Origin of the sequence: Kinneretia sp. DJ1R-11 (genome assembly GCF_025717595.1) — a bacterium.
Classification (GTDB): domain Bacteria; phylum Pseudomonadota; class Gammaproteobacteria; order Burkholderiales; family Burkholderiaceae_C; genus Paucibacter_A.
This window is the reverse complement of the sequence record NZ_JAJIRR010000008.1, coordinates 56734-113369: the sequence shown is the minus strand read 5'-3', so window position 1 is coordinate 113369 and position 56636 is coordinate 56734. Positions and strand designations below refer to the sequence as shown.

The window sequence follows — 56636 nt, the reverse complement described above, 5'->3', positions numbered from 1 at the left end:
TTCATTTGGTAGGCAACCCAGGCGCGCTGCGCGCCATCTTTGACTTCCGCCACATTGACCAACCAGCCGCCGGCCTCCAAATCGGCCACCACCTGGCTGCGCGACGCCCCAGGAGGCAGCTCCAGTGCCAGGCGCAAATCAAGCCCTGCCAGATCGAACTCCTTGAGCACGCAATCTTTGGGCAGGACCGAGATCAAGTGCTCCATCACGTCCAATGGCAATGGGGCGCGCAGAGGTTTCAAAAAGGCACCGCTTCGTTCATTGGCCGCCAAGGCGCGGTCGCGCGCCTCCAGCAAGGGCGCGACCTGTTGCCGCACCTCGCCGAGTTGCAGCGTCGTCTGCTCCCGCATTCGATAGGCATCCCAAAGCTTGTGCACGGAAAAGCCCGCTGCGGCAACCAATATGAGCGCGCAGGCCAAAAGCAGCAAGCGGACCTGGTCAAGTCCAGCGCCCCGCATTCGATCTGCCCTGATCGGCACCGGCGAAGGTGCACACCAGGACAAAGCCAGCGGCCCTGGTACGGCTTGAGCGGCAACAGAAAGAGTCAGCCCGGCGGAGCGGACGAAGGTCAGCCACTCCACGGCATCGGGCTGAGCCCCCCACCAACGGCTGGCAAGCAACACGCCATCCCGCCAAGCCTGAGCTTCGACACCTTCCAAACTTTGAATCAAGCGGACGCCATCCGGGCCCGGCTCGTGCAACAAGGTCTCCGGCCAGAGAGATGCCTTGTTCTCAACGCCAAGTTGCGCGTCAAGCAGATCCTCATCGGCCGCGAAGACCTGCGCCCAATCGCCCTGCCAAGTGACCAAGCACATTGCGCGAGGATAGGGCTGCCAAGCAGACAGCTGAACCTGCAATGCAGAGATCCGATCAGCTGCCTGCAAGCCACTCAAATCGAAGCTGCGGTATCGCAGCACGCTGCGCGCCAGTACGACCACTCCGCGACGCGGCGACATCTCGGCCGGCTTCAGACCCTCACGGCGGAGCGACGGAAGACGCTGCAGATTCAAGGGGCGCGGAGTTCGAGACCGGAAAATTCTCAACGGGGGTCTTGGCATCGGTGAAGACAGAACGAGGGAGCTGAGTCACTTCATGAATCAGCCACGGCGCACGATTCCCCGTGGGCCTAATCAGGAGATTGTACTCACGCGCCTGCGGCAGGCCGGGCGCCCAAAGCTGCAAGCGCATGGCATTGCTGGCATGAAAAAGAAGGGACTCTCCCTGAAATGGAATTCCAGTGCTGGCCTGCGCAGCTTCGGCGCTGGCAAACGGCGCTCGGCTGCGCAAGGTCTCAAACAGGTCCCATTGCTCGTTCGGCACACGTGGCCAGATCAAGCGCAACAAGGCCAAGGGCGCGGTATTGGGATTGAACAGCTTGTCTCGTCTCACACCAAGGTAAGGCAAGAGCTTCTCACGCAGCTCAGGCAGATCACGCCACACGGGCATACGGGCCAGCTCTGCAACCGACAAGATCCAGTCATTGCGCGGCGGCGGCAAACCCAGCGCGGCATAGTCCGCCGCCTCGGCGCCATTGAGGCGTCGCAGATTGTCGGTGTCCACATAGTCGAGCAAGATATCGATCATTCGGTCCGCCTGCTCTAGGGAGGCGCCGGACGCGACCAGAACGGGCAAAAAGAGGTCTCGATCCGGAGCATTCAGAGACAGCAGGCCGCGCTCGTCTTGCACCCGCAGCAGCACACCCTCGGGCAATCGATACACACGCCCGTCCATTCGCAAGGGCTGCTCATCCACAAAGCCCAGCGCTGCCACACCGATGGGCCGAGTGCTCAACCAATACAAGGCCTGAGCACTGGCATCCTCAACGCGCGCATCGGCATCAGCCTGGTCCTGCATGAGGCCGCCCTGCTCGCGCAGCAGATCCAGGCGCAGCGCAAAGCGCGCGGCGACAAGCGTCAGCACCACCAAAGCTGCCATCACAAACAGCAGCACATACCCAGATTGAGGGCGCGCCCCGATCACCCTGGATGGGACTGTCACGGCTGCGCCTCCAGATCCGCGCGCTTACCGAGCGGCTCGGCATTGTTGATCGGGGCAGCCAGGATCAGCGGAACCGAAGTCCTGCTGTCCTCGAGCATCACCAACCTCGGCAACAGCTGAGCGCGTGCACCATCGATCGGCCAGCGCTCATGCCAAGCACCCAGATCATCCTGATAACGCCAACGTGCATTGCCACCCAGCCAACTGAGCAGCTTCAGCTCACGCGCGCCTGTGGCAAGAGCTTGCTCATCAAGCAGCGAACTTCGCTTCCCGGCGGACTGAACCGTCAGCCAGACTTCCACCAGGCCACTGCCAGGGAGTCCGGCCTCTGGCGCCGAATTCGGGAAGGCCGAACCAGCGCCAGACTTAGCCAAAGCCAGACGAAACCACCCCGGACCCGCAGCCGCAGCAGAAGGCGCCATGCTGCTCAAGCCCTGAAAGCCCAGCTCATCCCCCTGGAAACTCTCACCTGACTCTTTCGCAGCGGGCAACAGTCCCTCGATGGCGCGCCGAAGCCAGAGCTCATGCAGCGCAGATAACTGACCTTGCAGTTGCCGATCCTGCAGTCGCTGCTCGATCCGGGTCGCCTGGAACAGGCCGTCGCTGACCAGCAGGGACACCATCGCCACAATCATCAAAGTGACCAGAACCTCCAGCAGCGTCAAGCCTTTTTGGGCGCCGACGCGCCGCCCTTCCGTCATTCTCATGGCGGCAAGCCATCGGCGGAAGACCGCGACTCCAGGCGCTCAAGCCCGGTACGCAAGAGTTCGAATTGCAACTGCTGACCGCTACGCCGATCCAGAGCATCAACTTGCAGGCGGTACAAACCGACGCGCCATCGAACCGGCTCTTCCGGGGATGTGGGATAGCTGTAGCGCAAGGGCGCCTGCAAAGCAGCCACCCAGCGAACGTCCAACTCACCCAGCTTCACTTCCCCACGGGGCTGCAGCGCCGGATTCACGGCGGAAAGCGCCCGACTGCTCAGGGACTGCAACTGCCTACGTTGCTCCGCCTCCTGGAGGCGACTGGCCGAGCGAACCTCTTGAGCCAGCCAGGCAAACAAGGCTCCGCCCACAGAAGCCATGATGGAAATGGCAATGATGGCCTCCAACAAGCCAAAGCCTGCGCAGCCCGAGCTGAGACGCAGAGGCCGCATCAGTTGAGAGGGCCGAGCATGCGGCTCACGAAACTTCAGCATCTCAGTTCTGGACGCGACCACTGATGGGCTCAACTCGCCAGACTTCATTCGCGACACGACCATTGGAGGGAGCGGCGCGGCGCAATTCCACCACCCCTCCCTGCGCTTGGCCTTGGGCACTGAAACGCAAAGGCTGAGGCAAACGGATCTCCACCGCAGCAGGCAAGCCTGGAACACGAGCTCTCAGCGCGACGGCGTCAACCTCCAGGGCTTGGCCTGAGCCGAAGGCGCGCAATGGAAGTGCCTCTAGCTCAGCCCGCAAGTCAGCGCGCCAACCTCGCTCTTCCACAGAATCAATCCACCGAACGGTTGCCGGCAGAACCGCAGAAACCGTCAATGCCACCAAACTGAGCACGACCAGCAATTCGAGCAAAGTAAATCCGCTGCACCGCCTCTTCAGCCGGGACGAAATGCGCAGACAAGGCGCCAGCAAATGGGAGGTCGAAATCACCAAATCAATCGAAGACAAACTTCAGGATCAATTGGTTTCGCCCTGCAGGGACGGAGGCAGCACACCCAGATCTGCCGCATCACCCTGCCCACCCAGCTTGCCATCCGCACCCAAGGAATACAGGGCAAACGGCTGGTTCTTGGCACCAGGCAGACTGTATTGATAAGGGTGCTTCCAGGGATCCTCCGGAAGATCGCCGTCCAGATAAGGGCCACGCCAGCGCGCGGCCAAAGCAGGATCTTGCGGCGGCTTGACCAAAAGCCCCAAACCCTCCTCAACCGTCGGATAGCGGCCGATGTCAAGGCGCAAATTCTCAACCGCGCCGCGCAGCATCTTGGCCTGGGTCGCAGCCACGGTCACGCTGCCCTTTTCAACCTGGCCAAACAATTTGGGGCCAATCAAGCCAGCCAGCAAGCCAATGATGGCCAGCACCACCAGCATCTCAAGCAAAGTAAAGCCGGCCGAAGCAAATCTACGATTGAGAGCATTCATAGGGAATCTACAGAGATAAGCCATACAAGTAATTCACGAACAGCACGACTCATATCGCCGCCATCCATGAATGCAAGATCCGCAACATGCAGATCTGCGGTCGCGAATCATATGTCATCCATCACAGCGACTCGACGCAGCACTTCCTGACACGCCAGACCGGACAACAGACAGGCCATCGCGAACGGAACAGGCAATAAAAAAGGCGCCCGAAGGCGCCTTTAGGATCAAGAACCGAAGTCCTAGATTAGTTCGAAGTCGGGCGCAGCATCGGGTAGGCCGACAGCGAGCTCGTCTTACCAGTCACAGCGTCGTAGTTCATCATGTTGAACACGCCTTCCACCTTGCTCTTAGGAGCAGCGATGATCAGCTTGACGGCTGCACGGGTGCTACCACCAGTGGTCACGGTCAGCGAGGGGCAGATGTCCTTCGCGTTGATGAACAGCTGCTTGCCAGCCTTCAGGGTGTAGGCAGTCGTACCACCGACGCAGGCGCTGCCATCTTCCAGAATGGTCGAGGCAGTCACAGCGGCATCAGCCGAGTGCTGGCTGGTCAGCACGACACGAGCCAGGTAATCCGGGTGGATGGTGACGAACGGAGCTTGCAGTTCGGTACCGTCGCGGTCGATCAAACCGATCGACTTTTCGCCCGGGCTGACAGTCGCGGTGCCGGAAGCGGCCACAACAGTCGGCACCACCTTGTAGGTCGCTGCCGGGATGGCGGCAGTGCCGTTCACCACATAGCAGATACCCTTGGTCGTCACAGCAGTCGTGCCAGTGGCGAAAGCTGCGCCAGTAGCAGTCGGAACGGCAGTTGCTGCTGTACCCACGCCGCCGCAATCTGCGTCGGAGGACAGGAACACGCTGTTCTTCTTCAGCGCGTCGGTCGAACCAGCGGGGATCGACACGTCACCCAGCAGTTCCAGCTTGGTACCAGCTGCAACCACGTCAGACAGAGCCAGCGCGCCGCCAGTGTGCTTCTTGGCAGAAGACGCACTGAAGGTCACCGAACCCAGCTTGGCGGTATCGACAGCAACGTAGCCGCCACCGGTCTTGAATTCCTTGAAGGCCTTCTCAACCGAAGCAGTAGTCGTGGGCGACGTGACGACCGTGAAGGTCAAGCCAGTTGCGAACTTGACCAGAGTACCGGTCGAAGTGTTCAGCAGAGCCGCACCAGTTGCACCGGCCACGGCGCTGGCGCCGCTTTCATGCAGTTGGTACGTGGCAGTCACGGGGGAAGCCGTGCTGGTCACGCGCAGCGAAGGAACCAAGACCTTCACGGTGGCGCTGGCTGCTTGCGAAACGTCGGAACCTGCGACTGCAACAGCGAAGATCACGTAGGAGTCGCCAGCGGCGCCGCCTGCGGAGATCGCAACGCTCGAGTTACCGGTCGTCAGCGTGCCGACGTCGATGTCGGTGCCGAGCGTGTTGCTCAGAGCAGTGTGGAACTTAGCATTGCCCAGATCGATACGGATGTAACGAGTCGAGTTGGCAGCAACACCGAAGCCCAGGGGAGTATTGAAGCTCAGAACCGTCGGGGTAGCAGTCGGGTTCAGAGGAGTAGCCGTCACATAGGACAGTTCCTTGGCGAACGTGACGACCGTGGTGTCATCGGCCAGATCAACAGGAGCGGTCACAGCGGCAAATGCACCGCTTCCAACCAGCGCACCGATCGCCAGAGCGGTCGCCTTGATCATAAATTTTTTCATTCGGTGTTACTCCACAAGTTATGGACAAAATTGCAATGATTCGCGAATCACACGTACATCAGCACGCGAGAGTCATTCTAGAACACGCATTCACTACGGTGTCAATGTATGAATACATACTCGGGGTTAACACCTCTCACATGCATTCGGCTTACGAAACGTTGACGGGCACCATATTAGCGTTCGCGCAAGCCCTCGATCCAAGGAACAGGGTCAGGTGTTGCCCCCAAACTACAAGACCCAGAAAATTCCGCTGCTTTTGGCACCATTACCCGACTTCATCAGGTATTCACAATTGCGAAGCAAGCAGCCCTCCGAGGTCAGTTTGGATTCGGCAAGTTCCTTGGAAGCTGCCCGAAATCAGGCGTAATTTACACGCCAAAGCTGCCGCCGAGGGTGCCGCCTGATGAGCGGTTTCACCCTAGGCCGCTGAATTGAATTCAGGCACCAAGGTCTTCAGGGCATCCCGAACCGCGGCCACCTCCTGCCCAGACTTCGCTTCGCGCACGGCGTTCAGCCAAGCAGGCACCTGCATGGCCTGCGCGCTGTCGTCGAGCATGGCAATGCGCAAACCCGCACAAGGCGTCGGCAGGGTCTGGGCGCCATCCGCCAGCAGTTCCTCATACAACTTCTCCCCGGGTCGCAAGCCGCTGAAACGAATTGGAATTTCGTCCAGGCTGCGACCCGATAGGCGGATCATGTCGCGCGCCAGATCGACGATCTTCACCGGCTCCCCCATATCCAGCACGATGACGCTGCCGGTCTCGCCGATCGCCGCAGCCTGTACCACCAGGCGCGCGGCCTCCGGGATGGTCATGAAATAGCGGGTGATGTCCGGGTGCGTCACCGTCACTGGACCGCCTCGCGCGATCTGCTCCTTGAATTTGGGGATCACACTGCCACTGGATCCCAGCACATTGCCGAATCGGACCGCCATGAATCGGGTGCAAGCATGCGTCGAGGCCATATGGCTGAGCACCAGTTCGGCCGCACGCTTGCTAGCCCCCATCACATTGGTCGGGTTCACTGCCTTGTCGGTGCTGATCAAGACAAAGCGTTCTACCCCAGACTCCGCCGCGGCCAGTGCGGCGTGATAGGTGCCCAAGGTGTTGTTGCGCACTGCGGCCCAGGCGTTTTCTTCTTCCATCAAAGGCACGTGCTTGTAGGCCGCGGCGTGAAAGGTGACCTGCGGCTTGAAGCGCTGAAAGGTCTGGCGCAGATGATCCAGATCCTTCACATCGCCCATCAATCGGACCAGCTGGACCAGCGGGAAATGCAGGGTCAGGTCTTGCTCAATTTGGTAGAGCGCAAACTCGCTCTGCTCATAGAGAATCAGCTTCTTGGGCCCGTAGCGCGCCACTTGTCGGCACAACTCGCTGCCAATGCTGCCGCCCGCGCCCGTGATAAGGACCGTACGGCCGTTCAGACATTCACTGATGCCGCCTTCATCCAGCTCAACCGGCTCCCGGCCCAGCAGGTCCTCAGGCTCGATATGGCGCAATTGCTCCACCCGCCGCCCAGAAAGCAACTCTGTACTGCTGGGTACGGTGAGGACATTCAACCCGCTAGAACTTGCCAAGGCCAACGCACGGCGCCGCTGCGCGGGCTCCGCCGAAGGCATGGCCACGATCACATGGGTAATGCCATGCAAGACCACAAACCGGGCCAATTGATCGAGTGGCCCCAGAACCGGGATACCGGCCACCCGCACATCACGCTTGAGCGGATCGTCATCCAACCAACCGACCACCACCCAACCCTGGTGCTGAATACCGGCCACCGCCAGGCGCCCGGCCTGCCCTGCCCCCATCACCAAAGCCCGGTGAGACTCGACCGAGCTGCCGCTGATCCGGCCCCGCATATGCTCGTACAGCATGCGATAGCCCAAACGCATCATGGCCATGCTGATCAGACAGAAGACGGGGTGCAGGGCCAAGACGGACCGGGGAACGCCGCTCAAATGCGCCATCAACACGGCGACTGCACCCAGCAAGCCAGCCATCAAGCAAGCCCCGGCCAAGCGCATCACCTCACCAAAGCCGCTGAATCGCCACATGCCCCGGGGGGCACCCCACAGCCACAGCATCATGGCATACAGAAGCACGAGCCCGGCCAGCACTACCGTGTCATAAGAAGGCCTGGCCGACCACCATTTTTCAAAGCCGAGCCGAAACAAATAGGTCGCGTGCCAGGCCAGCGCCACCAGAACGGCGTCCAGCAACAAGGAGATGCCCGCCCGAAAGGGACGAATGCGCGTCAAAAAGGTGTCGAGGGTCAGCCAAAGCATAGTGACCCTATTGTCGATGCTGGCGAACCTTGCCTTGCTCGAGATGAGCCGACGCAAAAAACCCGCTGGAGTCAGCGCGTACCGCGCTCAGCCACTGCGGGCTCGCTGTGCCGCAAAACTCGCAAGGTTTGCAGCACCAGGCGCACATCACCCCAGAAGGAGCGGCTTCTGATGTAGTGGGCCGAAATTGCCAACTTCATCGGCAAGACCTGCTCCACATAGCAACGCTCGGGGTCGGCGGCCTCAGCCAACAAGCGGCTCTCGTCGCGATATTCAATAGACGCCAGATCGGTGATGCCCGGGCGCACCGACAGGATCAGCGCGTGCATGTCTGCCGGGTAGAGCGCCACATAGCGCGGCACCTCCGGCCGCGGGCCCACCAAACTCATCTCCCCGCGCAGCACATCCCAGAGCTGAGGCAGTTCATCGAGCTTGTGGCGTCTCAAAAAATGCCCCGCGCGGCTGATGCGGGTGTCCCGACCTATCGTGATCTGCGGCCCCAATGCAGGGGCATCCGCCCTCATGCTGCGGAATTTGTGAATTGCGAACAAACGCCCTTGCCGTCCGACCCGCTGCTGCAGGAAAAACACCGGTCCCGGTGAGTCAAGCTTGACCCAGATTGCGATCAGCAAAAGCAAGGGCGACAGCAAGAGCAGCCCCAAGGCCGCAGCCAGCACATCGAAAAGACGCTTGGCAAACACTTGACTCACCCCAGCGCGATAGCCCTGACCGCGGCAATGACGCGCTGCACGTCGGCATCGCTCATGGCCGTGTACAGCGGAATGCTCAGCATGCGCTCGAACGCGCGCTGCGAATGCGGGAACTGCTCGGCGCGGAGCTGGTAGCGATCGCGCCAATAGGGCTGCAAATGCAAAGGGATGTAGTGGACGCTGCAGCCAATGCCCGCGGCGAACATGCGCTCGATGAATTCATCGCGGCTCATCGCCAAGCCGTCTGCAAGGCGCAGCACGAACAGATGCCAGGAATGCACATCGCCCGCCTGGGCCCGTGGAGGCAAGACCAAAGGCAGATCGGCAAAGGCGGCCAAATAGGCCTGCGCAATCTGCTCGCGCCGTGCCTGGAAGGCGGGGATGCGCTTGAGCTGGTGGATGCCCATGGCCGCGGCGATATCGGTCATGTTGTACTTGAAGCCTGGGGCCACGATCTCGTAGTACCAGGACGGCGTCTTGGCGGTGAAGCGATCAAAGGCATCGCGATTCATGCCATGCAAACGCATCACACGCGCCCGCTTGGCGAGCTCGGCATTGCGCGTCACCAGCATGCCGCCCTCGCCCGTCGTCATGGTCTTGTTGGCATAGAAGCTGAACACCGTGGCGTCGCTGCCCATGGTGCCGATCAACTCTTTCTCCAACGTGGTGGGCAGGGCATGGGCAGCATCCTCCAGCACGCGCAGGCCGTGCTTGCGGGCGATGTCGAGGATGGCAATCATGTCCACCGCAAGGCCAGCGTAATGAACGGGGATGATGCAACGCGTGCGAGGCGTGATCGCCGCCTCCACCCGCTTGGGGTCGATGTTCAGTGTGACCGGGTCGATGTCCACCAGCACCACATCCGCGCCGAGGTAGCGCACCACTTCAGCGGTGGCCGTGAAGGTGTGTGTGGTGGTGATGACCTCGTCGCCAGGGCCCAAGCCCATGGCCTCCAAAGCGAGATGCAGACCCGCGGTGGCAGAGTTGACCGCGACACACTCTATCTGCGGGTCACCCAGAAAGGCGGCAAAGTCCTGCTCGAAACGCTTGGCCTTGGGGCCGGTGGTCACCCAGCCCGAGCGCAGGCTGTCGACCACCTCGTTGATCTCGTCCTCGCCAATCTCGGGCAAGGCGAAAGGCAAGAACGGCGCTTGAGGCAACTGAGAACTCATGGTGACTTTTCGATCACGGCCAGCACATGGGTGCGCAGCCAGGGAATGCTGTTGAACAGGGTGTAAGCCTGCGGATGCAGTTGGCAGACCCGACGGGCCAGTGGCGGCAGCAGGGTCAGGCGTTGCCAACGGATCTGCTCAGCCTCCGGGAACAGCGCCCGCACGCGTTTCAGCGGCACGCCTCGCACATCGGCATTGCGTGGATTGTCGACGATGAAGTCGTACCACAGCACGGCGCCGCCCGGTTTCAGCCAGCGCCACATGGCCTGCGCGACGGCCTCCTGCACGGCATCGCTCAAGATCGACGAGAAGACCGTCGACTGCAGGATCAGATCCTGGCTCAGCGGCTCGATGGCGGCCGTCGACGCATCGCCGAGATACAAGTTCAGCGCATCCGGCAAACACTGGCGCGCAGCGGCATGCCGCTCGGGCAGCAGCTCCACGCCCTGCACATGCTCGGGCCTCAAACCGAGGCGCAAGAATTCCAGCAAGTTGCCACCGGCGCCACAGCCTACCTCGGTCAAACGCCAATCCGAAACGGCACCGGGCCGCACCGCCAGCTCACGCAAAAGAGCTCGCTGCCGCTCCTGCAGCATCTGCCAGACCTCGGGTCGCAGCAGGCTGTAGCGGTCGCCCAGGCCCGCCTCAGCACGACGCTGGTAGCGCTGGGCAATAGCGTCCAGCTCGGTCTGGCCTTGATTCATGGCTGCGTTCCTGTTTCGGTGACTTGCACCAAGGCATCAAGAAAGCGTCGCGCCAAGACGGGGTAGCTGTGCTCAGCCAGCACAAAGACCCGGCCGCGCTCGCCCATGGCCCCGCGCTCCTCAGCGCTCAGGGCCGCCAGACGCAGTACGCCATCCGCCACCGCTTGTGCGTCCTCGGGCGGCACGGTCAGGCCGGCGCCGGCCTCGCGCACCGGGTCATTGCCGGCGTCCACCGAATGCAGCACCGGGCGGCGCGCCATCATGTAGTCCATCAGTTTGTTGGGCGCGATGCCAAAGCGGTAGATGGGCGTGCGCTGCCAGCCGATGTAAGCGATGTCAAAGCGGGCCAGCAAGGCGGGGATTTGCGATTTGGGAATCGCATCGAAACAGCGCACCTGGCTCAGGCCCTCGGCATCGATGCGGGCCTGCAGCCGCGCCTTCTCATGCCCGCCGCCCACCATGACGATGGCCACACGCCGGGCCGGGCTGCCTTCGGGCGCTTGCTGCAAGAGACGGGCCGCGTCAAGCAGCACGTCGAGCGCATTGGGCAGGCCATGCGAGCCGGCATAGCCCAACACCAACTGCCCTCGGGCAGCCAGCGCATCCAGGTGAGCGGCCAATTCGCCTTCGAGCGCAGCAGGCGGCACCGAGTCTGACCACTCGTCCAGCGCAATGCCGTTGGGCACGATGTGCAGCTTGCGCAGGTCCAGGCCATGGGCGGCCATGTGTTCATGGACCTTGGGCAGCATGGACACCACCACATCGGCGTCCCGGTAGGCGTCGTTCTCGGCCTTCTGGCAAATCATCGCGAAAGGATGCAGCGGCGACATGCCCGAGAGCTCGATAGGCGAGAGCGGCCAGAGGTCATGGACCTCGTACACCATCTTTGCCTGAGCCTGACGCGCAATCTTGCGCGCCACCCAGATGTCCATGGGGTAGGTGCTGGACGCGATCACGGCATCGGGCTGAAAGCCCTCGGCCAGGTTCTTGGCATCACCCCAGACCTGCCGGCAGAAGGACCAGATATTGCGCAAGCGCCCCACACCGTTGCCTTGGTACTCGGGCGTGTCGTACCAACAGTAATGCACGCCGTCGATGATCTGCACGCCCGGCTGCGGTTCGGCGGCACGCACATGCGACCTCACCGAGCCGAGAATCAGCACCCGATGGCCCATGCGCACCCATTCGCGCGCCAGGTAGAAGGGACGGAATTCCATGCCATGCTGGGGGGAGCCGGCGTAATGGTTGATAAGCAAGATGCGCATGGCCTCAGGGCGCTCCGATCAGTTCGCGGTACAGCCCCAGCAGCATCTGCTCTGCTTTCGGCCAGTGATAGTCGGCCAGCACTGCCGCGCGGCCGGCTTGCCCCATGGCGGCGGCCGCAGCGGGATCAGCCAGCATCTCGCTGAGCACAGCGGCCATGGCCTCGGGGTCGCAGGGGTCGACGCAACGCCCGCCACCGCTGCGTTCCAAGATGTCGCGCCAGAGCGGGAAGTCGCTGGCCAGCACCGGCAGCTCGGCCGACATGTATTCGAACATCTTGATCGGCAAGGCATCGAGATAGCTGGGCATGGGCAGCAATGTCACCAGACCGATGCGGCTGCGCGCGAGCACATCACGCACCTGCTCTCGCCCGACCAGGCCCAGATAGTCGACGCGCGACCAGCCCGGCTCGGCGCGCAGTTCGGCCTCGAAAGCGGCGTCCTCGAAGGCACCGCACAGCGTCAGGCGAAGCCCCGGCACCAGGGCAACGGCGCGCACCATCTGCAGCAGGCCACGGGTTCGCATCAAACCGCCGACATAGCAGGCACGGCGCTCGCGAGCGACGGGCCGGCCGGGCGGCGCCAACTCGGTCAGAAAGGGGAAATTGGAGACATTGACGCTGCGGGCGGCCACGCGGGCGAAGCGCTGCGCAATATGCGGCGTCGAAGCGACCACGGCGGCCAAGCGACGCACCTGACGGTTCTCGTAAATTTCAAAAAGGCGCGACAGGAGGGGTCGCAGGGGCGCCGATATCCACTGTTTGGTGAGGATCTGGCGCGGCACGTCTTCGTGCGCGTCGTAGATCACAGTCAAGCCGCGCGCCGCCAGCTTCACGGCCAAGGGCAGCAACTCGGGGTCATGGACATGGACCAAGGCGGGCCGAAGTGCCAGTACCGCCTGCAAGGCTTGGCGCGGCTGCTCGCGCATGCGCGCCAGGCGGCCCCGAGGCCGGGCGCCGATGTCGACAATACGCACACCGTCCAGAGCCGCATCGCCACGGCCATCGCCGACGACCTGGATGACTTCATATCCAGCACACGCCAGCGACACGCATTCCTTGCGAAAAATGCGGATGTCGTCACGCGGGTGCACGGTGGTGACGTGAACGATGCGCGTCATGCCGCCCCCAGCGCACGGCCACGCCCCAGGGCGCGCCCGGGTCGACCGGGCTCTTCAAAGTACAGCCGGCTCCACACCGCCAGATTGAGCAAACGCAGGCGCGTGGCCAAGGGGGCAGTGGCCAGGTCCAGGCCCTGGGAGTCGGCCAGCTCCGCCACCAGAGCGCTGCCCGCCAACTGCTCACTCAGCCAGCCAGCCAGAGGGCCACCCGACCCGAACCAGGCGGCCTCGGGAATGGCCCAGCCCAGCTTGTCACGGCGCCACAAGACCTCATCGGGCAGCCGGCCCTGCATGGCATGGCGTGCCAGCCACTTGGTCCAGCCGCCATGAATGCGATAGGCCAGCGGCAGCTGCGCCAGGAAGTTGACCAGGCGCCAGTCCATGAAGGGCATACGCGACTCGACCGACCAGGCCATGGCTGACTTGTCGGCGTAGAACAGCAAGGTCTGCAAATGGGTGGAGAAATCGCGGTGCAAGGCCTGGTCCAGGTTCTCACCCAGACTCTGGCCACGGCCCAGCTTCTTGAGTACGGCCTGCAGACCTCCGGCCCCGAGCACGCGGCGGCCGGCGTGTCCGGCCAGCCCGGTCAGCAGCAGGGAACCGATGCCGGGAATGGTGCGGTGCAGGGCACGCGCATGAGCCAGCGCCTCGCGAGTTCCCGACTGCACCAGCAAATTGCTGGCGTAATAAACATAACCCGCCAACTGCTCGTCTGCACCCTGCCCATCCAGGGTGACCACGACACCGCGCTGCGCCACCAGGGCATAGGTGTGCCAGCTCGACATCAAGGTGTTGATCGGGGGCACATCCAAGGCCCAAATCATGCGTTCGTGCTCGACCGGAATGTCCTGCCAACGCGGTTGTATCAGGTTGGAGTGCACGCCAAGACGCCGAGCGACCGAATCGATGAAGCTGCTTTCGTCGGCCTTGCGCAAGTGCTCCTGATAGCCGGCCGACATGCCGACGCCATCACTGCCACTGGCATAGACGCTGGAAAAGACCTCCTGCTGCTTGACGATGCCACGGCGCTGCAGGTCCTCGTTGACCAGCATGGCAATCTGCGAGCTGTCGAGGCCACCCGACAAGGCGGTGCCGAAGCGCACGTCCATGCGCATGCGCACGCGCACGGCGTCCTGCATCAGAGATCGATACTCTTCGGCGAGGCGATCCCCTTCCTGGGCATTAAAGGGCCTGAGCAAGGCTTCGGCATCGACCTGCGGTCCATCCCACCAGGGTTTGGGCTGCAAGCGGCCCGGCTGATCCAGCTTGAGCTCGGCCCAATGGCCGGCCGGGAAGCTCTGGATGCCTGCAAACAGGGTTTCCCTGCGCCAGGATTCGGGGCCAGCCTGCAACCAGCGGCCACAAGCCCCTTCGGCCGGGCGAGCTGCGATCTGCGGATGGGCCAGCAAGGCCTTGATCTCCGAGGCCAGGGCCAGCTCACCATCACTGCCTTGCCACCAATACAGCGGCTTGACGCCGTAGCGATCCCGCGCAATCAAGAGCCGCCGCTGGCTGAGATCCAGGATCACGCAGGCCCACATGCCGTTGAGGCGACTGAAGGCTTGCTCCCCCCACTGTGCATAGGCGGCAAGCAGAACCTCGGTATCGCTGTCGGACTGAAAGCGATGACCCAGCCCTTCCAGGACGCGGCGCTGCTCAACATGGTCGTAGATCTCGCCATTGAAGACGGTGACCAGATGGCCGCGGCGCATGGGCTGATGCCCTTGCGGAGAGAGGTCAACGATGGACAGTCGCCGATGTCCGAGGCCGATGCGCAGGCGCTGTGCTGGCGCAGCTTCGATTCGGCCGCTCGGCCGCGACTCGCTGGCCTCTTGCAGCACGGCTGCAGGGGTCTCGGCACCCGCGAGCAGGCGCAAACCCTCGCCACTGTCGATCATGAAGCCTTCACCGTCAGGGCCGCGGTGCCGCAGCTGGCGGGTCATGGCCAGCAAAGCGGACAAAGGCACCTGGGCCGAGGGACTGAACAGCGCTACCAGACCGCACATGGATCAAAGGTCTCCAGACAAAGGGGCACCGGGCCGACGGCCCAGCACATCGCGATAGAGCGCCAACAAAACCTCCGCTTCCTGATGCCAGCCCAGGCCCGCAGTGCGCTCGGCCAGGCCAGCGCGCAAGGCCTCACAACGCGCACGGTCCAAGCCGCGCAAGGTGGCGCGCAGGGCCGAAACTTGAAGCGCCGTGCACCAGCCGGCGTCATAGCGCTCGACAAAACGTCGCTGCTCGGGCAAGTCCGACACCAGCACCGGCAAGCCAGCCAGCGCACATTCGAACAGCTTGTTGGGCAAGCAATAGCGGTTGCTCAAGCAGGTGTCCATGATGAAGGAAACCCCGATATCGGCGCCGGCCGCATGCCGGATCACCTCCTGGGGTGGCACCGCCGGATGCAAATGGATGCGCGAGCACTGCGCCGCCTGCGCGGCAATCTGGTTGGCCAGGATGCCATAGCCCATGAACACGATGTGGTGGGGCTGATCGGCGTCGGCGAAGGCCTCCATCAGCTCGGCAATACCGCGGCCCGGCGACAAGGCTCCCAAGTAGATGAACAGCAGCGCATCGGCCGGCACACCGCAACGGGCGCGCAGGTCCACCGCCGCAAGCGGGCCGCTCGGCCGCAGTGGGAGATTGCGCACCAGGGCGGGCCGAACTCCGGGATAGGTCTGGGCGTACCAGTCGCAGATCGACTGGCTGACGCTGATGCAGCCGTCGGCGCGGCCGATCAGGCGCCGCTCGGTCCAACGCGCCAGGGCCACGCGCAGCTTGGAACGCTCGCCCTGCTCGGTCTCCAACTCATGGGCGTCATAAACCAGGCGAGCGCCCGAGCGGGCCTTCAGCTGCACGCCAATCGGCAGGGGGTCCAGGTCATGGCAGTGAACCACCGACAAAGACTGCTGGCCGTAAATCTGAACGATGCGATGGCGCCATTCGGCAAACTTGAAGACCTGACCGATCAGGCCCTTGGACCATCCACGGCTGCTCAAGCTGATGCGGCGGACGTTCAATCCATCGATCACCTCATGCTCGGGCAAACCGGGCTCATTCAGGCCGACGATTTCGATCTTTGAAAACAGACCCGAGTCGCGCAGCGTGGCAGCCTCCTTCAAAACTCGGGAGTCATTGCGGACCGTGTTGCGAACGATATGAAGATTGATCATGGCCTCGGGTTTCAAGACTGGCGCTTGGCCTAGGGCTGGCCTGCCGGACGGCTGAGCCGGCGCGCCATCAACACATAGACGGCGTACAGCGCCGCATACCCCCAGGCATAGCTCAGCAAAGCCGGCTTGAACTGTGCCGGCAAGCCCAGTGCTGCTGCGGTGAACAGCACCAGGGCCAGCTGCCAGATCAGGTCCAGACCTTGCCGCTGGGCCAGGAAGAACATGAAGCTCAAAGGGCTGGCCACCACGCGCAGCGCGAACAGAGGCAGCAGCCAAACCGCAATCTGCCCGGCTCTGCGCCAGGACTCACCGAACACCAGTGCGAACAGCGGCTCCCCCGCGGCCCCCACCAGCAGCGCCAGCAAAAGCGCCATCACCAGCAGCAAACGCAAGGCATGGTCGAAGGCGAGCGCGCATTCACCCCGCTCAGCATAGGCGCGAGCACTGTCGCGCCGGAACACGTCCAGCACACTGGATGCCACCAAGCCGATGGCGGCGCCCAAGGTGCGCTGAGCCAAGGCCAGCAAGCCCGCAGCCTCAGCCCCGAACCGGGACCCGACCCAGACGACGGGAAGCTGCTCCGCCACCGTACCTAGAACACCAGCGGGCAGGGCCAAGGCCACAAAGCGCCAACGCCGTCGCAGAAAGCTCGCAGCGCTGTCGGCACCCGCGTCCACCGGCCGACTGTCAAGATGGCGGCAACGCAGCCAGATCCAGAGCATGGCCAGACTCAGCCCAAGGGCCATGCCCAACGCAAGCGACAGCGCCTCCGGTCGCCACAAGACAGCCAGGACCTGGCTGCCCGACAAGGCAGCGGCCTGAAGGACTCGAAAGCCGCTCAACAAAGCGAACCGCCCCTCGGCGCTGAGCCACAGCTGCAGCGCACCGGACGCCGCCAGCAGCATGGCCACCAGCGGCCCGAGGCCCAGAAAGGCCGCCGGAACCGCTGCCCAAAAGCCCAGCTGGCTGGCCGCAGCCACGAGCAAGGCCAGCACGGCACCGACAGCGGCAATGGTCCGCAGCACCGAACGCAGGGCCAGCCGCCGCTCCGGCCCGGCCGGCTCCAAGGGCAAGGCGGTCTCGTAGCGCAAGGAGAGGAACACCGAGGCCACGCTGAACAGGCCCAACCAAGCCGCATACAGGCCGAACTCGGCAGGCAGCAGCAGGCGCGCCAGCAAGAGAGAGGCCAGGATCGGGATCCCCTGGGCCAAGGCCGAAGCGCTGAACAAGGCCCCGAGGTCGCGCCAATAGGGCGTCAGCATGGGCCGCATCAAGAAATCGCAGCTGCCGCGCGCAGCGGCTCAGCCCGCCAATGCCTGGCGCAACGCCGCACAGACGCGATCCTGGTCAGCAGAACTCAGATCGGCACTCATGGGCAGGCTCATGACACGGCGAGCGGCGCGTTCGGCCTCCGGGAAACTCTGCCCGCGGCCATGATGTGCATAGGCCGGCTGCTGGTGCAGCGGCTTGGGGTAATGAACCGCCGTCGGCACGCCTGCGGCCTGCAAGGCCTGCTGCACGGACTCGCGTGTGTCGACTGACAAAGTGAACTGCGCCCAAACGCAATTTCGATCGGCCCGAACAGCCAAGCGCTGCACCGGCAGATCGACCAGCAGCTCCTGGTAGCGCGCACCGAGTTCCAGGCGCCGCTGAATCTCCCAGTCGAAACGCTCCAGCTTGGCCAGCACGATGGCGCATTGCAGCGTGTCCATGCGCCCGCCGACACCCAGCCGGGTGTGGGTGTAGCGCTGGCTTTGGCCATGCACGCGGATCTCGCGCGCCGCTTGAGCCAGCGCGTCGTCATCGGTGAACAAGGCTCCGCCGTCGCCATAGCAACCCAGCGGCTTGCTGGGAAAGAAGCTGGTGGCGCCAAAGGTGGACAGGCCGCAGCTCTTCTTGCCCTTGTAGCTGGCGCCAAAGCTCTGAGCGGCGTCCTCGATCACGGCGATGCCGCCGTGGCGGGCGGCAATGACGTTGATCTCATCCATGTCGCAGACCTGGCCATACAGGCTGACCGGCATGATGGCTCGGGTGCGCGGCGTGATGGCGGCCTCGATCAGGCGCACATCGATATTGCAGGTGTCGGGCTCGATGTCCACGAACACAGGCACGCCGCCCAGAAGCACGATCACCTCGGCCGTGGCTGCAAAAGTAAAGGGGGTGGTGATCACCTCATCGCCGGGCTTCAGATCCAGGGCCATCAACGCAATCAGCAAGGCCTCGGTGCCGCTGGACACGGTGATGCAATGCTTGACGCCCACATGGGCTGCCAGCTGGACTTCCAGCTCCTTGACCTCGGGCCCCATGATGTACTGACCATGGTCCAGCACCTGCTGGATGCGGGCGTCGATGCGGGTCTTGAGCGCAGCGTACTGCGCCTTGAGATCAATGAAAGGCAGGGCATTCGTCGTGCTCACGCGAGGCTTCCTTCTGTCACGAGCACACAGCGTGCACCGTCTGTTTGCAGTTCGTACACATCACCGGTGTGCGGGCATTGCGCCCGCCCCTGAGCGTCGAATTCCAGGCGCTCACCGAAACGGCTCATCCAGCCGATACGCCGCGCCGGCACACCGACCATCAGGGCGAAATCGGGCACATCTTTTTGCACCACGGCCCCCGCGCCGATGAAGGCATGGGCGCCGACCGTGCTGCCGCAAACGATGGTGCAGTTGGCGCCCAAGGTGGCGCCGCGTTTGACCAGGGTGCGGCGGTACTCGGCCTTGCGCGCCACGGCGGCGCGCGGGTTGTAGACGTTGGTGAACACCATGCTGGGGCCACAGAACACATCGTCCTCCAGCGTTACGGCGTCATAGACCGAGACATTGTTCTGAACGCGCACGTTGTCGCCGATGCTCACATCGTTGCCGACGTAAACACCTTGGCCGAGCGAGCAGCGAGCGCCAATCCTGGCGCCCGGGCTGATGTGGGCGAAATGCCAGACCTTGCTGCCTTCGCCCAGCTGCGCACCGTCGTCAACGATGGCGCTGTCGTGTTTCCAAAAACTCATGATGACCGGATGCGTCAGTTTCAAAACACCAGGGGCAAGCCGACGCGCTGGCCGTCACGCGCGCTGCGATAGGCCGCGATCAGGATCTCCAGCGAGCGCAAGCCCTCGTAGCCATCAACCTGGGCGCTGGCCTCGCCGCGCAGGGTCTTGATGACGTTGTCGTAGTAGAGCGGGTGGCCGAAACCGTAGACACTGCCCGTGTCATAACTGGCCGCCTGCACGGCGGCATCATCCGGGTGCGGCTCGGCGAATTGCCAGTGCTCGATCTTGTTGACCGCCGTGCCACCGATCTTGACCGTGCCCTTCTCGCCCAGGATGGTGATCGAGCCTTCCAGGTTCTGCGGGAAGGTCAGCATGGTCACATTGATGGAGCCCAGGCCGCCGTGGCGCAGGCGCACGCTCATCACACCGGTGTCCTCGGCCTCGATGTCGCGCGCCAGGGTGGCGGTGTAGGCATGAACGCTGTCCACCGGACCGACCAGCCAATCCAGCAGGTCGACGTAATGGCTGGCTTGATTCATGAAGGCGCCGCCGTCCAGATCCCATCGGCCGCGCCAGGGCGCGGCGTCGTAGTAACTTTGCGGTCGGCTCCAAAACACATTGACCGTGGACAAGTAAATGCGGCCAAAGCGCCCTTGCTCGATCGCCTGCTTGACGCGCTGCACGGTGGCATTGAGCCGGTTTTGCTTGACCACAAAGAGCTTGACCCCGGCGTCGCGACAGGCGCGCACCATGGCCATGCCCTCGTCGAACTTGGTGGCCATGGGCTTTTCGCTCAGCACATGGAGGCCGGCGGCCGCCACTGCACATGCTTGCTGAGGGTGCAAGCCACTGGGCGTGGCCAGCACCACCACATCGGCGGCGCAATCTGAGGCCAGCAGGGCATCCAGGGATGCAAAGCCCGCCACGCCGGTGGTGGCCACGGCGGCGGCCAGGCTCTCAGGCTTGTGGTCGCACACCGCCACCAGCTCGGCCCGGCCCGCATGGGCCTGGATGGCTTCGATATGGTTTTTAGAGATGCGGCCACAGCCGACCAGGGCGAAGCGGATCGGACGGTCAAGAATGGGGTCGGGCAGGCGCATCGGGCGGGGTAAAAGTGGAGTTGCAGCAGGCAATCAGAGGGCGGATTCTAAGAGCCGCACCCATGCCGCCATGCCACTGCGCCTAAAATCAGCGCAAATTCAACGAGTTGATGATGACCCAGCACACCCCTCCCGCTCCGCACCACGCCCCTGCAGCCCAGGACGAGAACCAGCTGATCACCGAACGCCGCGAGAAACTGGCCGCCCTGCGCGCCAAGACCGCCGTCCCCTTCCCCAACGATTTCAAACCCCAGCACCGCGCCCTGCCGCTGACGCAGCGCTATGGCGATCTGGACAATGAGACCCTGGAGCCGCAGGCCGTGGCCGTCTCGGTGGCCGGCCGCCTGATGCTCAAGCGCGTGATGGGCAAGGCCTCCTTCGGCACCCTGCAAGACGCGACCGGCCGCATCCAGCTGTTCGTCACCAAGGACGGCGTCGGTGAGGAAAGCTACGACGCCTTCAAGCACCTGGACCTGGGCGACATCGTCGGCGCCGAGGGTCAGCTGTTCAAGACCAAGACCGGCGAGCTGTCGGTGCGCGTCAGCAATCTGCGCCTGCTGACCAAGAGCCTGCGCCCCTTGCCGGACAAATTCCACGGCATGGCCGACCAGGAGCAGAAATACCGCCAGCGCTATGTCGACCTGATCACCGACGAACACGCCCGCGCCCGCTTCATCGCCCGCTCCAAGGCCGTGTCCTCGATCCGCAGCTTCATGGTCGAGCACAGCTTTCTGGAGGTGGAAACGCCGATGCTGCACCCGATCCCGGGTGGCGCGAATGCCAAGCCTTTCATCACCCATCACAATGCGCTGGACCAGGAGATGTACCTGCGCATCGCGCCGGAGCTCTACCTGAAGCGCCTGATCGTGGGCGGCTTTGAGCGGGTGTTCGAAATCAACCGCAACTTCCGCAACGAAGGCATCTCGGTTCGGCACAACCCCGAGTTCACGATGATGGAGTTCTATGCGGCCTACTGGACGCACCATGATCTGATGGACTTCACCGAGGAGGTGCTGCGCCACGCCGCGCGCGCCGCCACCGGCAATGCCCGGGTCAGCTATGCCGGCAAGGACGTGCATCTGGACGAGCCCTTCGCCCGCCTGTCGGTGCGCGATTCCCTGGTCGCCCATGCGGGCCTCAGCGCCGAGCAGGCCGACGACGCGGAGCTACTGCGCGCCAAGCTCAAGGACCTGGGCGAAGAAGCGCCCAAGCACTGGACCCTGCCGGAGCTGCAATTCGGCATGTTCGAAGCCGTGGTGGAAGAGAAACTCTGGCAGCCGACCTTCATCATCGACTATCCGGTCGAGGTCTCGCCCCTGGCCCGTGCCTCGGACAGCAACCCCAAAATCACCGAGCGCTTCGAGCTCTTCATCACCGGCCGCGAGTACGCCAACGGCTTCTCCGAGCTGAATGACGCCGAAGACCAGGCCGCCCGCTTCCACGCCCAGGTGGCCAACAAAGACGCCGGCGACGAGGAAGCGATGTTCTTCGACGCCGATTTCATCCGCGCCCTGGAATACGGCATGCCTCCGACCGGCGGCTGCGGCATCGGCATTGACCGCCTGATGATGCTGATCACCGATTCGCCCAGCATCCGCGACATCATCTTGTTCCCGGCATTGCGCCGCGAAGCCTGATCAAGAGCTGAGTTGACGTGTACAAAAAGGGGAGGCCTCGGCCTCCCCTTTTTCCTTTTTAGGCGCCAGCTTTCAGCGCTTGCCGTGCCTGAAGACTGGCGCGCGCTTGTTCAGGAAGGCATCCATGCCCTCGCGCTGATCGTCGGTGCCGAACACGGCGTAGAAGACGCGGCGCTCGGAGGTCACGCCTTCCTTCAGGCCGCGCTCGAAGCTGCGGTTGACCAGTTCCTTGATCAGCTGCAAGGCCGGGGCGCAAAAGCCATTGATGGTCTCGGCCGCCGCCAGGGTTTCTGCCAGCTGCTCCCAAAGACTCACCCCACCCTCCCCTGTGTGGCCAGCGTGTGAGCGGCGCATGCGCGGAGCCGTAGCTGCAGCGTAGCGAGGACGCTGGAATCGGCAACAACCATCGGCATCCAAGCATTTCGTGAGGACCAGCACGGAAGCAGGCCAGCAAAACAAACATATTTATCAAATAAAGCCAGACAATCAGCTCAACAATTGATTCAAATCATTTTTATCAATTGACTCGAGACACGTTCTAGGGCCCTTGGGAGAGCAGGATGCACAGCACTGACAGCCGTCCGAATCGCTTGCCCGCCGATGGCCGGATGCCGCTGGAGCTGGCTGCTTCTCCGCCGTGGCAAGCAGCGCTTCTGCTGCTGCGCCAGCGACTGGCCCAGGTTTCATTTGGCTGGCTGGGCGCCCTCGCCGTCGCGCGCGAAACTCAGAGCACCGAGGCAAACGCTGAGGTCTGGCTGGCGCGCTTGGATGAGGCCAGCGAACTCTGGCGCGGCCATCTCAGTACTGCCCAAGCGCAAATTCAGACCGCCACCGAATCGGTCATTCAAGGCTTTGGCGAAGTCCTGGTGCATCTGGACGCCATCATCGAACAGCCCGATGGCGCCCCGTGCAAATCCGATGCCTTGGACGCGCGTGCGGACATCCTCAGCCAATGCGAGCAACAGCTGCGCAGCGTGACGCAACGCTTCCACCTGTTCCTCAACGCGAGAGAACAGCTGCTTGGCGACGTGCGATCACTGGCCGGCACCTCGGCCCAGCTCCAGGACATGGCCGAAGAGGTGGCCACTTTGGCGCGCCAAACCAATCTGCTCTCGATCAACGCGGCCATCGAAGCTGCCCGTGCGGGAGAGAGCGGCCGAGGCTTCGCCGTCGTCGCCGCCGAGGTCAGGCGTTTGTCGACCGGATCCGGCGATACAGGCCGCCGCATAGGCCAACAAGTCACCGGCTTCACGGACCGCATCCAACAAATCTTGCAGCAAGCCACCGCCGACCAGGCCACAGAAAACCAGGTTTTTGAAACTGCAGAGCGCAGCATCGATGAGGTCGTCCAGCAGGTCGACCGCGCCGTAGCGGCCCTCCATGAGCGGGCTGCTGAACTGAGCCGTCGCGGTGCCGCGGTGCGCCAGCAGGTCGAGACCCTGATGGTCGCCCTGCAGTTTCAGGATCGAGTGCAACAAATGCTCGAGCAGGTGAGTGCATCGATCGAGCGCGGCACGAAGCAGCTGAGTCAAGCGCTGCGCTCAGGCCAGCCCCCTGATGCCTCGGACTGGCAAGCCCTGCTCAGCGAAGGCTACACAACGCCTGAGCAACGCCAACTGGCGGGCTCGCCAAGGCCTGAAGCGGCGCGTGGCGCCAAGTTGACCTTCTTCTGAACCCGGAGGCCGTGATGCCCAAACTGATCCTCATCGTCGACGACTCCAGCTCTTTGCGCATGGTCGTGCGCATGGCGCTGCAAAGGGCCGGCTATGACGTGCTGGAAGCGCATGACGGCCTCCACGCTTTGGAAGAACTCGAAAAAATCGGACGCGTCAACCTGATCCTGAGCGACGTGAACATGCCGCGCATGGATGGCATCACTTTCGTTCACAAGCTGAAGGCGCACCCGCGCCATCGATTCACACCGGTGGTGATGCTCACCACCGAAGACCAGGACGCCATGATCGAGAAGGGCCGCGCGGCCGGCGCCAAGGCCTGGCTGGTCAAGCCCTTCGACCCCACGCAGTTGCTGACTGCCGTGGCACGTTTGGTGCAAGCCTGAGGAGACCATTATGAACGCCGCCTATGCCCTACCTGCCGAGCTCACGATCTACACGGCCGGCGACTTGCATGCCAGCCTGATCCGTGACTTGCCCGTCGCAGAAAGCGCTCTGCTTCTCGACGCATCGCAGGTGACCGACATCGACTCTGCAGGTCTGCAACTGCTGCTGGCCTTGGCCCAGGCCTGCGATCACCGCGGCCAAGCCATCAAGCTGGTGGCACCCAGCAGCGCATTGATTCAGGCCAGCATCGCCCTTGGCGTGCAAGACCTGCTGACGCCCCACCAAGGAGCCGCCTCATGAGCCCGCAAGAACAGGACACCAGCTTCATTGCCGAGGCACTGCCGGCCTTCATCAGCGAAGCGCATGAACATCTTGCCGCACTGGAGCAGTTGCTGCTTGAGCTGGAAGGCGACTCGGGCAACCGCCAACTGCTCGACGCCCTGTTCCGGTCCGCGCACACCATCAAAGGGTCGGCGGGACTGTTCGGTTTGGTCGAGGTCGCCGCCTTCACCCATCACGTTGAGACACTGCTGGACCAATTGCGCGACGGAACGGCGGCCCTAACGCCAGAAACAAGCACGCTGCTGCTGCGCTGCAATGACGAAATACGCGTGCTCATTTGCGCAGCGGAACGACAAGCGCCCGCCGATGCCGCGTCGGCTTCCCGGCGAGAGGCCCTGGTTCAAGGCCTGCGAGCAATCTCCGCGCCTTCTATGCAGCAAGCTCAGGCCGCCACAGCTCCGAGCAGCGAGTCAGCCCCCGATGCCGGCCTGCAGTCCTGGCGTATCCGGGTCGACTTCGGCATCGAGACCTTTCGGGATGGCATGGACCCCCTGGCGCTTCTCAGCTATTTGCGCGGACTCGGTGATTTGAACGAACTGCAGTGCTCCAGCGCCCGGCTGCCGGAATTTCAAACCATGGATCCGGAAGCCTGCTACCTGACGCTCAGCTTCGTCTTCAACTCGGCCGTCGAACACAGCACGCTCGAAGCCGCGTTCGACTTCATCCGCGCTGAATCGCAAGTCCTCATCGAAGCCTTGCCGGATGCTTCACTTCAGGGGGCCGCTCTCGATCGCGCCCACAGCCTGGACTCAAGGGCCTCCTTGAGTTCAAGCCCAGCGGCAACAAGCACACCAACCTCGGTTCGAACGGACGAGACGCCCCCGCCGAGCCCAAGCTCAGCCCCTGCCGCCAGCGATGAACCGCGCTTCATCCGCGTGCCCGCCGACCGACTGGACCTGGTGATCAACCTGCTCGGTGAACTGGTGATTGCCAGTGCCGGCGCATCTTTGCTCGCCAAGCAGAGCCGCCAGGGAGCCTTGATGGCCGCCAATGAACAAATCGGACAATTGGTCGAAGAAGTTCGCAACGGCACGCTGCAACTGCGCATGGTGCAGATCGGCGAGACCTTCTCGCGCTTTCGTCGCGTGGTGCGGGACACGGCCGCCGAACTGAACAAGGATGTTGCCCTGCAAATCATGGGCGGCGACACCGAGCTGGACAAGTCGGTGGTGGAACGCATCGCCGACCCCATGATGCACCTGGTTCGCAATGCACTCGACCACGGCCTTGAGTCGCCAGAGGAGCGCATCGCAGCCGGCAAATCACCCCAGGGGCGGCTGACGCTTTCGGCGCGTCACGAAGCGGGCAGCATCCTGATCCAGATCGAGGATGACGGGCGCGGCGTGCGCCGCCAGAAAGTGCTGCAGCGCGCTTGGGAACGAGGGCTGGTCGAAGCCGGCGTACAGCCAAGTGATGCCGACATCCTGCGCCTGATTTTTGCCCCGGGCTTCTCGACGGCCGAGAAGGTGACGAATCTGTCCGGCCGCGGGGTCGGCATGGATGTGGTGCGCAGCAATATCGAGCAGCTGCGCGGCAATGTCGCCATCGACAGCGTCGAAGGCCAAGGCACGCGCATCACCATCCGGCTGCCTCTGACCCTGGCCATCATCGACGGCTTCCTGGTCGGCGTCGGCCAGTCCAAATTCATCTTCCCCCTGGATGCGGTGGTCGAGGTGATCGAAAACCGCCCGGCCTTGGCCGCCATGGATGAGCGCGGCCGGGGCACCGTCGAATTGAGAAGTCAGGTCTTGCCGGTGGTGGGCTTGCGCGAACTGTATGCCATCGACTCAGCCACGCCCGAACGCAGCAGCGTGGTCGTGCTGCAGTCGAGCGGCCAGCGCTACGGGGTTCAGGTCGACCAGTTGCTCGGCCAGCATCAGACCGTCATCAAGCCTTTGGGCCGCATGTTCCGCAGCCTGCGCGGCATGTCGGGCTCTTCCATTCTGGGCAACGGTGAAGTCGCACTGATCTTCGATGTGCACTCGCTGTGCCAACTCGCCACCGATCCCCCCCACCGCCACGCCAATCGTCACACCGCTCCACTTCGCGAAGGACACACATCATGACGCAGATTCGCACCTCCTGGCTCGCCCAACTTGTGGCCGGCGCCGAACTGCAACAAGCCCATGAAAACGCAGAGCACGCACGAGCGGATTCCAGCCTGGCGCAAGAGCGCGCGGACGAGCTGCAAGCCGTGCTTGGCGCACTCAGCAAGTCGCAGGCCGTGATCGAGTTCGCCATGGACGGCACCGTACTCACCGCCAACGACAACTTCCTGCACCTACTCGGCTACCAGCTCGATGAAATCAAGGGGCGCCACCACAGCATGTTTGCCGCAAGCGGCGTGGCGCAAAGCCCCGAGTACCGTCAGTTCTGGGACAAGCTGGCACGCGGTGAATTCGATTCCGGCCAGTACAAGCGTATCGGCAAGGGCGGCCGCGAGATCTGGATCCAAGCCAGCTACAACCCCGTCTTCGGACCGGATGGCAAGCCCAGCAAGGTGCTCAAGTTCGCCACCGACATCACCGCTGCCGTGCTGCAGGCCGCCGAACAAGCCGGGCAACTGAAAGCCGTCAGCCAATCGCAGGCCGTGATCGAGTTCAAGCTCGACGGCACCGTTCTCTGGGCCAATGAAAACTTCCTGGCCGCCCTGGGCTACAGCTTGGACGAAATCAAGGGCCGGCACCACAGCATGTTCACCGAGCCCGGGGTGTCGCAAAGCGTGGCCTACCGCCAGTTCTGGGACAAGCTGGGGCGCGGTGAGTTCGACGCGGGGCAGTACAAACGCATCGGCAAGGGCGGGCGTGAAGTCTGGATTCAGGCCACTTACAACCCCATCTTCGACATGGACGGCCGGCCCTTCAAAGTCGTCAAGTACGCGACCGACATCACAGCGGCCAAACTGCAAGCGAGCGACCATGAAGGCCAACTCAAGGCCGTCCACAAGTCGCTGGCCGTGATCGAGTTCAAGCTCGACGGCACCATTTTGGGCGCGAACGAGAACTTCCTGGCGGCCGTCGGCTACAGCCTGGACGAAATCAAGGGTCGCCACCACAGCATGTTCGTGGAAGCGAGCCATGTCCAGAGCCTTGAATACCGGCAGTTCTGGGAAAAGCTCGGCCGTGGCGAATTCGACGCCGGCCAGTACAAGCGCATCGGCAAGGCGGGCCGCGAAATCTGGATTGAAGCCAGCTACAACCCCATCCTGGACGCAGAAGGTCGCCCGTTCAAGGTTGTCAAATACGCCACCAACATCACCGCAGCGAAGCTTCTGGCCGCCGACTACGAGGGGCAGATCAAGGCCGTCAGCAAGTCACAAGCAGTGATTGAGTTTCAGCTCGACGGCACCATCCTGAACGCCAACGAGAACTTCCTGGCCACGGTGGGTTACAGCCTGGACGAGATCAAGGGCCGCCACCACAGCATGCTGGTCGAGGCCAGCCACGCGCAGAGCGCGGAGTACCGCCAGTTCTGGGAGAAATTGGCCCGGGGGGACTTTGACGCTGGGCAGTACAAGCGCATCGGCAAAGGCAGCCGCGAGATCTGGATCCAAGCCAGCTACAACCCGATTCGCGACCTCAGCGGCCGGCCCTACAAGGTCGTCAAGTACGCGACCGACATCACGGCCGAGGTGCTGGCCAGCCGCATGCTGCGTGAGGCGGTCGAGCAAGCACAAGAAGTCACCGCCGCCGCACGCTCGGGTGACCTCAGCGGTCGCATTCCACTTCAAGGCAAGACCGGGCCAATCGAACATCTCTGTTCCGGCGTGAACGCCCTGATGGAAACCACTGGGGTCATCTTTGATGACATGGGCCGGGTGTTCAGCGCCCTGGCCTCGGGCGACCTGACACAGCGCGTGACGCGTGACTACACCGGCGTCTTCGAGCAAGTCAAACAAGACGCCAACAGCAGCTGCGAGAAGCTGGCCGCCGTGATCGCCGAGGTTCGCGCCGCTGCCGAGGCCTTGGGCAGCGCCTCCAACCAGGTCAGCGACACCGCACAAAGCCTGTCTCAAGGCGCCAGCGAACAGGCGGCCTCGGTGGAAGAAACCACCGCATCCATCGAGCAGATGTCCGCGTCCATCGCGCAAAACAGCGACAACGCCAAGGTCACCGACGGCATGGCCACCAAGGCCAACAAGGAGGCCGGCGAAGGCGGTGTCGCCGTCACGCAAACCGTGGCTGCCATGAAGCAGATCGCCGCCAAGATCAGCATCGTCGACGACATCGCCTACCAGACCAATCTGCTGGCCCTCAATGCAGCCATCGAGGCCGCTCGGGCCGGCGAGCATGGCAAGGGCTTTGCCGTGGTCGCCGCCGAGGTGCGCAAACTCGCCGAGCGCAGCCAGGAGGCCGCCAAGGAGATCGGCGACCTCGCCGGCGACAGCGTCAGCACGGCCGAGCGCGCCGGGCGCCTGCTGGGCGAAATCGTGCCCAGCATTCAAAAGACCAGCGATCTGGTGCAAGAGATCGCGGCGGCGTCGCAGGAGCAAAGCCAATCGGTCAACCAGATCGGCAGCGCCATGACCCAGCTCAGCAAGGCCACGCAGCAAAACGCCTCGGCCTCGGAAGAACTCGCCGCGACCTCGGAAGAGCTGTCCAACCAGGCCGGTCAGCTGCAGGAAGCCGTGGCCTTTTTCCGCCTTGACGGCGAAGGCGCCAGCTCGACCAAGCAGCGCAGCGAAGCGGCCCGCCCCGCCGAACGGCGCGCACCCAACTCGCCCATGCGTGGCAACCCGCCGGCCGCGGCGCAGCCAGCTCGCGCCGCCGCCACCGGAACTCGCGGCAACTTCCGTCCCTACTGAGACGCCGCCACCCCACCCGCGATACACCGCATCAAAGCCAAAGGACCACCGCCATGACGCCCAACTCCACCTCCTGGCTCGCCCAACTTGTGGCCGGCAAGGAACTGCAGCAAGCCCACGAAACCTCGGAGCGCGCACAAGCAGACGCCCGCCTGGCGCAAGAGCGCGCGGACGAGCTGCAATCCGTACTGAACTCCATCAGCCGGTCACAAGCCGTGATCGAGTTCACCACGGACGGCACTGTGCTCACCGCCAACGAGAACTTCCTGCACCTGCTCGGCTACCAGCTCGATGAAATCAAGGGGCGCCACCACAGCATGTTTGCCGCGGCCGGCGTGGCACAAAGCCCTGAGTACCGTCAGTTCTGGGACAAGCTGGCACGCGGTGAATTCGATTCCGGCCAGTACAAGCGTTTCGGCAAGGGCGGCCGCGAGGTCTGGATCCAGGCCAGCTACAACCCCGTCTTCGGACCGGATGGCAAGCCCAGCAAGGTGGTCAAGTTCGCCACCGACATCACCGCTGGCACGCTGCAGGCCGCCGACCAAGCGGGGCAACTCAAGGCCGTCAGCAAATCCCAGGCCGTGATCGAGTTCAAGCTCGACGGCACCATTCTCAACGCCAATGAAAACTTCTTGACCGCCCTGGGCTACAGCTTGGACGAAATCAAGGGCCGGCACCACAGCATGTTCGCCGAGCCCGGCGTGTCGCAAAGCCTGGAGTACCGCCAGTTCTGGGACAAGCTGGGGCGCGGTGAGTTCGATGCGGGGCAGTACAAGCGCATCGCCAAGGGTGGGCGTGAAGTCTGGATCCAAGCCAGCTACAACCCCATCTTCGACATGGACGGCCGGCCCTTCAAGGTCGTCAAATATGCGACCGATATCACCGCCGAGGTGGTGGCCAACCGCATGTTGAGCGAAGCGGTTGAGCAGGCCCAGGTCGTCACGGCGGCCGCACGCGACGGCGACCTGACTCAGCGGATTTCCATGCAGGGCAAGAGTGGCGCCATCGAGCAACTGTGCCTGGGCATCAACGCCATGATGGAGACCACATCGACCATCTTCGATGATGTCGGGCGCGTGGTCGGCGGCCTGGCCGCGGGCGACTTGTCGCAGCGGATCACCCGCGACTGCAAGGGCACCTTCGAGCGCGTCAAGCAAGATGCCAACACCAGCAGCGAGACGCTGGCCGACATCATCGACGATGTGGTGCGCGTGTTCTCCGCCATGGCCAATGGCGACCTCAGCCAACGCATCAGCCGCGAAGGTCAAGGGGTCTTTGAGCAGGTCAAGCTGGATGCCAACAGCAGCTGCGAAAAGCTGGCCGCCGTGATCGCCGAAGTGCGCGCTGCTGCCGAGGCACTGAACAGTGCCTCCAACCAAGTCAGCGACACCGCGCAAAGCCTGTCCCAGGGCGCCAGCGAGCAGGCGGCCTCGGTGGAAGAAACCACCGCGTCCATCGAGCAGATGTCCGCATCCATCGCGCAGAACAGCGACAACGCCAAGGTCACCGACGGCATGGCCACCAAGGCCAACAAGGAGGCCGGCGAAGGCGGCATGGCCGTCACGCAGACCGTGGCCGCCATGAAGCAGATCGCAGCCAAGATCAGCATCGTCGACGATATCGCCTACCAGACCAATCTGCTGGCCCTCAATGCAGCCATCGAGGCCGCTCGGGCCGGCGAGCATGGCAAGGGCTTTGCCGTGGTCGCCGCCGAGGTGCGCAAACTCGCCGAGCGCAGCCAGGAGGCCGCCAAGGAGATTGGCGACCTCGCAGGCGACAGCGTCAGCACGGCCGAGCGCGCCGGGCGCCTGCTGGGCGAGATCGTGCCCAGCATTCAAAAGACCAGCGATCTGGTGCAAGAGATCGCGGCGGCGTCGCAGGAGCAAAGCCAATCGGTCAACCAGATCGGCGGCGCCATGACCCAGCTCAGCAAGGCCACGCAGCAAAACGCGTCCGCCTCGGAAGAACTCGCCGCGACCTCGGAGGAGCTGTCCAACCAGGCCGGTCAGCTGCAGGAGGCCGTGGCCTTTTTCCGCCTTGACAGCGAACCCGTCCTAACGCCCAAGCCACGCAGCGAAGTGGCGCGGCCCGTCGAACGGCGCGCGCCCAACTCGCCCATGCGTGGCAACCCGCCGGTCTCGGCTCTGCCGCCCCGTGTCGCCGCCACCGGAACGCGCGGCAACTTCCGCCCCTACTGAGCCGCCAGGAGCACGACGCCATGAACACGCAAACCACAACATCGCAGTACCTCACCTTCTCTCTGGGTGAGGAAGTCTTCGGCATGGACATACGGACGGTGCGAGAGATCATCCAGGTCGGTCCCGTGACCACGGTGCCACTGATGCCTGACTTCGTGCGCGGCGTGATCAATTTGCGTGGCGCCGTGGTGCCAGTGATCGATCTTCACGCTCGCTTCGGCCGGCCGGCCGCACGCCTGAGCAAAAAGAGCTGCATCGTGATCTTTGATGCCATGCGCCAGGGCGAACGGGTGGAACTGGGGCTGTTGGTCGACGCCGTCAGTGAAGTGGTGGACATCCCTGCTGCGGACATCGAGCCCGCGCCCGACTTCGGTTCGGCCGTTCGGCGCGACTTCATCCAAGGCATGGGGCGGCTGGGGCAGCGTTTTGTGATTGTGCTGGAACCCGATCGCGCCTTCGATCTGGACGATATGGCTGTGCTGTGCGAACGCAATCAGCTCGCTGAAGCGGCTTGACCCAAAAGCCTTACCGAGGATTGACGATGGGACCACTCAACGACGCCACCTTCCGCCGCATCAGGAGCCTGATGCACGAATCGGTCGGCCTGTCCTTTCCTGACACCAAGAAGCCCTTGATCCAGTCCAGGCTCACGCCTCGGCTGCTGCAGCTGGACATCCAGCGCTTTGAAGACTACGTCGAGTTGATTTCCGGCCCCAACGACGCCGGGGAGTTCCAGATGGCGGTGGATCTCCTGACCACCAACGAAACCTACTTCTTTCGTGAGCCGGCTCATTTCGAGCTCATGTGCAAAGAGCTGGCGCGCACCCGCGCGAGTGCGGTCTCCATCTGGAGCGCCGCCTCGTCTTTCGGGGACGAGGCCTACAGCCTTGCCATGTTGCTGGCGGATATGGCCGCCCAGGGCAGCATTGGCGAGGACTGGCAGATCCTGGGCACCGACATCAGCGATCGCGTCCTGCGCAGTGCGGCGGCCGGCATCTATCCCGAAGAACGCCTGCATGAGGTGACCATGGACAGGCGGCGGCGCTACTGCCTGCGCGGTGAAGGCCCCTCAAAAGGTTTGATTCAGATGCATGAAAAGCTGCGCGCGAAAGTTCGCTTTGGCTGGCTCAATCTGTGCCGCCCCATTGAAGACATCGGGCCCTTCGATGTCATCTTTCTGCGCAATGTCTTGATCTACTTTGACGCGCCCACCAAGCGCACGGTGATCGACCGCGTGCTCACCCAACTCAAGCCCGGTGGCCTGCTGTTCACCGGCATGGCGGAAGGACGGCTGCTGTGCGACACCGCCATGGAGCAGCTGGCCACCGGGGCTTTCCGGAAGCTTGGCAGCTGCGCGGTCGCTGCTTGACGCCCTTGCCCAGGAGCCCAGGATGCCCATCACCGTGTACGCCGTCGACGATTCGGCCGTGGTCCGGCAAGCGATGCAGCATCTGCTGCAAGGCGACCCCGACCTGGTGCTGATCGGTACCGCACCCAATCCCATCATTGCAGCACCGGCCTTGCGCAAGCAGCGCCCCGATGTGCTCTTGCTCGATATCGAAATGCCTGGCATGGACGGCCTGACCTTCTTGCGCCAGTTGATGGCGGAGGCGCCGATTGCCACCGTGATCTGCTCCACCCTGACCGAGAAAGGCAGCCGCGTGGCACTTGATGCACTGGCTGCCGGCGCGGTGGCCATCATTGCCAAGCCGCGCCTGGGACTCAAGCAATTCCTCGAAGACTCCCGGCGCGAACTGCTGCAGACCCTCAAGGCAGCCGCCTTGAGTCGGCCGCGACGCCAGACCCAGGACGTGGGGACGGCAGCCCCCATAGCGGCAAGCTTGGTCCCGCCCAGACCCGCTGCGCCGACGCGTGCGCTGGCCGTCAACAAGCCCATTGTTCTGGGTGGCTCGACCGGCGCCACCCAGGCCTTCGAAGCGATTCTGCTGTCCCTGCCGGCCGACTCCCCGGGCATGGCCGTGGTTCAGCACATGCCCGAACGCTTCACTGCCATGTATGCCGAGCGTTTGAATGCCGCGGCGGCCATGGAGGTGCGCGAAGCAAAGAGCGGCGACCGACTGGAGCGGGGTCTGGTGCTGATCGCGCCAGGCGGCCGCCATATGCAGCTGCGCAAAAGCGCCGGTCAGTATTTTGTCGAAGTCTTCGACGGTCCCAACGTCAACCGACACAAGCCCTCGGTCGACGTGCTGTTCAAGTCAGCGGCGGAGTGCGCGGGCGGTGACGCGCTGGCCATCATCCTCACCGGCATGGGTGACGACGGCGCCCGCGGCATGCGTCTGATGCACAACGTCGGCGCCCGCACCATTGCGCAGGACGAAGCCAGTTGCGTGGTCTTCGGCATGCCCAAAGTGGCCATCGAACAAGGCGGCGTGGATTCGGTGCTGCCGCTGGGCCAGATCGCGCAGGCGGTCCTGGCTTTTGATGCACGACACTGAGCCCAGCCGCTGCAGAGCCCGCCCAGATTCTGTGGCCTGATCAATGCTTGCCATGCGTGAACACCCGAGCACGCCTGCTGTGGACTGCGCCCATGCCTTCGCGTTGATCATCGGAACCGAAGACAGCAAGATCGCTGCGGAGGCGATACCCCGATAGGCGATCCGGTCGGCTTTAGAGGTGGCCGATGCAGAGCAGGCGCTCGCTGTTGCGCAGGTGGTCCATGCCGGCCTGATCGAAGAAGGTCCGCATCTCGGCTCGCGAGGTCTTGCCCTGGTTGATCAGCTCGTCTTCCAGGTGTTTCTTGCCCTTGCCAACCGGGACGATCTCGACACTGCGGCAGACAGGCGCCAGCAGCGCGCGCATTTCTTCGGCCTCGAAGAAACGGATCCGGTAGAGCGGGTCGGTTTCGCCCAGCCGGGCGAAATAGTCGATGAAATCGGGGTTGTGGGCGTTGTGCACCGTGGCAATGATTTTGCGTCGCGAGACCCGCGCCTGTTCTGCTGCCAGTCGCCGAATATCTTGATCATCGAACAGCACCCACAGGCCGTTGTGGAAACTGACGTCGAATGCGGCGTCGGCCATGCCATCCAATTGGAATGCGTCGCCCTGGAAAATCTGAGCAGCAAGCTCTGGAAACTGGCGTCGAGCCAGCTCCACCGAAGCACTTGAATAATCCGCGCCCCAACAGTTGACACCCAGACGATTGAGCAGAGCCATGTCACGAAAGCTGCCTGCCCCCAACTCCAGAACACGCCGGTCCTCGTCATGCAGCAAGGCATTCACGTAGTAGGCGTGACGCTGATCCTGCTGGTAATGGTCGAAAATCTTCGGCCATGTGTCGTCCCAATGGATCTGTGTGGGGGGCATGCCCCTCGATGGCTCAGCCGTCATACGATGACCTCAGTGTATTTTCTGGTGTAGATCGCACCTCCCTGGATCAGCCCCAAGGGCTCGGGCGTCTGCCCCAAGTGGTGCCGCACATGGTTGTGGACAAAGTTGTAGCCCGCGAGGCCTGAGAAGGCCACGCCGGCCGAGAAGCGCGGGTTCACATCCATCAGACGCAGCCCCCCGTTGCTCAGCTGCAGGAACTCGACATTGATGCAGCCCTCGAAATCGATGGCCTGGCAGAGGGCGTCGACGTGCGACTGAAGAGTCACGTCGGCGTCGAGGATCTGCACTGCAAGGCCAGCGCCGTTCCGGGTCCGCAAGAGCTCCCTGCGTGCGACGATCAGTGCGGGGGCCGGTCCGGAACGCAGAACATCGACGACAACGACATCGCCTTCCAAAAAAGGCTGAACGATGTAGGACTCGCCCAGTGGCGCTGCGCGTTCGAAATCCACCCGACTCCGGAACACAAACTGGCCCTCACTGCTGCGCCCCCGTGCCGGCTTGGCGATGCAGGGGAAGGTACCACCCAGCGCAAGATAGTTTGCCGCTCGGAAGCTCGGAATGACCGGCAAAGCCGATGCGCTGAAATGATCGTGCAGCGCCAGCTTGTCGCGCAGCAAGCGAACAGCCTCCAGGCTGGGAACAGCCAGCTTGATACCGCGAGAGGCAAACGCGCCGGCGCAGGTACAGAGTTCATCGACCTCTGGATCGGTCAGCGGCAACACGAGTTGCACATGCTGTGCTTCGCACAGCGCCAGCAGCGCCTGTTGATACGCATCCGCGCGTGCCAGCGTCGGCACCTGGGCAAAGACATCGACCTGCGCTGCGGCAGCGATCCAAGGCCGCGGATGGATGTCCACGCCAACAACCTCATGCCCCATGGCATGCAGACTGTCCACCACGAATGGTGCCGCCATCGAACCCAGCGCCGTGACCAGGACCCTCATCGGGCCAGCTCCAGTGGGACCAAATCAAGCTCGCGCCGGCGCGGCCCTATGAACAGCGCTCCGCCAGCCGGCCTACTTGGCATGGCTTGCCGCCCGCTGCACGCGAGAAGTCGAGAACACGTCCTGGTTGTCCAGCCGCAGACGCCAGGGCGAGAGCGGCTGCTCGCACAAGGACAGAATGCTCGACGGATCGCGGACTGCCTGGATCTGAATGTCGAACATCACGCGCGGCAGCCTGGACACGCTGCGCGGCGAGCCATGCCACACGGACGAATGCATGATGAGGCAATCACCCGGGCTCAGCTCAGGCGCGAATTTGTACATTGGCCGGGTCAGTTCCTCGCGCACGGCACCCGCATCGCCCAGATAGCCGAAGTGATGCGTACCCGGGTAGACCGTCAGCCCGCCGTTGTCCGGCCCGCAGTCGCTCAGGGCCACAAAGAGCGAGTAGCGCTCGAAGAAGCCCAGGCAGTAAGGACTGTCCTGGTGAATGAAGACCGCCTCTGTGTTGTGCTCGTCTTTGCGCACGATTCGGATGTTATGCAGGCCGACCTGTCCGTCGAAAAAATGTGTCAGCAAGGCGGCGAATTCTGGCTCACGGAGAATTCCCGCCAAGGGGCTCTCCAGTTCGAAGGACACCTCGGTCAGGTGATTCTGGCGGGGCCGCGCGGAGCCGTCCGACAAGCCCGCCTGCAGCCTGCCCAGGTAGTCAGCGGCCAAGGCCGGCGACACCAGACCACGCAGCACGAAGACGCCGGCACGGGCCAATAACTCTGACGACAGCACAGGCCCTTCCAAGCGGCCGGGCTCAGCGAAGAACTCAAGCTCCGAAGCGGGGTATTCGAGAAATTTCATGGTCCAGTCTCTCTGCTTGCTCGGTTCAAGCGCCGCTTGGCCGACCATAGTATTCTTGATTTTCGAAGCTCCGACGCCGCGTGTCGTAGGCGAACTGGAGCGACACCCGGTCGCACTTGCTGTGAGGCGCCGAATCGGGAATCACGCCATGCAAGGTCGTGCGCCCATGGAAACACACCAGTCGGCCCGGCCGAGGATCGATGCGGATGGGCTGCCGCGTGTCCTGACGGTAGTGCCAAGTGGCTTCGCCATCCATAGGATCGGTGCGAATGTTCGGATGCAGGCACAAAGGCAGATCAGCGCAGTCGCTCAGGTACAGGACGGCCGTGTGCTCATTGCGGTCGAAGTGGTAACGGAACGCGTGCCCCTGCCCGGGCCGCAGCAGGTTGGCGGAAATGGCAACCGGCAGGTCGTCCAGCATCAAGAGCCCTGCAATGGATTCAGCAAGACGCGCATGGATGTTGTCATGCAACAGCTGTAACTCGGGGATCGCCGCCACGAGCGCCTGTCCATTGAGCGTCTGAATTCGGATCCCGTCCCGATCGACTTCGATACAGGACTGCGCCATGGCTGCGGCCACCTGTTCGGCCAAGCTTGCACAGTGCGGCTCACTGAGCACCCCATCGAAGACCTCGTACCCGGCGTTGACATAGCCAGGCCCCAAGCACAGGCGATTCAAAGCTTCCGACCTCACATTGCCTCCTGCATCAGTCCATTGTCTGGAAACGAATTCCACGAGGCTTGGACAGCGCCAGGCTGTCGCACTGACGCCTCGCGACCATTCCGCTACCGAGCCGAAACAGCGGTCGCCCCCGCGGCGCCGAGACGTGCTTGCCCTGCTTGTCAATGGCGCTGATCATGCCCTCAGGCTTCAGGTACTGATCGATGAAGTCTCGCCGGACCACATCGACATAGGCCCGAGTACTCGGGAAAGATTGGGGGGCAAGCTCGGCGTGCAAAGTCATGACTTCAATCGGGATCTGGGCATGCAGGGGCAGGTCCGGTGTGGCTGTCGTGGACGCGCTCATTCGCCGGCGGGCTGCCTCAACACCTCGATGACACGCAGCTGATCTGCCTCGCTCAGATCCGGATAGATAGGCAGACAGAGCACCTGCTGGGCAGCCAGTTCTGCATGCGGCAGCAGGGCCGGTGCGGCCGATGGCAAGCCCCGATACATCGGGAAGCTGCTGATCAGCGGGTAGAAGTAGCGGCGGGTGTGGATGCCAGCCTGGCCCAGTCGCTCGTAGAGCGCGTCGCGCGACAGCGGATACGCCGGCAGCACACGGATCGGGAAATAGCCATTGTTATGCCCCTCGCCGGCCTCAGGCAGCACGGGGCTCAGTCCCTCGACCTCGGCAATCGCTGCCAGATAACGCTGGGCAATCCGCTGGCGAGCCGCCAAAGCACTACCCACATGCTGCAGTTGCAGCAGACCCAGCGCTGCGTTGAACTCACTCATCTTGCCGTTGATGCCCGGCGCGACCACGGTCACCTCATCCACAAAACCGAAGTTCTTGAGATGGTCGATGCGCTGCTTGGTCTTGAGGTCCTTGCAAACGATCGCGCCGCCCTCGAAGGTGTTGAACACCTTGGTGGCGTGGAAGCTGATCACCGACAGATCCCCATGGTTCAGGATGCTGCCGGCTGGCGTCCTGACGCCGAATGCGTGCGCTGCGTCGTAGATCACGCGCAGGTTGTACGTGTCAGCAATGCGCTCGATGGCTGCCACATCACAGGGTTGACCATAGCAATGCACCGGCATGATCGCCGTGGTCTGCGGCGTGATGGCGGCTTCGATGCGTTCAGGATCGAGATTCATCGTGCGGCCGTCCACATCCACGAAGACCGGCTTGATGCCGTTCCACAGCAGGGCATGTGAGGTGGCCACGAAGGAATAGGGCGTGGTGATGACTTCACCCGTGATGCGCAGGGCCTGCAGGGCTGTGACCAGGGCCAGGGTCGCGTTCGCAAACAGGCAAATGTGCGGAACGTCCAGGTATTCGCAGAGTGCCTGCTCAAAGCGCACGTGGAAGGGGCCACCATTGGTCAGATGGCGGCTGTTCCAGACCTCCTCCAGCATCGGCAGGAACTCTGCCAGCGGCGGCAGCTGGGGCCGGGTGACGTAGATCGGAGGCTGTGAATCCTCGGACGATCCCATGGGGACCTCGTCGCTCAGCTGGGTGCTGCGAGCCGGTGGGTTCATGGATTGACACGCTGAATTTGGGCAGCCGGGGTCAATTGGAGAAGCTGCTGAGACAGCTCCTCGACCGGGGTCTCGTTGTCAAAGAAGCGGTGCTTGTTGGCCGCGATGCGAGCGCGAACAGCGGTTCGCAGTTCCAGATCGTGTGCCAAAGCCAGCGCGCGCCGGACGTAATCGTCAAGATCGCTGGCAACGCACTCGGGCAGATCGAGCAGCCGACAATAGGTCAGCCCTCCCCGGCCCCGCATGAAGGCACCGGGCAGGGTCACGATCGGCGTATGGACTGCGAAGGTGGCAGCGGCGGTGGAACCGATTCCAAAGTGGAAGGGGTCCAGCACGACGTCCGCTACGGCGTTGGCCGCGAGAAAGTCCCCATAATCCGTCTGCCAAGGCAAGAAGATCACGCGCCCGCGCACCGCCGGGGGGATGGTGGTGTCGAAACGCTTCTTAAGCACCAGCTGCCAGCTCTGATTGCGGCTTTCAAAAAACACCACATGAGCCGTGGCGTCGGCCTCCAGAATACGGGCGACCGCTTCATCGAAGTCTGGATGGATTTTCTGCAGCAGCATGGGGCAGACATACAAGGCCCCGGTCTCAGGCAAGCCGAACTCGCGACGCCCCTTCATCAACGCTGGCAGCGTCGGATGCACGTAGACCGAGTTCAGCGCCGACATCAGGACCAGCTTCTCGGAATAATGATCGGCACCGCACGCGGACTCCGCAAGTTCAGATGAGAAGTAGTAGTCAACCGTCGCAATGCCCGAAGTCACAGGATGCCCGCTCATCACCATCTGGACGGGCGCCAAGCGGGCATGGGCCATGAAGTAGCTCATCGCCTCCATGCCGATGTCCAGGTAGATCAGCGTGTCCAATTCGAGCTCAGCCAAGGTCTGCCGGGCCACCAGGAAGTCCTTGGGCAGGCGGACGAACTGACCGGAGAAATCACCGTAGTGCTCGCGCGCCGCCTCTGCGTTGATGTCCTGCGGCGATGCCAGGTAGATATCGCAGTTCGCCGTCATCGCCATCCGCTTGATCAAGGCCGAAAAACAGCGTGAGACCGAGTGGGTGTGAATGAATTTAGAGAAGAAACCGATGCGAGGCTTCCGACCAGCGGTCAGCGCACCGGACTGCGCGATATGCGGCGCAACAAAACTCAGATCGGGCAGCAGGCGAAGGTACATGCGCGACAGAGACTCCATCACCGCCCGGTCGTCTTCGCCATGGAAAGCCAAATAGAACAGTGACGGGGGAAACAAGAACTCCGAAACCCGCGCGCTGAGCCTGCTCTCTGTCAGCGTCTGAATGCCCTCGACAAAGCGCGTGCGCCACTGCGTGATGTCCTCGCGCGAACGAAGCACGGGGGGCAGACTGAGATGCAAGTCGATGGCCGTTTCCAGCGACGGATTCAGCTCATGCGCTCGATGGAAGGCCTGCAGCGCTTCTTCCATATCGCTCTGGTCGCGCAGCATAACCCCCAGTTGGCTGTGGACCCGCGCCTCACCCGGAAAGCGTCGGACGGCTTCGCGGTAAACGTCGAGCACCTCGCTGGGTCGGCCCAAGGCACGCAGTGCGAGGCCCTTGACTGCCAGCATGTCTTCGGTCGGCAGCACTCGAGACTCGGCGTCCAACAGGAAATCCAGAGCCTCTTGTGCCCGCTGCTGCTCCAATATGACGCGAGGTAGCGCCGACAGCGCGCCAGGGAAATCAGCTTTCAAGGTCAGGACGCGTCGATACGATTCTTCAGCCCCTGCCAGCTCGCCAAGCAAGCGTTGCGCCTTGGCGAGATTCATCCAGACCAGGAACTCACGTCCATCGCTTCGCAGCGATGCCTGAAAGGACTCGACAGCCTCGGCATGCCGGCCCAGCGCCTGCAGAGCCAAACCGCGATTGGAGAGGATCTGCGGATTGCTGGAAACACTGAGGGCTGAGTCCAAAGCGGCCAAGGCGCCAGCATGGTCGCCCTCGGCCAGCAGCAGCAGCCCGTACAGATGGCGGGCATCCGCCAAACGCTCGCCTCGAGCGATCAGACGCTGACACAGCTCCTTGGCTTCAAGCAGGCGACCGGCCTGATAACTGGATGCCGCCCGTGACAGCAAGTCGGCGGCACTCACGGCCACACTGGCTTCCGGACGCACCTTGTCTAAGCAACATTTCTTGAATTTCTTTCCGCTGCCACAACGACAAGGATCATTCCTACCGACGTCCATCAACATGCACCCTTAGCTTTCTGCACCTCCCGTCAACGTCCAAGCCGGACATGGGGAACCCTTGGCTGCAACTATACGATGCGATGACAAACTCGCCGGTCAGGCCGGTCACGGACGGATGGTCTGAACAGGCGCGCTGGTCGCGCAGCAGGCAAGGCCCGAAAGACTCGGACCTCGGCCTTGCTCAGCGCTTGCCGTGCTTGAACAGCGGCGCGCGCTTGTTCAGGAATGCGTCCATGCCTTCGCGCTGATCGTCGGTGCCGAAGACCGCATGGAAGACACGGCGCTCAGAGGTGACGCCCTCCTTCAGGCCGCTTTCGAAGCTGCGATTGACCAACTCCTTGATCAGCTGCAGAGCAGGAGCGCTGAAGCCGTTGATGGTTTCAGCGGCGGCGAGCGTTTCCTCCATCAGCTTGTCCGCCGGCACCACGCGCGAGACCAGGCCGCTGCGCTCGGCTTCGGCTGCATCCATCATGCGGGCGGTCAAGAGCAGGTCCATGGCCTTGGCCTTGCCGACGGCGCGCGGCAGGCGCTGGGTACCGCCGGCGCCCGGCGTGACACCGAGCTTCACTTCGGGCTGGCCGAACTTGGCGGTGTCGGCGGCGATGATGAAATCGCACATCATGGCCAGCTCGCAACCGCCGCCCAGCGCAAAACCGGCCACGGCCGCAATCACGGGCTTCTTGACGCGCAGGATGTGCTCCCAGTTGCGCGTGATCATGTCAGTACGCACGGCGCTCTGGAAGTCATGCTGGGCCAACGTCGGGATGTCGGCACCGGCAGCAAATGCACGCTCGGACCCCGTCAGCACAATGCAACCGATGCTGTCATCGGCGTCAAAGGCCAGCAGCGCTTCGCCCAGTTCATCGAACAAGGGGTCGCTCAGGGCGTTCAAGGCCTTGGGGCGGTTGAGGGTGATCAGGGCGGTCTTGCGCGGGCCCTCGCCGTGCACGGCGGTGATGATGCATTCATAGCTCATGGCTGGGTCACTCCTTCAGGGAATTTTGGGGGTTCGGGGCTTCGATCCTGGGCTTCACTATAGGCGGCACACTGGCAGGCGGTGCCGCTTGGGCCGGCGGCGCCTTGAGCATCAGGTCAATGAAGGTCTGCTCGTCCTGCCGAATGCGCAGGCGAACGGGGAGGTACTGCAGAGTCGGTGCGAGCCAGACCTCAGCCGTCAGGTCACCACCGCCCGCCGTCACCGTCGGTTTCAGATGCCAGGTGTCCAACTCTCCCATGGGCGTCGCCAGGGTTTCACGTCCCAGCACCTCATAGCGCCAGCGGTACTGGCGGCGCGGCAGGGCCAGGGGCAGCTCCAAGATCAAGCCCTCACGCAGGGTCTGGCGGCCGGTCAGGAACAACCAGGTCAGCTGCACAAACTGGCTGGCCGCGTCTTGCATGCCCGGTTCGGACGCCTCGACCCGGCCATTGGCCAGGGTCAGCTGTTCGCCTTGGAACAGCACGCTGACGCGGCGCCGGCTGCTGAACAGCACGCGGGTGTCTTCATCGTAACGTTGCGGCTCGATGCCCTGGGTCGTCAGGCGACCGTCGCTGCTCATGCGGCGCGAGATCAGCGGGGCGAAGCTCGGGCCCACCGAAACATCGAGGTGAACCTGGTAACGGCTGCCTTCGCGGATCCACTCGACCTGGGCCTCCCCGGTGACGGCACCGCGGTAATTGCCGGTCAGCTCGTAGCGCAGACGGGTCGAGGGCGGCCACTCGGGGCCAGGTGCAGTCGCCGCGTCCGGGACCGGGTCCGCAGTGGAGCTGCCCGCAGGCCGACTCGGCACGACAGCCTCAGGAACGGTGGGCTCAGGCACGCGCTCCTGCACCGGTGGGGCTGGCTCGGGCGCACTGGCAGCAGGCTCGGCCGGCTCGTGCGCTTGCGCTGATTCGACAGCCGACGCCGGGCGGGCCGGGCCAGGCGGGCTGAGCGGCGGCGCCGCCGGCTCGCTGCGACGCTGTCGTAACGGCGCGGTCGATGACGCAGGCGCAGGCCGGCTCTGCTGCAGCTGACGCACATAGCTGACGCTGAGCCGTGGCGGCATCTCGGCCAGCTCGCTCCAGCCCTGACTCAGCTCGGACACCGCATCGCCGATGCAGGCATGCAAAGCCAGCACCGGCAAGGCCAAGACGAGCAGCAGCCAGGCACGGCGCCGCGCCTTGGCAGGCGCAGCTGGCGTGGCGGTGCCGAGGGGACTCAGCCGGCCAACCATGCCCGGCGCAGGCTGAGTGCGCGCGCCGGCGCCTTGTCGGCCAGACAGAGTTGAACCGGCGTGCTGCTCGCCCCCACGGCCGCGCCGCCAGGGGCGGAGCTCGCGGGCAAATCGGCCTGCAGCTCGACGATGCGCTGATCGCGCGCCACCAGCAGACGCAGTTGAAACTCGCCCGGGGCCAAGGTCAGCACCGCCTCATCGAGGCGACGCAAGCGCCATCCATTGCAGGCCAGGACCTCATCGCCCGCGCACAAGCCGGCGGTGGCCGCGGGCGAACCGGCCAGCACCTGCTTGATCAGCAGGCTGCCAGCGCTGTCATTCAGGCGCAGGCCCAAGCGCTGCGCCAACGACGCTTTGTCGGCGCGCAGCTGCACGCCCATGCGCTCGAACAAGGGCGGCAGCGGCAGGTCCTCGTTGCCATGGACCCACTCGACCAGCTGCTGGGCCAAAGCCGGGCCACCGATCTCAGCCAGCAGGCCCAAGATATCGGCCTCGCTGATGCCGCCGCTGGCGCCCTCGCCCACGGCATGGCGCAGCCAAAGCCCGCGCATCAGCTCGTCCAGGCTGGTCGCGGCCTCACCGTCGGCATGGCGCAGGCGCAGGCTGAGGTCAAGCGCCAGCGCCAGCAAAGCGCCCTTGCCGTAGTAGCTGATGCTGCTGTTGGGTGAGTTCTCGTCCTGGCGGTAGTACTTGATCCAAGCGTCAAAACTGGCCTGCGCCAGGCTTTGCACCTTGCGCCCGGGCGTCGCCAGCACACCGCTGAGCGTGCTGGAGAGCAGCTTCAGGTAGCGGGCCTCGTCGATCAGGCCGGCGCGAACCAAGATCAGTTCGTCGTAATAAGACGTGAAGCCTTCGAAGAACCACAGCAGCTCGGTGTAATTTTCCTGGGCGTAATCCAGGCGAACATAGTTGGCCGGCTTCAGTCGCTTGACGTTCCAGGTGTGAAAGTACTCGTGGCTGATCAAGCCCAGCAGGCGCACATAGCCATCGCTGCTTTCGCTCTGGCCCTGGCGCGGCAGATCGCGGCGCGGCGACAGCAGGGCCGTGCTGGCTCGGTGCTCCAGCCCGCCATAGCCTTCGTCCACGGTATTCAGAAAGAATACATAACGCTGGAAAGGAACGGGGCTGCGCCGCTTGGCCGCTGCGCCATGCCAGAACTGGATTTGCGCCTCGCAGATGCGCTGGGTGTCGGCCAGCAAGCGCTCGCCGTCAAAAGACGGCATGGCACCGCTGACCACCAACTCGTGTTCGGCACCACCCGCCAGGAATCGGCCTTGCCAGAAATGGCCGAGCTCGAAGGGATGGTCGAGCAGTTCGTCGTAATCGGCCGCCCTGTAGCTGCCGTCAGCCTGCTGCGGCATGGCCGTGGCCACCTGCCATCCCTCGGGCAGACGCCCAAGCTCCAGCACATGGGGCTGATCTTCACGGCCATGAACACGCAGGCACAAGCTGCTGCCATTGAAGAAGCCGCGTTGCGCGTCCAGGAAGGCGGCACGCACCGAGGGGTCAAACGCATAGACACGGTAGCGCAGGACCAAGGCACTGCGGCCGCTGCAAGCAACGCGCCAAGTGGCCTTGTCCAACTGCTCCAGCTCCAGCTGCCGGCTGCCCTGGCTGGCGCTCAAGCCACTCAGATGGCGGGCGAACTCGCGCAGCAGGTAACTGCCTGGAATCCAGGCCGGCAAGCTGATGTGCTGCTCGGCGGCAGGTGCTGCAATCGTCAGCGTCAGCTGGAAATGGTGGTCGTGGGCCGAGTCGATTTCGACCCGGTAGCGAATGTCGGCCACGTGCTCAGCTCCCCGCCGCAGCCAGGAAACAGCACAGGGCAGCGCCGGCGCTGAGCCGGAAACGCAAGGTCAGCCAGGCAGCCGCGCCGTACTCCGGATAGAGCCGGCGATCGACCAGGTAGCAAACGATCAGCATCGCGCCCTGCAAGACCAGGCCGGCATAGGCCGGCATGACCACGGCCACCCAGGCACCGAGCGACGGCACGATGCCCCAGATGAAAGGCTGGGCCGTGGTCTCGGGCATGCGAAAGGCAAAGCCCCAGTAAATGCCGCCCAGAAATGAGATCACCAAAGCGGCATAGGCCGATGTGCCCAGGGTCACGAAGGCATGCGCCTCGAGATTGCGGTCACCGATCAACCAGATCAGCAGCGCGCCCAGGGCGAAAGGCAGCAGCCCGAGATGACCGAGCTTGAGCGCCATGGGATGGAGCGACAAGGGCGACGGCGGTGCGGCAGAAACGGCGGCGGACATGCGGTGATGCTCCGGTGCTGAACGGGACTGAGAAGGAAGGCAAAGCGAACACTCGGGCGCGCCGCAGGGTGTTTCCACCCCAAGCGCGCGCACCTCAATCAGGTCTTGCTGGGCAGAGCTTGCAGACGCTTTTCCAGCTGATCGGCACCCAACGCACCCGGCACGCGGCTGCCATCTTCAAAGATGATGGCCGGTGTGCCGTTGATATGGTAGCGACGCATCATGGCGGCATTGCGTTCGACCGCGCTGTCATCGCAGGCGCCGGCCGGCTTGCTCGGTGCCTTGCCTTCCAGCATCCAGGCCTGCCAGCTGACCGTTGCATCCTTGGCGCACCAGATCGAGCGGGCCTTCTCGGGTGAATCGCCGCCGAGAATCGGCACCAGGAAGGTGTAGACGGTGATGTCCTTGACTTCCTGCAGAGCGCGCTCGAAGCGCTTGCAATAGCCGCAATTGGGGTCGGCGAAGACCGCGATCTTGCGTTTGCCATTGCCGTTCTTCCAAACGACAGCGTCCTTCAGGGGCAGGCTGGCGAAGTCGACCTGGTTGATCTTGTTGACCCGCTCCTCGGTCAGGTTCTTGCGGGTGCGCAGGTCGATCAGCTCGCCTTCGATCAGGTAGCTGCCGGTCGGATCGGTGTAGCGGATCTCATTGCCGATGCGCACTTCCCAAAGGCCGGCCATGGCGCTGGGGCGCACATCCTCGATCTTGGGCAAGCCGGCCAACTTCTCCGCCAGGCTCTTGCGGATGACAGCTTCATTGGCCTGAGCCAGCAGCGGCAGACTGAGGGCCAGACCGGCCAGGAACAAGGTCTTCGTGTTCAGCATGTGATTCAGACTCATAGGGAGGTTCGAGGTTTCAGGCGCCAAGCGCCCGTGCTGTCAACCAGCGCTTCAAGGGAGACACGGAATTCAAGGCATTCAAGCCACGGTTGCGCAGTTGACGCAGCGGCACGGCCTCGCTGGCGAAGACCCGCAGCAGGCCATCGGTCAACTCACCCATGGCCCAGGTGTCCAGCTGGCGTTCGCGCACATAGCGGCGCAGCAGCCGCTCGTCACCTAAAGGACGCCATGCTTCGCGCGCTGCCAAGACCCGGGTCAGTGCGGCCACATCAGCCAGGCCCAAGTTCAGACCCTGGCCGGCCAAGGGATGGACCAGGTGCGCCGCATCACCGAGCAGGACCCAGCCGGGGCCTTGCATGGGCTCGGCCCGCGCCAGGGCCAAGGGCCAGGCAGCGCGGCCACTGGCCAGGCTCAGGCGCCCGACGGAACCAGCGCAGACCTCGTTCAGGGCCGCTTCAAAAGCAAGAGCATCCAAGGCCAACATTTCGTCGGCCCGCACTTCAGGCAAGGACCACACCAGGCCATAGGAGGCCCCCGGCTCGGGCGCATCGATAGGCAGGAGGGCCAACACATCCGGTGACCGAAACCACTGCTGCGCTTGGCCCTGATGGGGCAGTGCGCTGCGCAGGCGCGCAGCAATGGCCCGCTGGCCGTAGCTCTTCACGTTGAAGCTCACACCGAGATCGGCACGTGCGGCCGAGGCACGACCTTCGCAGAGCGCCGTCAAGGTGGCCGGCACCGGCGCATCAACCACTTGCACATGGGGCGAGAACTGCAAGGCGGTGGCCAGCTGTTGCTCCAAGGCCGCTGCGTCGACAATGAAGGCCAGCTCGGCCACACCCTGGCTCCAAGCCGAAAACTCCAGGAGCGCGCCGGCGCCATCGCCATGAATCTTCATGTCGTAGACCGGGCTGATGGCCGCCGCCGGCAGCGAATCCCAGACCTTGAGCTTGCGCAACAAGGCCACCGACGCCGCGTTCAGCGCATAGCTGCGCAGGTCCTCGCGCTGGCTTTCGCTGGCATCCACCGTACCCAGCAATGCCACTCGCAAGCCCTGGGCCCCGAGGGCCAGAGCCAGGCTGCGGCCGACACAGCCGCTGCCGCGCACCAGGACGTCATATGTTTGCATCGCGGCATTGTAGGCAGGCTCTGAGCCGCAGCGCGCCGGCCTCGGGCCGGCCCTGCGAACCGTCGGGCCAAGCGCCGACGCCGTCATGGCCTAAAATCACGCCCAGCTTCGAGCCACCCGCCGTTGTCAGCCGACAGCCGGCTCCCAGACCGCCTTGTTCAGCGGCCGCTCTGCGGCCCCCAACCCAGCCCCCCAGAAAGCCCTCCATGAGCCTCAAATGCGGCATCGTCGGCCTGCCCAATGTCGGCAAGTCCACCCTGTTCAATGCCTTGACCAAGGCCGGCATCGCCGCCGAGAACTACCCTTTCTGCACCATCGAGCCCAATGTCGGCGTGGTGGAACTGCCCGACCCGCGCTTGCAAGCCCTGGCTGAAATCGTCAAGCCGGAGCGCGTGTTGCCGGCCGTGGTGGAGTTTGTGGACATCGCCGGCCTGGTCGCCGGTGCCTCCAAGGGCGAAGGCCTGGGCAACAAATTCCTCTCGCACATCCGCGAGACCGATGCCATCGTCAACGTGGTGCGCTGCTTTGAAGACGGCAATGTCGTGCACGTCAACGGCCGCGTCGACCCAATCTCTGACATCGAGGTGATCCAGACCGAACTCTGCCTGGCCGATATGGGCACGGTGGAAAAGAGCCTGCACCGCTACAACAAGGTGGCGCGTGCCGGTGACAAGGAGGCGATCGCCCTGGTCAAGGTGCTGGAGAAGTGCGAAGCCGCGCTGAACGAAGCCAAGCCAGTGCGCACCATCGACTTCAGCAAGGAAGAGTTGGTGCTGCTCAAGCCCCTGTGCCTGATCACCGCCAAGCCGGCCATGTTCGTGGCCAATGTTTCGGAAGACGGTTTTGAGAACAACCCATTCCTGGATCGCCTGAAGGAATATGCCGCCGCCCAGAACGGCCCGGTGGTGGCCATCTGCGCCAAGACCGAGGCTGAACTGTCGGAAATGAGCGATGAAGACCGCGCCATGTTCTTGTCCGAGATGGGCCAGGACGAGCCGGGCCTGAACCGCCTGATCCGCGCGGGCTTCAGCCTGCTGGGCCTGCAGACCTACTTCACGGCTGGCGTCAAGGAAGTGCGCGCGTGGACCATCCACAAGGGCGACACCGGCCCGCAAGCCGCCGGCGTGATCCACACCGACTTCGAACGTGGCTACATCCGCGCCCAGACCATCGCCTATGAAGACTTCATCACCTACAAGGGTGAGCAAGGCGCCAAAGACGCCGGCAAGATGCGCGCCGAGGGCAAGGAATACGTGGTCAAAGACGGCGACGTGCTGAACTTCCTGTTCAACGTCTGATCGAACGGCAGCACACGCCGAACGCGGCCGATCTGGACCGCCCGCTCCGACAGGCCCCGCTACAGCGGGGCTTTTTTTCGTGCCTTCGCCGGCCGCTTTGGGCGACCATGGGGGAAATTACCCGGCCAGGCGGCGGCAGATCGATGGATGACGCGGCGCACAATGGCTGCAAAATGGCCTCACGAAGTTACCTTTGCCCGGCCCTCCCCGCCTCAACCGCAGACAAGCCCACCGATCCATGAGCTCTAACGAACTGGTTCCCGCCTCTGGCGCACAAGCCCTGCAGCCCACCGGCCAAACCCGGCATGACACCCAGCAATTCCTGACCTTCCGCATCGGCGGTGAGGAATACGGCATCGACATCCTGCGTGTGCAGGAAATCCGTTCCTATGAACCGCCCACGCGCGTCGCCCATTCGCCCAGCTTCATCAAGGGCGTGGTCAATCTGCGCGGCGTCATCGTGCCCATCGTCGACTTGCGCATGCGCCTGGGCCAGACAGGCGAATACAACGCCTTCACCGTGGTGATCGTGCTCAATGTGGCGCAGCGCATCGTCGGCGTGGTGGTCGATTCGGTGTCGGACGTGTTGGAGCTGAAAGCCGAGGAGATCAAGCCCCGGCCCGAGGTGGCGGCCGCACTCGATGCCCGTTTCATCACCGGCCTGGGCAAGATCGGCGACCGCATGCTGATCCTGCTCGACATTGACACCATGGTCGTGAGCCCGGATTTCGGTCTGCTGGACTGAGTTCCCCTGAAATTTCTCGCGCCAAGTTAGCGAGCGCACTCGCTGAGAGCCCCGTGAATCGATGGTTTCTGGAATAGCCCCAGACGATTGGCACTCACTTCAAGGGAGTGCTAATATTGCTTCCAAGGAACCGAAGTGGTTCGGCTTGCGAAAGAAAGCGATGACTTTGTCTACACCCACTGCTTTGACGGTACGCGACCCTTGGGCGCTGGTGCCCTCTTTGGGCAATCTGGATGCATACATCTCCGCCGTCAACCGCCTGCCCCTGCTGACCCCGGAAGAGGAAAGCTCGGCTGCTCGCCGCCTGCGCGAAAGCGGAGACCTCGAGGCCGCAGGCCGCTTGGTGCTTTCGCACTTGCGCCTGGTGGTGTCGATCTCGCGCCAGTACATGGGCTATGGCCTGCCCCAGGGCGACCTGATCCAGGAAGGCAATGTCGGCCTGATGAAGGCCGTCAAGCGCTACGACCCTGACCAAGGCGTGCGTCTGGTCAGCTATGCCATGCACTGGATCAAGGCCGAGATCCACGAATACGTGCTGCGCAACTGGCGCATGGTCAAGGTCGCCACGACCAAGGCCCAGCGCAAGCTGTTCTTCAATCTGCGCTCGATGAAGCACAGCATGAAGGAAGACCAGGCCGACGACCAGACCCACCGCAACAGCCTCAGCGAAGCGCAGCTGGCCCATGTGGCCCGCGAGCTGAACGTCAAGCCGGAAGAAGTGCTGGAAATGGAAACCCGCATGTCCGGTGGCGATGTGGCGCTTGAGCCGCAAAGCGACGAGGACGGCGAGAGCTTTGCTCCCATCGCCTATCTGGCGGATGAAAGCCAGGAGCCGACCCGGGTGCTGGAAGCCCAGGCCCGCGATGCGCTGGCCGGCGACGGCATCAGCCGCGCTCTGGAGGCGCTGGACGAGCGCAGCCGTCGCATCGTCGAGGAGCGCTGGCTCAAGGTCAACGACGACTCCTCGGGGGGCATGACACTGCATGAGCTGGCAGCCGAATACGGCGTCAGCGCCGAACGGATTCGCCAGATCGAAGTGGCGGCCATGAAAAAGATGCGCAAGGCGCTGACTCCGGCCTGATCGGGCGCAGCCACTGCAAAAACAAACGGCCCCTCGCGGGGCCGTTTTTCATGGTGAATCCGTCTGCGCGGATCAGCCCTTTTCGGCCAGCAGCATCTTGATGTCGTCGGTCAAGGCCTGTGCACCCGAGCCATAGCGCGAGAACACCCGCACCCGTCCTTGGGTGTCAAAGATGAAGCTGGCGGCTGTGTGGTCCATGGTGTAAGTCTCGGCCGTCTTACCTGGCACCTTGGCGAAGTAGACCTTGAACTCCTTGGCGGCAGCCTTGACCTGCTCCTCGCTGCCGCGCAAGGCCACGAAGCTCGGGTCGAAGCTGGCGAGATAAGCCTTCAACAAGACGGCGGTGTCGCGCTCGGGATCGACTGAGACGAAGATGCCCTGAACCCGATCGCCATCAGCTCCAAGTGAGCGTTTGACCTCGGCCAACTCAGCCATGGTGGTCGGGCAGACATCGGGGCATTGTGTGTAGCCGAAGAACACCACCAGCACCTTGCCCTTGAAGTCCGCCAGGCTGCGGTTGCGGCCATCCAGATCGGGCAGGTTCAGGCTGCGCGCATATTCGGCCCCCGTCAGGTCCACACCTTTGAACACCGGCCGGCTGCCTGCGCCCAAGCCCAGTTGATCGCAAGCGACCAGACTGCCCGCTAACAACGCGCCCACAGACAAACGTAGCAGAGCGCGTTTGGAACACATCGGTTTCATCTCTCGGGTCCGTTCAAGGCAGCAGGTAGTGATCAAGCAAGAGCGCCGCGAACAAGAGCGACAGATGCCAGATGGAAAAGCGGAAGGTGGAGCGCGCCAGTTCGTCGGAATACTCACGCCAGAGCTGCCAGGCGTAGGCGCAAAAACCCAGGCCCAGGGCCAGGGCGCTGATGAGATAGATCCAGCCGCTCATGCCGGTCAGGAAAGGCAAGAGCGTGGCCGCCAACAGAATCCAGGTATAGAGAAAGATCTGCAGCCGGGTGTACTCACCGCCATGGGTGACAGGCAGCATGGGCAGGCCGGACTTGCGGTAGTCCTCGACCCGGTAGAGCGCCAAGGCCCAGAAATGCGGCGGCGTCCAGAGAAAAATGATCAGGCACAGGATCAGGGCCTCGGGGCCCACTTCACCGCGCAGTGCGGCCCATCCCAGGACCGGCGGCATGGCGCCCGAAGCGCCACCAATGACGATGTTTTGCGGCGTCATCGGCTTGAGGATCACGGTGTAGACCACCGCGTAGCCGACAAAGGTGGCAAAGGTCAGCCACATGGTCAGCGGATTGACCCAAAACCACAGAATGGCCGAGCCCAAGCCGCACAGCAGAGCAGAAAACGTCAAGGTTTGCACCCGACTCAACTGGCCCTTGGCCGTCGCGCGCCAGGCGGTGCGCTTCATCTTGGCGTCGATCTGTTGCTCGATCAGGCAGTTGAAGGCGGCCGCTGCCCCGGCCACCAGCCAGATGCCAGCAGTGGCCGCAAGGATGCTGAGCCACTGGTCTGCGCTCGGCAGGCCGGGCACAGCCAGGGCCATGCCGATGACGGCACAGAACACGATCAGCTGAACCACCCGAGGCTTGGTCAGTTGGTAGAACTGTTGCCAACGCGAACTCGCGGGTCCGGGCACAGTGACGGAGGGAGTGGAAGACATAAGGGCTCAGGGTATCGAGATTCTTGAATCAAGGGCAGTTTGTTTGCTGGCGACCGCCGCAGAGCGCTGCGGCAGCCCTCGGCCCTGCTGCATCTGGGCCAGCATAGAACCCAGCAGCAGCAAAAGCATGGCCGCGCCGCCGGTATGCGCCAGGGCCGCAACGATGGGCCAGTCCAGCACCACATTGGACATGCCGCTGATCAACTGCCAGGCCGCCACCAGCGACAGCCGGCGCGGCCAGTGGCCGGCATCAGGGGAGGCGCGCAAACGCCAGACAAACAGCAGCAAAGCCGTGAAAACCACCAGGGCACCGAGGCGGTGGCTCATATGGATGGCGGTCAGAGCCTCAAACGGCAGCCATCCGCCGTCGGCACCGACACCCAGCTCGCGCCACAGGGTGAAGCCGTGGGCGAAATCCATGGACGGCCACCATTGACCGGCCTGACAGGTCGGGAACTCGGAACAGGCGAGCACGGCGTAATTCGTGCTGACCCAGCCGCCCAGGCTGACCTGCATGACACTCAGTAGCAGCAAGCCCCAGCCCGCCCAGCGCAAGCCACGGCTCACGACCATGGGCTGCGGGCGGTAGCCCTGTGCCTGCCAGGCCAGCAAGACGAGCAGACCCAAGCCGCCCAGCAGGTGCAGGGTGACGATGGCCGGGAATAATTTCATGGTGACCGTCAGCTTGCCGAAGGCACCTTGCATGCAGACCCAGACCAAGGTCAGACTGGCCCAGCCCGGCGACACAGACACGCCCTCAGCCTGCCTGCGCTGCCGCCACCACTGACGCCAGCTCTGCACGCAGAGCACCAGAATCAGGAAACCGACGCTGCTGGCCAGGTAGCGATGGATCATCTCGATCCAGGCCTTGCCATGGGTGACCGGGCCACTGGGCAAGGCGCTCTGGGCGGCATGGATCTCTTCGCGTGCACCCAGCGGACTGGCGCTGCCATAGCAGCCCGGCCAATCGGGGCAGCCCAGGCCCGAATCGGTCAGGCGCGTGAAGGCCCCGAACAGGACCAAGTCAAAGGTCAGGAACAAGGTCAGCAGGGTCAGGGCGCGCAGCCGTTCCTGCGGCGTGGCCGAGCGCGAGCGTAGGTGCCACCAAAGCAGGGGTGCACAAGCCAGCAAGGCACCCAGGCCAGCCAGCTGCCACAAAGGGGAGAGATCAACCGGTGCCGTCGTCATTGCGTGTCGCAGCCTCAACGGCCCTCTTTGTCCCAACCCGCATTGGCCTTGAGCAGGCGATTCAAATCACCCTTGAGCTTGGACGGGTCGGGCTGAGGCGGCGCCCGCAGCATCCAGCGCCCCATCGGATCCACCAGGAAGACATGATCCTGCAAGGTCTGGCCCTCGGCCGGCTTGAGCCAGGCCTGCAACTCGGCGCGCGGCGCACGCAAGATGGTCACAGCAACGCCCTGACTGAGCGCCTTCAGCAGCTCCGGCCGAGGGAGGGGCGAATCCTCAGGCAGCAGCCAGAGCTTGTCGACCTTGTCGCGCTCCTTGCCCAGCATCTCGCGCAACTGGCGCTGCAGGAAAAAACGGCGCTCGCAGGCTTCGTCGCAGCCGCCCTCCTGAACCAGGGTCAGCAGCCACTGGCCTTTCAGGCTGTCGGCGGCGACCGGCTTGCCCTGGAGATCCTGCAGATGCAGCGTGGCCGGCAAGTCGACCGTGGGCACGATCAGATCGGCATAGGCACGGCCACTCGGCTGCACCACATAGAAAGTGAAATAGGACGCCAGTACCGGCGCGGCACAGGCGGCCAGCACCATCAGCATGCGAAGCCGTCCGCCCCGCTTGTGCTGCGCCTCGGCCAGTCCCTGCGAGGTCGGCAGGCTGTGCACCGTCAAGGTCAAGCCTTCCGCCTCAGGAGCGAGCTTGGCTGCGGTGGGAGCGGATGCGGGGGCGGATTGTTTGGAACCAGACATAAAGACCCAGAAGCAGCGCGCAAAGCGCAAACCATTGAAAAGCGTAACCGTAGTGTTTCTGCAGACCGACATCTTGCGCGGGCCAGTCCCGCATCAAACCGTCAGCGGCCGGCCCGCTTGCGGCGGCATCGGGCAGTTGCAGCACGGTCAGGGGCAGCAATTCGCGGCCCAGGCTGCGCGCCAGCACTGCAGGGTCGAGATTCTGCCGGATCGACCCTTCGCTCGCCGCGCTGAACTCGTATGCACGCGAAGGCGCTGCGGTCAAACGCCCGAACAGCTCAATCTCGCCCTCAGGCGTTTGCACCAGCGGAAGCCGGCTGCGTTCGCGCGCGTCACGCGGGCCCCAGCCACGCTGGACCAGAATCAACTCGCTGCGGCCGCTGATCTGGAAAGGCGTCACGACAAAAAAGCCGACCCGCCCGTTCATCGGCCGGTTGTCCAGGAAGACGGTGTGCTCCGGCAGCCAATGTCCGCGCAGGCGCACGGTCCGGTGCAACTGCGCCTGCGCTTCCGGAGCCTTCATAGCCAAGTCCGCGCCCAGCAAGCTGGGCTGCTGGCCACGCGCCGCAACAGCCGCCTGCAAGGCCTTCTTCTCGGCCGCACGGTCCAGCTGCCACCAGCCCAGCCGGGCCGTCAGCGCCATGGCCAACAGAGTCAGCAGCAAGACAAGCAGACGCCGGTGGGCAGTGCTCAGGCGAGCCATCGCTTCCACCCTCCCGGCGCATAATCCCCGACCATGAAAACCATCGTCATCCTCGCCTTCATCGGCATCCTGGGCGCCCTGGCGGCGGCCGGCCTGTTCATGTTCAAGAACGGCAACCGCGAGCAGCGCGGACCGAATATGGCCCGAGCACTGGCACTGCGCGTGGGGCTTTCCGTGGCCCTGTTCCTCTTCATCCTGCTCAGCTATCTGATGGGCTGGATCGAGCCGACCGGTCTGCCGCTCCAGCGCTGACAGCGCCCCGCCCTGCCCTGCCCACAGTCTCAGCAGCACTGCTCAGAAAAAAAGCGCCGCGAATTGCGGCGCTTTTTTCTGGCCGGCTGGCTGGCCGATTACATCCAGTAGACGATGAAATACAGGCCCAACCAGACCACGTCCACGAAGTGCCAGTACCAAGCCGCGCCTTCGAAGCCGAAATGGCGGTCCTTGGTGAAGTGACCCTTCTGCAGGCGCAGTGTGATGAAGAGCAACATCAGCATGCCCACGAACACGTGGAAGCCGTGAAAGCCGGTCAGCATGAAGAAAGTCGAGCCATAGACGCCCGAGCTCAGCTTCAGATTCAGGTCGGCGTAGGCGTGAGAATACTCGTATCCTTGCACGCACAAGAACACGATGCCAAGGATGACGGTCAGCCACATGAAGGCGATGGTCTTGCTGCGGTTGCCAGCAATCAAAGCATGGTGAGCGATCGTCAACGTCACGCCCGAAGTCAGCAACAAAGCGGTGTTGATGGTCGGCAACGGCCAGGGGCCCATTGTGCTGAAAGGCTCGACGATCCCGGCCGGCGAAGCCGTCATGCCGGCGGCAACGCTGGGCCACAGAGCCTTGAAATCGGGCCACAACAGCGCATTCTCCAGGCTACCCAGATTCGGCACGGCATGGACCCGAGCCCAGTACAGCGCACCAAAGAAGGCGGCGAAGAACATCACCTCCGAGAAGATGAACCAGCCCATGCTCCAGCGGAAGGACAGGTCGATGCGGTCGCTGTACAAGCCGCTCTCGCTTTCACGGATGGCGTCGCCAAACCACTGCTTGAGCACCACGGCCCACCAGAGCAGGCCGAAGATCAGCGAGTACTTGCCCCAATCATGGTCGTTGATCCACTGGCCTGCGCCGAGGATCACGAAGAACAGGCCGATGGCCGCCATCACCGGATGGCGCGAGGGCCCTGGCACAAAGTAGTAAGGGGTCTTGCCCGTGGTAGTCGCTGCCGACATTTCTTTTCTCCTCGAACTAAATTCAGTCCTGCTGATGACGCTAGAAAGCTTGCAAAACTCAAGCGCCGGCGACCCCGCTGCCTATGACCCATTGGACCAAGAGCACCAGCACCAGCACGAATAAAACGGCCCCGATCACCCCGGCAATGATCACATGCACGGGATTGAGTTGGGCCACATCTTTCTCATAGTCGGCGCCGCGACGCACGCCGAAGAAGGACCAAGCTACCGCCCGCATCGTTTGCACAAACGACGCCGGCCGTGCCACGGCTTGCTTCAAATCTTCACCCGCTTGGCTCATGAGCGGCCCTCTTTGCCCGGCACGCTGGACTGCACGGCCTGCTGCTTGCCCTTGCCCGCCACCTCAAAGAAGGTGTAGGACAGGGTGATGGTCTTGACGTCTTTGGGCAACTTGGGGTCGATCACAAAGGCCACCGGCCACTGCTTCATTTCCCCCGGCTGCAAGGTGTACTCGTTGAAGCAAAAGCACTCGAGCTTGTTGAAATGCGCTGTCGCCTGCTTGGGCGCATAACTCGGAATCGCCTGGGCAGACATGACCCGGTTCTGCACATTGCGGAACTCGTACATCACCGTGGTCAGCTCGCCGGGATGCACCA

General features: G+C 63.5%; 55 protein-coding genes (2 of these 55 only partly in view). 14 read left to right on the top strand and 41 right to left on the bottom strand.

Annotated elements, in window-relative coordinates; translation table 11 throughout:
* From LNV23_RS14625 to LNV23_RS14540, 19 genes are all read right to left on the bottom strand, one after another.
* Positions 1 to 1010: the 5' portion of a hypothetical protein gene (locus tag LNV23_RS14625; protein WP_263563635.1), read on the bottom strand. It extends 142 nt beyond the left edge of the window; the window shows 1010 of its 1152 coding nt (coding positions 1-1010); it begins with the start codon at positions 1008 to 1010; the stop codon falls past the left edge of the window.
* Positions 976 to 1998 carry a type II secretion system minor pseudopilin gene (locus LNV23_RS14620; protein ID WP_263563634.1) on the bottom strand — a complete coding sequence of 341 codons (1023 nt, stop codon included), beginning with the start codon at positions 1996 to 1998 and terminating at the stop codon, positions 976 to 978. Before LNV23_RS14620 ends, LNV23_RS14625 begins: the two co-directional genes overlap by 35 nt.
* Complete coding sequence (locus LNV23_RS14615) at positions 1995 to 2699, bottom strand: prepilin-type N-terminal cleavage/methylation domain-containing protein (RefSeq protein WP_263563754.1); 705 nt, start codon at positions 2697 to 2699, stop codon at positions 1995 to 1997. The genes LNV23_RS14620 and LNV23_RS14615 overlap by 4 nt, the downstream gene beginning before the upstream one ends.
* Before the next feature lie 2 nt (positions 2700 to 2701).
* Positions 2702 to 3196, bottom strand: a complete 495-nt coding sequence (locus LNV23_RS14610) for a type II secretion system protein (RefSeq protein WP_263563633.1) — start codon at positions 3194 to 3196, stop codon at positions 2702 to 2704.
* A 1-nt stretch (position 3197) separates the two neighbouring features.
* A complete protein-coding gene (locus LNV23_RS24095; protein ID WP_411910587.1) occupies positions 3198 to 3647 on the bottom strand; it encodes a prepilin-type N-terminal cleavage/methylation domain-containing protein in 450 nt (149 codons plus the stop codon).
* A 27-nt stretch (positions 3648 to 3674) separates the two neighbouring features.
* Positions 3675 to 4163: a type II secretion system major pseudopilin GspG gene (gspG, locus tag LNV23_RS14605; protein WP_263563632.1), complete on the bottom strand. Its 489-nt coding sequence runs from the start codon at positions 4161 to 4163 to the stop codon at positions 3675 to 3677.
* A 223-nt stretch (positions 4164 to 4386) separates the two neighbouring features.
* The gene (locus LNV23_RS14600) at positions 4387 to 5847 is read right to left on the bottom strand and encodes a hypothetical protein (protein WP_263563631.1); all 1461 of its coding nucleotides are present in this window, start codon (positions 5845 to 5847) and stop codon (positions 4387 to 4389) included.
* Positions 5848 to 6268: 421 nt separating this feature from the next.
* Complete coding sequence (locus tag LNV23_RS14595; RefSeq protein WP_263563630.1) at positions 6269 to 8134, bottom strand: polysaccharide biosynthesis protein; 1866 nt, start codon at positions 8132 to 8134, stop codon at positions 6269 to 6271.
* Between the two features lie 71 nt (positions 8135 to 8205).
* Positions 8206 to 8844, bottom strand: a complete 639-nt coding sequence (locus LNV23_RS14590) for a sugar transferase (protein ID WP_318023240.1) — start codon at positions 8842 to 8844, stop codon at positions 8206 to 8208.
* A complete protein-coding gene (locus tag LNV23_RS14585) occupies positions 8841 to 10016 on the bottom strand; it encodes a DegT/DnrJ/EryC1/StrS family aminotransferase (protein WP_263563629.1) in 1176 nt (391 codons plus the stop codon). Before LNV23_RS14585 ends, LNV23_RS14590 begins: the two co-directional genes overlap by 4 nt.
* The gene (locus LNV23_RS14580; RefSeq protein WP_263563628.1) at positions 10013 to 10720 is read right to left on the bottom strand and encodes a class I SAM-dependent methyltransferase; all 708 of its coding nucleotides are present in this window, start codon (positions 10718 to 10720) and stop codon (positions 10013 to 10015) included. Before LNV23_RS14580 ends, LNV23_RS14585 begins: the two co-directional genes overlap by 4 nt.
* Positions 10717 to 11985, bottom strand: a complete 1269-nt coding sequence (locus tag LNV23_RS14575) for a glycosyltransferase family 4 protein (protein WP_263563627.1) — start codon at positions 11983 to 11985, stop codon at positions 10717 to 10719. Before LNV23_RS14575 ends, LNV23_RS14580 begins: the two co-directional genes overlap by 4 nt.
* A 4-nt stretch (positions 11986 to 11989) precedes the next feature.
* Positions 11990 to 13102, bottom strand: a complete 1113-nt coding sequence (locus LNV23_RS14570; protein WP_263563626.1) for a glycosyltransferase — start codon at positions 13100 to 13102, stop codon at positions 11990 to 11992.
* Entirely contained in the window at positions 13099 to 15108 is a 2010-nt protein-coding gene (asnB, locus tag LNV23_RS14565) for an asparagine synthase (glutamine-hydrolyzing) (RefSeq protein WP_263563625.1), read from the bottom strand. The genes LNV23_RS14570 and asnB overlap by 4 nt, the downstream gene beginning before the upstream one ends.
* Before the next feature lie 3 nt (positions 15109 to 15111).
* Complete coding sequence (locus LNV23_RS14560; RefSeq protein ID WP_263563624.1) at positions 15112 to 16275, bottom strand: glycosyltransferase; 1164 nt, start codon at positions 16273 to 16275, stop codon at positions 15112 to 15114.
* A 29-nt stretch (positions 16276 to 16304) separates the two neighbouring features.
* A complete protein-coding gene (locus tag LNV23_RS14555; protein ID WP_263563623.1) occupies positions 16305 to 17537 on the bottom strand; it encodes an oligosaccharide flippase family protein in 1233 nt (410 codons plus the stop codon).
* Positions 17538 to 17576: 39 nt separating this feature from the next.
* Entirely contained in the window at positions 17577 to 18674 is a 1098-nt protein-coding gene (locus tag LNV23_RS14550; RefSeq protein WP_263563752.1) for a DegT/DnrJ/EryC1/StrS family aminotransferase, read from the bottom strand.
* A 14-nt stretch (positions 18675 to 18688) separates the two neighbouring features.
* Positions 18689 to 19282 (bottom strand): acyltransferase, encoded by a 594-nt coding sequence (locus LNV23_RS14545; RefSeq protein ID WP_263563622.1) that lies wholly within the window; start codon positions 19280 to 19282, stop codon positions 18689 to 18691.
* Between the two features lie 20 nt (positions 19283 to 19302).
* The gene (locus LNV23_RS14540) at positions 19303 to 20364 is read right to left on the bottom strand and encodes a Gfo/Idh/MocA family protein (RefSeq protein ID WP_263563621.1); all 1062 of its coding nucleotides are present in this window, start codon (positions 20362 to 20364) and stop codon (positions 19303 to 19305) included.
* 110 nt (positions 20365 to 20474) lie between these two features.
* Between LNV23_RS14540 and lysS the strand changes: the two genes are divergently transcribed.
* Entirely contained in the window at positions 20475 to 22001 is a 1527-nt protein-coding gene (lysS, locus tag LNV23_RS14535) for a lysine--tRNA ligase (RefSeq protein WP_263563620.1), read from the top strand.
* Between the two features lie 72 nt (positions 22002 to 22073).
* Here the strand turns inward: lysS and LNV23_RS14530 are convergent, their stop codons facing one another.
* Positions 22074 to 22316 carry an enoyl-CoA hydratase-related protein gene (locus LNV23_RS14530; protein WP_318023239.1) on the bottom strand — a complete coding sequence of 81 codons (243 nt, stop codon included), beginning with the start codon at positions 22314 to 22316 and terminating at the stop codon, positions 22074 to 22076.
* 245 nt (positions 22317 to 22561) lie between these two features.
* On the opposite strand from LNV23_RS14530, the gene LNV23_RS14525 reads away from it, so the two are divergent.
* From LNV23_RS14525 to LNV23_RS14485, 9 genes are read left to right on the top strand one after another with little or no spacing between them, the layout of a single operon-like run.
* A complete protein-coding gene (locus LNV23_RS14525; RefSeq protein ID WP_318023238.1) occupies positions 22562 to 23674 on the top strand; it encodes a methyl-accepting chemotaxis protein in 1113 nt (370 codons plus the stop codon).
* A gap of 14 nt (positions 23675 to 23688) precedes the next feature.
* Positions 23689 to 24060: a response regulator gene (locus LNV23_RS14520; protein ID WP_263563619.1), complete on the top strand. Its 372-nt coding sequence runs from the start codon at positions 23689 to 23691 to the stop codon at positions 24058 to 24060.
* Between the two features lie 10 nt (positions 24061 to 24070).
* A complete protein-coding gene (locus LNV23_RS14515; RefSeq protein ID WP_263563618.1) occupies positions 24071 to 24361 on the top strand; it encodes an STAS domain-containing protein in 291 nt (96 codons plus the stop codon).
* Positions 24358 to 26469, top strand: coding sequence for a chemotaxis protein CheA (locus LNV23_RS14510; RefSeq protein ID WP_263563617.1), 2112 nt, complete (start codon positions 24358 to 24360; stop codon positions 26467 to 26469). The genes LNV23_RS14515 and LNV23_RS14510 overlap by 4 nt, the downstream gene beginning before the upstream one ends.
* Complete coding sequence (locus tag LNV23_RS14505) at positions 26466 to 29207, top strand: methyl-accepting chemotaxis protein (RefSeq protein WP_263563616.1); 2742 nt, start codon at positions 26466 to 26468, stop codon at positions 29205 to 29207. Before LNV23_RS14510 ends, LNV23_RS14505 begins: the two co-directional genes overlap by 4 nt.
* Positions 29208 to 29260: 53 nt before the next feature.
* Entirely contained in the window at positions 29261 to 31405 is a 2145-nt protein-coding gene (locus tag LNV23_RS14500; protein ID WP_263563615.1) for a methyl-accepting chemotaxis protein, read from the top strand.
* Between the two features lie 20 nt (positions 31406 to 31425).
* The gene (locus LNV23_RS14495; RefSeq protein ID WP_263563614.1) at positions 31426 to 31920 is read left to right on the top strand and encodes a chemotaxis protein CheW; all 495 of its coding nucleotides are present in this window, start codon (positions 31426 to 31428) and stop codon (positions 31918 to 31920) included.
* A gap of 26 nt (positions 31921 to 31946) precedes the next feature.
* On the top strand, positions 31947 to 32774 hold the full coding sequence (locus LNV23_RS14490; RefSeq protein ID WP_263563613.1) for a CheR family methyltransferase: 828 nt from the start codon (positions 31947 to 31949) through the stop codon (positions 32772 to 32774).
* Between the two features lie 22 nt (positions 32775 to 32796).
* A complete protein-coding gene (locus LNV23_RS14485) occupies positions 32797 to 33861 on the top strand; it encodes a protein-glutamate methylesterase/protein-glutamine glutaminase (RefSeq protein ID WP_263563612.1) in 1065 nt (354 codons plus the stop codon).
* A gap of 172 nt (positions 33862 to 34033) precedes the next feature.
* Here the strand turns inward: LNV23_RS14485 and LNV23_RS14480 are convergent, their stop codons facing one another.
* From LNV23_RS14480 to LNV23_RS14420, 13 genes are all read right to left on the bottom strand, one after another.
* Complete coding sequence (locus LNV23_RS14480) at positions 34034 to 34729, bottom strand: class I SAM-dependent methyltransferase (RefSeq protein WP_263563611.1); 696 nt, start codon at positions 34727 to 34729, stop codon at positions 34034 to 34036.
* 20 nt (positions 34730 to 34749) lie between these two features.
* The gene (locus LNV23_RS14475; RefSeq protein WP_263563610.1) at positions 34750 to 35697 is read right to left on the bottom strand and encodes an ATP-grasp domain-containing protein; all 948 of its coding nucleotides are present in this window, start codon (positions 35695 to 35697) and stop codon (positions 34750 to 34752) included.
* Between the two features lie 72 nt (positions 35698 to 35769).
* Positions 35770 to 36552: a phytanoyl-CoA dioxygenase family protein gene (locus tag LNV23_RS14470; protein ID WP_263563609.1), complete on the bottom strand. Its 783-nt coding sequence runs from the start codon at positions 36550 to 36552 to the stop codon at positions 35770 to 35772.
* Between the two features lie 25 nt (positions 36553 to 36577).
* Entirely contained in the window at positions 36578 to 37144 is a 567-nt protein-coding gene (locus LNV23_RS14465; protein WP_263563608.1) for a 2OG-Fe(II) oxygenase family protein, read from the bottom strand.
* A 115-nt stretch (positions 37145 to 37259) separates the two neighbouring features.
* Positions 37260 to 37580, bottom strand: a complete 321-nt coding sequence (locus tag LNV23_RS14460) for a hypothetical protein (RefSeq protein WP_263563607.1) — start codon at positions 37578 to 37580, stop codon at positions 37260 to 37262.
* Complete coding sequence (locus tag LNV23_RS14455; RefSeq protein WP_263563750.1) at positions 37577 to 38710, bottom strand: DegT/DnrJ/EryC1/StrS family aminotransferase; 1134 nt, start codon at positions 38708 to 38710, stop codon at positions 37577 to 37579. The genes LNV23_RS14460 and LNV23_RS14455 overlap by 4 nt, the downstream gene beginning before the upstream one ends.
* 41 nt (positions 38711 to 38751) lie before the next feature.
* Positions 38752 to 40965, bottom strand: a complete 2214-nt coding sequence (locus LNV23_RS14450) for a tetratricopeptide repeat protein (RefSeq protein WP_263563606.1) — start codon at positions 40963 to 40965, stop codon at positions 38752 to 38754.
* A gap of 178 nt (positions 40966 to 41143) precedes the next feature.
* On the bottom strand, positions 41144 to 41938 hold the full coding sequence (locus tag LNV23_RS14445; protein WP_263563605.1) for an enoyl-CoA hydratase: 795 nt from the start codon (positions 41936 to 41938) through the stop codon (positions 41144 to 41146).
* A gap of 7 nt (positions 41939 to 41945) precedes the next feature.
* Positions 41946 to 43175, bottom strand: coding sequence for a DUF3108 domain-containing protein (locus tag LNV23_RS14440; protein ID WP_263563604.1), 1230 nt, complete (start codon positions 43173 to 43175; stop codon positions 41946 to 41948).
* Positions 43160 to 44962, bottom strand: coding sequence for a M61 family metallopeptidase (locus LNV23_RS14435; RefSeq protein ID WP_263563603.1), 1803 nt, complete (start codon positions 44960 to 44962; stop codon positions 43160 to 43162). Before LNV23_RS14435 ends, LNV23_RS14440 begins: the two co-directional genes overlap by 16 nt.
* Before the next feature lie 4 nt (positions 44963 to 44966).
* The gene (locus LNV23_RS14430; RefSeq protein WP_263563602.1) at positions 44967 to 45434 is read right to left on the bottom strand and encodes a DUF3429 domain-containing protein; all 468 of its coding nucleotides are present in this window, start codon (positions 45432 to 45434) and stop codon (positions 44967 to 44969) included.
* Between the two features lie 98 nt (positions 45435 to 45532).
* Positions 45533 to 46258 carry a DsbC family protein gene (locus LNV23_RS14425; protein ID WP_263563601.1) on the bottom strand — a complete coding sequence of 242 codons (726 nt, stop codon included), beginning with the start codon at positions 46256 to 46258 and terminating at the stop codon, positions 45533 to 45535.
* A 31-nt stretch (positions 46259 to 46289) separates the two neighbouring features.
* Positions 46290 to 47402 carry an FAD-dependent monooxygenase gene (locus tag LNV23_RS14420; protein WP_263563600.1) on the bottom strand — a complete coding sequence of 371 codons (1113 nt, stop codon included), beginning with the start codon at positions 47400 to 47402 and terminating at the stop codon, positions 46290 to 46292.
* A gap of 206 nt (positions 47403 to 47608) precedes the next feature.
* Here LNV23_RS14420 and ychF point away from each other — a divergent pair, with 206 nt between their 5' ends.
* The 3 genes from ychF (at position 47609) to rpoH (ending at position 50526) form a co-directional block, all read left to right on the top strand.
* The gene (ychF, locus tag LNV23_RS14415; RefSeq protein WP_263517084.1) at positions 47609 to 48700 is read left to right on the top strand and encodes a redox-regulated ATPase YchF; all 1092 of its coding nucleotides are present in this window, start codon (positions 47609 to 47611) and stop codon (positions 48698 to 48700) included.
* 238 nt (positions 48701 to 48938) lie between these two features.
* The gene (locus tag LNV23_RS14410; protein ID WP_263517083.1) at positions 48939 to 49445 is read left to right on the top strand and encodes a chemotaxis protein CheW; all 507 of its coding nucleotides are present in this window, start codon (positions 48939 to 48941) and stop codon (positions 49443 to 49445) included.
* Between the two features lie 160 nt (positions 49446 to 49605).
* Entirely contained in the window at positions 49606 to 50526 is a 921-nt protein-coding gene (gene rpoH / locus LNV23_RS14405; RefSeq protein WP_263563599.1) for an RNA polymerase sigma factor RpoH, read from the top strand.
* 72 nt (positions 50527 to 50598) lie between these two features.
* On the opposite strand, the gene LNV23_RS14400 is transcribed toward rpoH, so the two are convergent.
* The 5 genes from LNV23_RS14400 to LNV23_RS14380 are packed head-to-tail and all read right to left on the bottom strand — an operon-like array spanning position 50599 to position 54784.
* Complete coding sequence (locus LNV23_RS14400) at positions 50599 to 51219, bottom strand: SCO family protein (RefSeq protein ID WP_263563598.1); 621 nt, start codon at positions 51217 to 51219, stop codon at positions 50599 to 50601.
* Between the two features lie 22 nt (positions 51220 to 51241).
* Complete coding sequence (gene cyoE / locus LNV23_RS14395; protein ID WP_263563597.1) at positions 51242 to 52153, bottom strand: heme o synthase; 912 nt, start codon at positions 52151 to 52153, stop codon at positions 51242 to 51244.
* Positions 52154 to 52159: 6 nt separating this feature from the next.
* Positions 52160 to 53341: a COX15/CtaA family protein gene (locus LNV23_RS14390; protein ID WP_263563596.1), complete on the bottom strand. Its 1182-nt coding sequence runs from the start codon at positions 53339 to 53341 to the stop codon at positions 52160 to 52162.
* Positions 53342 to 53355: 14 nt separating this feature from the next.
* Positions 53356 to 53997: an SCO family protein gene (locus tag LNV23_RS14385; RefSeq protein ID WP_318023243.1), complete on the bottom strand. Its 642-nt coding sequence runs from the start codon at positions 53995 to 53997 to the stop codon at positions 53356 to 53358.
* A gap of 22 nt (positions 53998 to 54019) precedes the next feature.
* A complete protein-coding gene (locus LNV23_RS14380) occupies positions 54020 to 54784 on the bottom strand; it encodes an SURF1 family protein (RefSeq protein WP_263563594.1) in 765 nt (254 codons plus the stop codon).
* Positions 54785 to 54817: 33 nt separating this feature from the next.
* On the opposite strand from LNV23_RS14380, the gene LNV23_RS14375 reads away from it, so the two are divergent.
* Entirely contained in the window at positions 54818 to 55036 is a 219-nt protein-coding gene (locus tag LNV23_RS14375; protein WP_263517076.1) for a DUF2909 domain-containing protein, read from the top strand.
* Positions 55037 to 55134: 98 nt separating this feature from the next.
* Here the strand turns inward: LNV23_RS14375 and LNV23_RS14370 are convergent, their stop codons facing one another.
* The 3 genes in view from LNV23_RS14370 to LNV23_RS14360 are tightly spaced (at most 58 nt apart) and all read right to left on the bottom strand, a layout consistent with a single transcriptional unit that may run on beyond the window.
* Positions 55135 to 56019: a cytochrome c oxidase subunit 3 gene (locus tag LNV23_RS14370; protein WP_263563593.1), complete on the bottom strand. Its 885-nt coding sequence runs from the start codon at positions 56017 to 56019 to the stop codon at positions 55135 to 55137.
* Between the two features lie 58 nt (positions 56020 to 56077).
* Positions 56078 to 56320: a DUF2970 domain-containing protein gene (locus LNV23_RS14365; RefSeq protein ID WP_263563592.1), complete on the bottom strand. Its 243-nt coding sequence runs from the start codon at positions 56318 to 56320 to the stop codon at positions 56078 to 56080.
* Positions 56317 to 56636, bottom strand: the 3' portion of a protein-coding gene (locus tag LNV23_RS14360; RefSeq protein WP_263563591.1) for a cytochrome c oxidase assembly protein. It continues 304 nt past the right edge of the window; 320 of the gene's 624 nt are visible here — the last part of the coding sequence; its start codon lies off the right edge, out of view; its stop codon occupies positions 56317 to 56319. The genes LNV23_RS14365 and LNV23_RS14360 overlap by 4 nt, the downstream gene beginning before the upstream one ends.

Excerpts from the sequence above, each read along its gene's own strand:
- LNV23_RS14615 (WP_263563754.1), bottom strand. The coding sequence starts at position 2,699 with ATGACGGAAGGGCGGCGCGTCGGCGCCCAAAAAGGCTTGACGCTGCTG.
- LNV23_RS14610 (WP_263563633.1), bottom strand. The coding sequence starts at position 3,196 with ATGCTGAAGTTTCGTGAGCCGCATGCTCGGCCCTCTCAACTGATGCGG.
- gspG (WP_263563632.1), bottom strand. The coding sequence starts at position 4,163 with ATGGCTTATCTCTGTAGATTCCCTATGAATGCTCTCAATCGTAGATTT.
- LNV23_RS14600 (WP_263563631.1), bottom strand. The coding sequence starts at position 5,847 with ATGAAAAAATTTATGATCAAGGCGACCGCTCTGGCGATCGGTGCGCTG.
- LNV23_RS14595 (WP_263563630.1), bottom strand. The coding sequence starts at position 8,134 with ATGCTTTGGCTGACCCTCGACACCTTTTTGACGCGCATTCGTCCCTTT.
- LNV23_RS14585 (WP_263563629.1), bottom strand. The coding sequence starts at position 10,016 with ATGAGTTCTCAGTTGCCTCAAGCGCCGTTCTTGCCTTTCGCCTTGCCC.
- LNV23_RS14580 (WP_263563628.1), bottom strand. The coding sequence starts at position 10,720 with ATGAATCAAGGCCAGACCGAGCTGGACGCTATTGCCCAGCGCTACCAG.
- LNV23_RS14575 (WP_263563627.1), bottom strand. The coding sequence starts at position 11,985 with ATGCGCATCTTGCTTATCAACCATTACGCCGGCTCCCCCCAGCATGGC.
- LNV23_RS14570 (WP_263563626.1), bottom strand. The coding sequence starts at position 13,102 with ATGACGCGCATCGTTCACGTCACCACCGTGCACCCGCGTGACGACATC.
- asnB (WP_263563625.1), bottom strand. The coding sequence starts at position 15,108 with ATGTGCGGTCTGGTAGCGCTGTTCAGTCCCTCGGCCCAGGTGCCTTTG.
- LNV23_RS14560 (WP_263563624.1), bottom strand. The coding sequence starts at position 16,275 with ATGATCAATCTTCATATCGTTCGCAACACGGTCCGCAATGACTCCCGA.
- LNV23_RS14555 (WP_263563623.1), bottom strand. The coding sequence starts at position 17,537 with ATGCTGACGCCCTATTGGCGCGACCTCGGGGCCTTGTTCAGCGCTTCG.
- LNV23_RS14545 (WP_263563622.1), bottom strand. The coding sequence starts at position 19,282 with ATGAGTTTTTGGAAACACGACAGCGCCATCGTTGACGACGGTGCGCAG.
- LNV23_RS14540 (WP_263563621.1), bottom strand. The coding sequence starts at position 20,364 with ATGCGCCTGCCCGACCCCATTCTTGACCGTCCGATCCGCTTCGCCCTG.
- lysS (WP_263563620.1), top strand. The coding sequence starts at position 20,475 with ATGATGACCCAGCACACCCCTCCCGCTCCGCACCACGCCCCTGCAGCC.
- LNV23_RS14525 (WP_318023238.1), top strand. The coding sequence starts at position 22,562 with ATGCACAGCACTGACAGCCGTCCGAATCGCTTGCCCGCCGATGGCCGG.
- LNV23_RS14520 (WP_263563619.1), top strand. The coding sequence starts at position 23,689 with ATGCCCAAACTGATCCTCATCGTCGACGACTCCAGCTCTTTGCGCATG.
- LNV23_RS14515 (WP_263563618.1), top strand. The coding sequence starts at position 24,071 with ATGAACGCCGCCTATGCCCTACCTGCCGAGCTCACGATCTACACGGCC.
- LNV23_RS14510 (WP_263563617.1), top strand. The coding sequence starts at position 24,358 with ATGAGCCCGCAAGAACAGGACACCAGCTTCATTGCCGAGGCACTGCCG.
- LNV23_RS14505 (WP_263563616.1), top strand. The coding sequence starts at position 26,466 with ATGACGCAGATTCGCACCTCCTGGCTCGCCCAACTTGTGGCCGGCGCC.
- LNV23_RS14500 (WP_263563615.1), top strand. The coding sequence starts at position 29,261 with ATGACGCCCAACTCCACCTCCTGGCTCGCCCAACTTGTGGCCGGCAAG.
- LNV23_RS14495 (WP_263563614.1), top strand. The coding sequence starts at position 31,426 with ATGAACACGCAAACCACAACATCGCAGTACCTCACCTTCTCTCTGGGT.
- LNV23_RS14490 (WP_263563613.1), top strand. The coding sequence starts at position 31,947 with ATGGGACCACTCAACGACGCCACCTTCCGCCGCATCAGGAGCCTGATG.
- LNV23_RS14485 (WP_263563612.1), top strand. The coding sequence starts at position 32,797 with ATGCCCATCACCGTGTACGCCGTCGACGATTCGGCCGTGGTCCGGCAA.
- LNV23_RS14480 (WP_263563611.1), bottom strand. The coding sequence starts at position 34,729 with ATGCCCCCCACACAGATCCATTGGGACGACACATGGCCGAAGATTTTC.
- LNV23_RS14475 (WP_263563610.1), bottom strand. The coding sequence starts at position 35,697 with ATGAGGGTCCTGGTCACGGCGCTGGGTTCGATGGCGGCACCATTCGTG.
- LNV23_RS14470 (WP_263563609.1), bottom strand. The coding sequence starts at position 36,552 with ATGAAATTTCTCGAATACCCCGCTTCGGAGCTTGAGTTCTTCGCTGAG.
- LNV23_RS14460 (WP_263563607.1), bottom strand. The coding sequence starts at position 37,580 with ATGAGCGCGTCCACGACAGCCACACCGGACCTGCCCCTGCATGCCCAG.
- LNV23_RS14455 (WP_263563750.1), bottom strand. The coding sequence starts at position 38,710 with ATGGGATCGTCCGAGGATTCACAGCCTCCGATCTACGTCACCCGGCCC.
- LNV23_RS14450 (WP_263563606.1), bottom strand. The coding sequence starts at position 40,965 with ATGTTGATGGACGTCGGTAGGAATGATCCTTGTCGTTGTGGCAGCGGA.
- LNV23_RS14445 (WP_263563605.1), bottom strand. The coding sequence starts at position 41,938 with ATGAGCTATGAATGCATCATCACCGCCGTGCACGGCGAGGGCCCGCGC.
- LNV23_RS14440 (WP_263563604.1), bottom strand. The coding sequence starts at position 43,175 with ATGGTTGGCCGGCTGAGTCCCCTCGGCACCGCCACGCCAGCTGCGCCT.
- LNV23_RS14430 (WP_263563602.1), bottom strand. The coding sequence starts at position 45,434 with ATGTCCGCCGCCGTTTCTGCCGCACCGCCGTCGCCCTTGTCGCTCCAT.
- LNV23_RS14425 (WP_263563601.1), bottom strand. The coding sequence starts at position 46,258 with ATGCTGAACACGAAGACCTTGTTCCTGGCCGGTCTGGCCCTCAGTCTG.
- LNV23_RS14420 (WP_263563600.1), bottom strand. The coding sequence starts at position 47,402 with ATGCAAACATATGACGTCCTGGTGCGCGGCAGCGGCTGTGTCGGCCGC.
- ychF (WP_263517084.1), top strand. The coding sequence starts at position 47,609 with ATGAGCCTCAAATGCGGCATCGTCGGCCTGCCCAATGTCGGCAAGTCC.
- LNV23_RS14410 (WP_263517083.1), top strand. The coding sequence starts at position 48,939 with ATGAGCTCTAACGAACTGGTTCCCGCCTCTGGCGCACAAGCCCTGCAG.
- rpoH (WP_263563599.1), top strand. The coding sequence starts at position 49,606 with ATGACTTTGTCTACACCCACTGCTTTGACGGTACGCGACCCTTGGGCG.
- LNV23_RS14400 (WP_263563598.1), bottom strand. The coding sequence starts at position 51,219 with ATGTGTTCCAAACGCGCTCTGCTACGTTTGTCTGTGGGCGCGTTGTTA.
- cyoE (WP_263563597.1), bottom strand. The coding sequence starts at position 52,153 with ATGTCTTCCACTCCCTCCGTCACTGTGCCCGGACCCGCGAGTTCGCGT.
- LNV23_RS14390 (WP_263563596.1), bottom strand. The coding sequence starts at position 53,341 with ATGACGACGGCACCGGTTGATCTCTCCCCTTTGTGGCAGCTGGCTGGC.
- LNV23_RS14380 (WP_263563594.1), bottom strand. The coding sequence starts at position 54,784 with ATGGCTCGCCTGAGCACTGCCCACCGGCGTCTGCTTGTCTTGCTGCTG.
- LNV23_RS14375 (WP_263517076.1), top strand. The coding sequence starts at position 54,818 with ATGAAAACCATCGTCATCCTCGCCTTCATCGGCATCCTGGGCGCCCTG.
- LNV23_RS14370 (WP_263563593.1), bottom strand. The coding sequence starts at position 56,019 with ATGTCGGCAGCGACTACCACGGGCAAGACCCCTTACTACTTTGTGCCA.
- LNV23_RS14365 (WP_263563592.1), bottom strand. The coding sequence starts at position 56,320 with ATGAGCCAAGCGGGTGAAGATTTGAAGCAAGCCGTGGCACGGCCGGCG.